The sequence below is a fragment of the Acinetobacter ursingii DSM 16037 = CIP 107286 genome, from assembly GCF_000368825.1.
In the GTDB taxonomy this organism is placed as follows: Bacteria; Pseudomonadota; Gammaproteobacteria; order Pseudomonadales; family Moraxellaceae; genus Acinetobacter; species Acinetobacter ursingii.
This window is the reverse complement of record NZ_KB849716.1, coordinates 81,936-139,606: the sequence shown is the minus strand read 5'-3', so window position 1 is coordinate 139,606 and position 57,671 is coordinate 81,936. Positions and strand designations below refer to the sequence as shown.

56 protein-coding genes and 2 pseudogenes (1 of these 58 only partly in view) are annotated in these 57,671 nt (G+C 37.8%); 33 read left to right on the top strand and 25 right to left on the bottom strand.

The features are described 5' to 3' along the window. From mobA to F944_RS05335, 8 genes are all read left to right on the top strand, one after another. Positions 1-311, top strand: partial view of a molybdenum cofactor guanylyltransferase gene (gene mobA / locus F944_RS05370; protein ID WP_004987850.1) — the 3' portion only. 298 nt of this gene lie to the left of the window's left edge; only the last 311 of its 609 coding nucleotides appear in the window; its start codon lies beyond the left edge, outside the window; the stop codon is at positions 309-311. A gap of 113 nt (positions 312-424) precedes the next feature. After that, complete coding sequence (moaA, locus tag F944_RS05365) at positions 425-1,465, top strand: GTP 3',8-cyclase MoaA (RefSeq protein WP_004987848.1); 1,041 nt, start codon at positions 425-427, stop codon at positions 1,463-1,465. A gap of 2 nt (positions 1,466-1,467) precedes the next feature. Then, positions 1,468-1,719 carry a MoaD/ThiS family protein gene (locus tag F944_RS05360; protein WP_004987846.1) on the top strand — a complete coding sequence of 84 codons (252 nt, stop codon included), beginning with the start codon at positions 1,468-1,470 and terminating at the stop codon, positions 1,717-1,719. Between the two features lies 1 nt (position 1,720). After that, the gene (locus F944_RS05355; protein WP_004987843.1) at positions 1,721-2,218 is read left to right on the top strand and encodes a molybdenum cofactor biosynthesis protein MoaE; all 498 of its coding nucleotides are present in this window, start codon (positions 1,721-1,723) and stop codon (positions 2,216-2,218) included. A 35-nt stretch (positions 2,219-2,253) separates the two neighbouring features. Continuing rightward, positions 2,254-3,177 (top strand): bifunctional molybdenum cofactor biosynthesis protein MoaC/MoaB, encoded by a 924-nt coding sequence (gene moaCB / locus F944_RS05350; protein ID WP_004987841.1) that lies wholly within the window; start codon positions 2,254-2,256, stop codon positions 3,175-3,177. Continuing rightward, positions 3,177-4,400 carry a molybdopterin molybdotransferase MoeA gene (locus F944_RS05345; RefSeq protein WP_004987838.1) on the top strand — a complete coding sequence of 408 codons (1,224 nt, stop codon included), beginning with the start codon at positions 3,177-3,179 and terminating at the stop codon, positions 4,398-4,400. The genes moaCB and F944_RS05345 overlap by 1 nt, the downstream gene beginning before the upstream one ends. 15 nt (positions 4,401-4,415) lie before the next feature. Further along, positions 4,416-5,177 carry a molybdate ABC transporter substrate-binding protein gene (gene modA, locus F944_RS05340; protein ID WP_004987836.1) on the top strand — a complete coding sequence of 254 codons (762 nt, stop codon included), beginning with the start codon at positions 4,416-4,418 and terminating at the stop codon, positions 5,175-5,177. Between the two features lie 94 nt (positions 5,178-5,271). Continuing rightward, positions 5,272-5,757, top strand: coding sequence for a winged helix-turn-helix transcriptional regulator (locus F944_RS05335; RefSeq protein ID WP_004987835.1), 486 nt, complete (start codon positions 5,272-5,274; stop codon positions 5,755-5,757). Positions 5,758-5,768: 11 nt separating this feature from the next. Here the strand turns inward: F944_RS05335 and F944_RS05330 are convergent, their stop codons facing one another. Next, positions 5,769-7,148 carry an aminotransferase-like domain-containing protein gene (locus tag F944_RS05330; protein WP_004987833.1) on the bottom strand — a complete coding sequence of 460 codons (1,380 nt, stop codon included), beginning with the start codon at positions 7,146-7,148 and terminating at the stop codon, positions 5,769-5,771. 137 nt (positions 7,149-7,285) lie between these two features. Here F944_RS05330 and F944_RS05325 point away from each other — a divergent pair, with 137 nt between their 5' ends. Beyond that, a complete protein-coding gene (locus F944_RS05325; RefSeq protein ID WP_004987830.1) occupies positions 7,286-8,167 on the top strand; it encodes a DMT family transporter in 882 nt (293 codons plus the stop codon). 14 nt (positions 8,168-8,181) lie between these two features. Here the strand turns inward: F944_RS05325 and F944_RS05320 are convergent, their stop codons facing one another. The 4 genes from F944_RS05320 to tusD are packed head-to-tail and all read right to left on the bottom strand — an operon-like array spanning position 8,182 to position 9,575. Next, on the bottom strand, positions 8,182-8,493 hold the full coding sequence (locus F944_RS05320) for a TusE/DsrC/DsvC family sulfur relay protein (RefSeq protein WP_004987826.1): 312 nt from the start codon (positions 8,491-8,493) through the stop codon (positions 8,182-8,184). Positions 8,494-8,516: 23 nt separating this feature from the next. Beyond that, positions 8,517-8,798 carry a hypothetical protein gene (locus F944_RS05315; RefSeq protein ID WP_004987823.1) on the bottom strand — a complete coding sequence of 94 codons (282 nt, stop codon included), beginning with the start codon at positions 8,796-8,798 and terminating at the stop codon, positions 8,517-8,519. A gap of 12 nt (positions 8,799-8,810) precedes the next feature. Continuing rightward, on the bottom strand, positions 8,811-9,161 hold the full coding sequence (locus F944_RS05310; RefSeq protein ID WP_004987822.1) for a hypothetical protein: 351 nt from the start codon (positions 9,159-9,161) through the stop codon (positions 8,811-8,813). 45 nt (positions 9,162-9,206) lie between these two features. Next, positions 9,207-9,575: a sulfurtransferase complex subunit TusD gene (gene tusD / locus F944_RS05305; protein ID WP_004987820.1), complete on the bottom strand. Its 369-nt coding sequence runs from the start codon at positions 9,573-9,575 to the stop codon at positions 9,207-9,209. A gap of 73 nt (positions 9,576-9,648) precedes the next feature. Between tusD and galE the strand changes: the two genes are divergently transcribed. The 4 genes from galE (at position 9,649) to F944_RS05285 (ending at position 13,492) form a co-directional block, all read left to right on the top strand. Beyond that, positions 9,649-10,656 (top strand): UDP-glucose 4-epimerase GalE, encoded by a 1,008-nt coding sequence (gene galE, locus F944_RS05300; protein ID WP_004987818.1) that lies wholly within the window; start codon positions 9,649-9,651, stop codon positions 10,654-10,656. Positions 10,657-10,773: 117 nt separating this feature from the next. Next, on the top strand, positions 10,774-12,168 hold the full coding sequence (fumC, locus tag F944_RS05295; protein WP_004987817.1) for a class II fumarate hydratase: 1,395 nt from the start codon (positions 10,774-10,776) through the stop codon (positions 12,166-12,168). A gap of 88 nt (positions 12,169-12,256) precedes the next feature. After that, the gene (locus tag F944_RS05290) at positions 12,257-12,748 is read left to right on the top strand and encodes a hypothetical protein (protein WP_004987815.1); all 492 of its coding nucleotides are present in this window, start codon (positions 12,257-12,259) and stop codon (positions 12,746-12,748) included. Positions 12,749-12,889: 141 nt separating this feature from the next. After that, positions 12,890-13,492, top strand: coding sequence for a nitroreductase family protein (locus tag F944_RS05285; RefSeq protein ID WP_004987813.1), 603 nt, complete (start codon positions 12,890-12,892; stop codon positions 13,490-13,492). 55 nt (positions 13,493-13,547) lie between these two features. On the opposite strand, the gene F944_RS05280 is transcribed toward F944_RS05285, so the two are convergent. Continuing rightward, positions 13,548-15,212 carry a phosphoethanolamine transferase gene (locus tag F944_RS05280; RefSeq protein WP_004987811.1) on the bottom strand — a complete coding sequence of 555 codons (1,665 nt, stop codon included), beginning with the start codon at positions 15,210-15,212 and terminating at the stop codon, positions 13,548-13,550. 129 nt (positions 15,213-15,341) lie between these two features. Then, positions 15,342-16,271, bottom strand: a complete 930-nt coding sequence (locus F944_RS05275; protein WP_004987808.1) for a LysR family transcriptional regulator — start codon at positions 16,269-16,271, stop codon at positions 15,342-15,344. 92 nt (positions 16,272-16,363) lie between these two features. On the opposite strand from F944_RS05275, the gene F944_RS05270 reads away from it, so the two are divergent. Genes F944_RS05270 through F944_RS05255 form a run of 4 tightly spaced genes read left to right on the top strand, consistent with a single transcriptional unit; the run spans position 16,364 to position 20,206 of the window. Beyond that, positions 16,364-17,605 (top strand): acyl-CoA dehydrogenase family protein, encoded by a 1,242-nt coding sequence (locus tag F944_RS05270; RefSeq protein ID WP_004987797.1) that lies wholly within the window; start codon positions 16,364-16,366, stop codon positions 17,603-17,605. A 28-nt stretch (positions 17,606-17,633) separates the two neighbouring features. Continuing rightward, positions 17,634-18,755, top strand: coding sequence for a phosphotransferase family protein (locus F944_RS05265; RefSeq protein ID WP_004987796.1), 1,122 nt, complete (start codon positions 17,634-17,636; stop codon positions 18,753-18,755). Further along, a complete protein-coding gene (locus F944_RS05260) occupies positions 18,752-19,450 on the top strand; it encodes a histidine phosphatase family protein (protein WP_004987795.1) in 699 nt (232 codons plus the stop codon). Before F944_RS05265 ends, F944_RS05260 begins: the two co-directional genes overlap by 4 nt. Before the next feature lie 12 nt (positions 19,451-19,462). Then, a complete protein-coding gene (locus F944_RS05255; RefSeq protein ID WP_004987794.1) occupies positions 19,463-20,206 on the top strand; it encodes an SDR family oxidoreductase in 744 nt (247 codons plus the stop codon). Between the two features lie 51 nt (positions 20,207-20,257). Here the strand turns inward: F944_RS05255 and F944_RS05250 are convergent, their stop codons facing one another. After that, a complete protein-coding gene (locus F944_RS05250) occupies positions 20,258-20,701 on the bottom strand; it encodes a GNAT family N-acetyltransferase (protein ID WP_004987793.1) in 444 nt (147 codons plus the stop codon). A gap of 277 nt (positions 20,702-20,978) precedes the next feature. Here F944_RS05250 and F944_RS05245 point away from each other — a divergent pair, with 277 nt between their 5' ends. The 3 genes from F944_RS05245 (at position 20,979) to F944_RS05235 (ending at position 22,621) form a co-directional block, all read left to right on the top strand. After that, positions 20,979-21,182: a hypothetical protein gene (locus F944_RS05245; RefSeq protein WP_004987792.1), complete on the top strand. Its 204-nt coding sequence runs from the start codon at positions 20,979-20,981 to the stop codon at positions 21,180-21,182. A gap of 200 nt (positions 21,183-21,382) precedes the next feature. Further along, positions 21,383-21,979: a uracil-DNA glycosylase family protein gene (locus F944_RS05240; protein WP_004987791.1), complete on the top strand. Its 597-nt coding sequence runs from the start codon at positions 21,383-21,385 to the stop codon at positions 21,977-21,979. 21 nt (positions 21,980-22,000) lie between these two features. Continuing rightward, a complete protein-coding gene (locus F944_RS05235) occupies positions 22,001-22,621 on the top strand; it encodes a class I SAM-dependent methyltransferase (RefSeq protein ID WP_004987790.1) in 621 nt (206 codons plus the stop codon). Here the strand turns inward: F944_RS05235 and F944_RS05230 are convergent, their stop codons facing one another. After that, complete coding sequence (locus F944_RS05230) at positions 22,622-24,064, bottom strand: phospholipase D family protein (RefSeq protein WP_004987786.1); 1,443 nt, start codon at positions 24,062-24,064, stop codon at positions 22,622-22,624. Positions 24,065-24,356: 292 nt separating this feature from the next. On the opposite strand from F944_RS05230, the gene F944_RS05225 reads away from it, so the two are divergent. Beyond that, positions 24,357-24,632, top strand: a complete 276-nt coding sequence (locus tag F944_RS05225) for a metal/formaldehyde-sensitive transcriptional repressor (RefSeq protein WP_004987776.1) — start codon at positions 24,357-24,359, stop codon at positions 24,630-24,632. A gap of 19 nt (positions 24,633-24,651) precedes the next feature. After that, positions 24,652-25,761 carry an S-(hydroxymethyl)glutathione dehydrogenase/class III alcohol dehydrogenase gene (locus tag F944_RS05220; protein WP_004987774.1) on the top strand — a complete coding sequence of 370 codons (1,110 nt, stop codon included), beginning with the start codon at positions 24,652-24,654 and terminating at the stop codon, positions 25,759-25,761. 60 nt (positions 25,762-25,821) lie between these two features. Here the strand turns inward: F944_RS05220 and F944_RS05215 are convergent. After that, positions 25,822-27,423, bottom strand: a pseudogene (locus tag F944_RS05215) (ATP-binding cassette domain-containing protein). Positions 27,424-28,009: 586 nt separating this feature from the next. Between F944_RS05215 and F944_RS05210 the strand changes: the two are divergent. Then, positions 28,010-29,068, top strand: coding sequence for a 3-deoxy-7-phosphoheptulonate synthase (locus F944_RS05210; RefSeq protein ID WP_004987772.1), 1,059 nt, complete (start codon positions 28,010-28,012; stop codon positions 29,066-29,068). 48 nt (positions 29,069-29,116) lie between these two features. On the opposite strand, the gene gcvH is transcribed toward F944_RS05210, so the two are convergent. From gcvH to F944_RS05160, 10 genes are all read right to left on the bottom strand, one after another. After that, complete coding sequence (gcvH, locus tag F944_RS05205; protein WP_004987771.1) at positions 29,117-29,491, bottom strand: glycine cleavage system protein GcvH; 375 nt, start codon at positions 29,489-29,491, stop codon at positions 29,117-29,119. Between the two features lie 72 nt (positions 29,492-29,563). Beyond that, complete coding sequence (locus F944_RS05200) at positions 29,564-30,589, bottom strand: AraC family transcriptional regulator (RefSeq protein ID WP_004987769.1); 1,026 nt, start codon at positions 30,587-30,589, stop codon at positions 29,564-29,566. Positions 30,590-30,694: 105 nt separating this feature from the next. Beyond that, entirely contained in the window at positions 30,695-31,135 is a 441-nt protein-coding gene (locus F944_RS05195; protein ID WP_004987768.1) for a MaoC family dehydratase, read from the bottom strand. Beyond that, the gene (locus F944_RS05190; protein ID WP_026039872.1) at positions 31,135-32,982 is read right to left on the bottom strand and encodes an ABC transporter ATP-binding protein; all 1,848 of its coding nucleotides are present in this window, start codon (positions 32,980-32,982) and stop codon (positions 31,135-31,137) included. The genes F944_RS05195 and F944_RS05190 overlap by 1 nt, the downstream gene beginning before the upstream one ends. Before the next feature lie 12 nt (positions 32,983-32,994). Further along, complete coding sequence (locus tag F944_RS05185) at positions 32,995-34,260, bottom strand: mechanosensitive ion channel family protein (RefSeq protein WP_004987766.1); 1,266 nt, start codon at positions 34,258-34,260, stop codon at positions 32,995-32,997. Positions 34,261-34,399: 139 nt separating this feature from the next. Next, positions 34,400-34,936 (bottom strand): DUF2058 domain-containing protein, encoded by a 537-nt coding sequence (locus F944_RS05180; RefSeq protein ID WP_004987765.1) that lies wholly within the window; start codon positions 34,934-34,936, stop codon positions 34,400-34,402. A 14-nt stretch (positions 34,937-34,950) separates the two neighbouring features. Then, positions 34,951-35,625 carry a YoaK family protein gene (locus F944_RS05175; protein WP_004987763.1) on the bottom strand — a complete coding sequence of 225 codons (675 nt, stop codon included), beginning with the start codon at positions 35,623-35,625 and terminating at the stop codon, positions 34,951-34,953. Between the two features lie 22 nt (positions 35,626-35,647). Next, positions 35,648-36,844 carry a serine/threonine transporter SstT gene (sstT, locus tag F944_RS05170; RefSeq protein ID WP_004987761.1) on the bottom strand — a complete coding sequence of 399 codons (1,197 nt, stop codon included), beginning with the start codon at positions 36,842-36,844 and terminating at the stop codon, positions 35,648-35,650. 139 nt (positions 36,845-36,983) lie between these two features. After that, positions 36,984-37,298, bottom strand: coding sequence for an ArsR/SmtB family transcription factor (locus F944_RS05165; protein ID WP_004987759.1), 315 nt, complete (start codon positions 37,296-37,298; stop codon positions 36,984-36,986). A gap of 506 nt (positions 37,299-37,804) precedes the next feature. Further along, the gene (locus F944_RS05160) at positions 37,805-38,368 is read right to left on the bottom strand and encodes a TetR/AcrR family transcriptional regulator (RefSeq protein ID WP_004987758.1); all 564 of its coding nucleotides are present in this window, start codon (positions 38,366-38,368) and stop codon (positions 37,805-37,807) included. A gap of 314 nt (positions 38,369-38,682) precedes the next feature. Here F944_RS05160 and F944_RS05155 point away from each other — a divergent pair, with 314 nt between their 5' ends. After that, a complete protein-coding gene (locus F944_RS05155; RefSeq protein ID WP_004987756.1) occupies positions 38,683-39,540 on the top strand; it encodes a hypothetical protein in 858 nt (285 codons plus the stop codon). Positions 39,541-39,555: 15 nt separating this feature from the next. On the opposite strand, the gene F944_RS05150 is transcribed toward F944_RS05155, so the two are convergent. After that, entirely contained in the window at positions 39,556-40,251 is a 696-nt protein-coding gene (locus F944_RS05150; protein WP_004987751.1) for a YcbK family protein, read from the bottom strand. A gap of 130 nt (positions 40,252-40,381) precedes the next feature. Next, positions 40,382-41,380, bottom strand: a complete 999-nt coding sequence (locus F944_RS05145; RefSeq protein WP_004987745.1) for an NAD(P)H-quinone oxidoreductase — start codon at positions 41,378-41,380, stop codon at positions 40,382-40,384. Positions 41,381-41,708: 328 nt separating this feature from the next. Here F944_RS05145 and F944_RS05140 point away from each other — a divergent pair, with 328 nt between their 5' ends. From F944_RS05140 to F944_RS05110, 7 genes are all read left to right on the top strand, one after another. Further along, on the top strand, positions 41,709-42,908 hold the full coding sequence (locus F944_RS05140; protein WP_004987744.1) for an MFS transporter: 1,200 nt from the start codon (positions 41,709-41,711) through the stop codon (positions 42,906-42,908). A gap of 340 nt (positions 42,909-43,248) precedes the next feature. Next, positions 43,249-44,457, top strand: coding sequence for an efflux RND transporter periplasmic adaptor subunit (locus tag F944_RS05135; RefSeq protein WP_004987743.1), 1,209 nt, complete (start codon positions 43,249-43,251; stop codon positions 44,455-44,457). A 5-nt stretch (positions 44,458-44,462) separates the two neighbouring features. Then, positions 44,463-47,558, top strand: a complete 3,096-nt coding sequence (locus tag F944_RS05130) for a multidrug efflux RND transporter permease subunit (RefSeq protein ID WP_004987742.1) — start codon at positions 44,463-44,465, stop codon at positions 47,556-47,558. Next, the gene (locus tag F944_RS05125; protein ID WP_004987741.1) at positions 47,555-50,659 is read left to right on the top strand and encodes an efflux RND transporter permease subunit; all 3,105 of its coding nucleotides are present in this window, start codon (positions 47,555-47,557) and stop codon (positions 50,657-50,659) included. The genes F944_RS05130 and F944_RS05125 overlap by 4 nt, the downstream gene beginning before the upstream one ends. A gap of 22 nt (positions 50,660-50,681) precedes the next feature. Continuing rightward, the gene (locus tag F944_RS05120; RefSeq protein ID WP_004987740.1) at positions 50,682-52,088 is read left to right on the top strand and encodes an efflux transporter outer membrane subunit; all 1,407 of its coding nucleotides are present in this window, start codon (positions 50,682-50,684) and stop codon (positions 52,086-52,088) included. Positions 52,089-52,175: 87 nt separating this feature from the next. Further along, complete coding sequence (locus F944_RS05115; protein WP_004987739.1) at positions 52,176-52,691, top strand: RNA polymerase sigma factor; 516 nt, start codon at positions 52,176-52,178, stop codon at positions 52,689-52,691. 28 nt (positions 52,692-52,719) lie between these two features. Continuing rightward, entirely contained in the window at positions 52,720-53,538 is an 819-nt protein-coding gene (locus F944_RS05110) for a FecR family protein (RefSeq protein WP_004987737.1), read from the top strand. 56 nt (positions 53,539-53,594) lie between these two features. On the opposite strand, the gene F944_RS05105 is transcribed toward F944_RS05110, so the two are convergent. After that, positions 53,595-55,010, bottom strand: a complete 1,416-nt coding sequence (locus F944_RS05105) for an aspartate ammonia-lyase (protein WP_010588629.1) — start codon at positions 55,008-55,010, stop codon at positions 53,595-53,597. 134 nt (positions 55,011-55,144) lie between these two features. Between F944_RS05105 and F944_RS05100 the strand changes: the two genes are divergently transcribed. Both F944_RS05100 and F944_RS05095 read left to right on the top strand, forming a co-directional pair. Then, the gene (locus tag F944_RS05100) at positions 55,145-56,035 is read left to right on the top strand and encodes a LysR substrate-binding domain-containing protein (protein WP_004987732.1); all 891 of its coding nucleotides are present in this window, start codon (positions 55,145-55,147) and stop codon (positions 56,033-56,035) included. Positions 56,036-56,307: 272 nt separating this feature from the next. Further along, on the top strand, positions 56,308-56,769 hold the full coding sequence (locus F944_RS05095; protein WP_004987730.1) for a MarR family winged helix-turn-helix transcriptional regulator: 462 nt from the start codon (positions 56,308-56,310) through the stop codon (positions 56,767-56,769). Positions 56,770-56,866: 97 nt separating this feature from the next. Here the strand turns inward: F944_RS05095 and F944_RS05090 are convergent, their stop codons facing one another. Beyond that, positions 56,867-57,565, bottom strand: a complete 699-nt coding sequence (locus F944_RS05090; RefSeq protein ID WP_010588628.1) for a DUF1826 domain-containing protein — start codon at positions 57,563-57,565, stop codon at positions 56,867-56,869. Positions 57,566-57,594: 29 nt separating this feature from the next. Then, positions 57,595-57,671: pseudogene (locus F944_RS17490) on the bottom strand (IS1595 family transposase); the annotation flags it as partial.

Below are 57,671 nucleotides of genomic sequence, written 5' to 3'. Positions count from 1 at the left end.
TTCCTTGCGATGTAACTTATATTCCCACTAAAGTGCTGCAAACACTGCATGATACCTTACTTCAGGATCAACATGCTTTGATGTCTTATGTGAATATCAATGGAGATGCGCTTTATCCATTTTGTTTGATGAAACGAGAAAGTTGCACAGTTTTGCAACAGCATTTACTTGAAAATCAACTGAGTTTAAATAAATGTCGAAAAGATTTACATGCGCAGGTTGCATATTTCCGTAAACATCGATTATTTTTTCATAGTATTAATTCATTGGATGAATTACAGCAATATAAGCAATTGAATTATCTGGCATAACAATGGAATACTGTATTACTTATAGCGGTTTAAGTGACACAAAGTATAAACCTGATTTGTTAATCAATCATGAGATAATCAATGCGTTCACACGATGACAAGAGTATAAATACATGAATGGAATCGTTTCGTTAAACCCATCGATTTTTCAGGATCAATATGGGCGCAATAAACGGAAACTTCGAATTTCCGTTACGGATCGTTGCAATTTCAAATGTATGTATTGTATGCCTGAACATCCAGAGTGGATGAAAAAACAAGATTTACTGAGTTTCGAAGCACTCTATCAATTCTGTGATTTTATGGTGCAAAACGGAATCGAAAAAATCCGTATCACAGGGGGAGAACCCCTTATGCGTTTAGGAGTAGTTCACTTTATCCGTGATTTGCAAAAGCTCAGAGTCAAAGGTTTAAAAAGAATTTCAATCACGACCAATGCGCACTATCTGAAGAAATATGCACATGAGTTAAAGCTTGCAGGTCTGGATGATCTCAATATCAGTCTGGACAGTCTTGATTCTGAACAATTCTTATTTTTAACCAAGAAAAAATTAAAACCCGTGTTAGATGGAATTGCTGCGGTACAAGACGTGGGTTTACCATTTAAAATTAATACTGTGTTGATGAAAGGTAAAAATGATGACCAGATTTTACCGATGGTCAACTGGGCAAAGCAGCAAAATATTCCACTTCGATTTATTGAGTTTATGCCGTTAGATGGTGATCAACACTGGACACAAGCCGATGTGGTTACTGAACAGGATATTCTTAATACCTTATCTAGTCAGTTTCAAATTCAAGAATTAAAACAAGAACATGAGCCCGCCCGATTATATCGCCTAAATGATGAATATGATGTCGGAATTATTTCCACCATTAGCCATTCTTTTTGTGGTGAATGTGATCGTATCCGTCTAACAGCTCAAGGGGAGCTTTATAACTGCTTATTTGCAAGGCAGGGTCTTATGCTTAAACCCTTACTGGATCAATTGGTCACTGAAAAGGATGAAGTGATCCGACAGATGGCTAGTCAAGCATTGTATCAGAAAACTTCAACTTATATCTGGCATAAAGCCAAAGGTTTTCATAGCCTCAACCAGCAAACACAGAATCAACAACCCCGCAAAATTAGTATGCACATGTTAGGAGGATAACCATGTCGGGTATTCAGGTCACAATTGACGCTTATGGTGCGATTGAGCGCCAACTTCCTCCGCAATTAGTATTGGATTATCCAACTGAAATTTTGGTCGGTGATGTGCTAGATCAAATCAGCCAGCAATATCCACAAGCAGAAAAGGCTTTGGAACGATGTGCCTGTGCAATTGGTGAGGATATTATTCCGCGTCAAACCACGTTAAAACATGATTGTACGTTAGTGCTTTTATCACCTGTGGCTGGAGGTTGAGATGAAAGAGTTTCAGCGGGTACAGTCACAAGATTTAAGTTTAGACAATTTTGATTTGATTAGCGAGTTTCCTGAATGTGGCGGAATTGGGATTTTTCAGGGAACTGTGCGTAATCATCATGAAGGGCGAGCAGTAACTGCCTTAAAATACACATCTTATACACCAGTTGCGGAAAAGATGATTCGTCAGATTGAGCAGGATATTATCCAAAAATACGGGGTGCCTTATGTGAGAGTCATTCACCGAATTGGTGCTTTGGATATTGGAGGAACAGCCATTATCGCAGTGGCCTATGCAGCACATCGCCGTGAAGCCTTTCAAGCCTGTGAAGAAGCCGTAGAGCGAGTCAAACATGAAGTCCCTATCTGGAAGGAAGAGTTTTATACAGATGGGAGTAGTCAATTTGTAGAAGGGTGTTGTATCCGTAAAGATCATGACTCAATCGAGCATAATCATACCCATTCTGCGCATCATAAACATCATCAGCATTCACATTGACAACATTAGCATTAACGTTATTTACGGAAATTTAAATGAAAAACGTAGGCATGAAACCTGAAAGTTATCGAATTGCCGAAGCTCAAGCGATCCTATATGCGCCACCGCACTGTATTGAGTTATTACGTCAGGGAAATACTGAAAAGGGCGATGCACTGAAAACAGGACGTATCGCAGGGATTTTAGCAGCAAAACGTACCGATGAATTGATTCCGCTATGTCATCCGTTGCCCATTTATCGTGCCGAAGTTGAATATGAGTTACATGAAAACTTTGTAGAAATTTTAACAACGGTTGAAACCATTGGACCCACTGGGGTCGAAATGGAAGCATTAACTGCTGCTAGTATTGCGGGTTTAACGCTATACGACATGCTCAAACCACATTGTGAACCCGAAGATCTGGTGCTAGATCAATGTAAGTTACTGAAGAAAAAAGGCGGAAAATCACATTTCAAACGGACATTACGTCAGCCTGTTTCTGCTGCTGTGATTGTATTGTCTGATACCGTAGCGGCGGGTAAAAAACCTGATACCGCTGGCAAATCTGTTTTTGATACATTGACAGAGGCAGGTTTTACCCCAGTTCATTACCAAATTTTGCCCGATGAGTCTGATCAGCTCAAAGATTTGGTTTTAGAATTAAGCAAATCCTATGCGTGTATTATTACAGTGGGGGGTACAGGCATTGGAAAACGAGATATTACCGTAGATACCTTAGAACCTCTGCTCGAACGTAAACTTGATGGTCTAATGGAAGCAGCCCGTGCCTTTGGTCAGCGCCGTACTCCTTATGCTGCAATGTCTCGTGGCGTTGCAGGATTTATAGATCGTTCTTTGGTCATGACTTTACCGGGAAGTCGTGGTGGTGCTTCAGAATCTATGGCAGCACTTTTACCCGCAATTGTGCATATTTTTGATGTTTGCCGTGATTTATCACATCCTGGAGGTTATGAGTAATGTCGGCATGTGGCTATGAACAAGGTTTGATCACGATAGATGAGGCAATTCAATATATTTTGCATACGCCCAAAACTTTGCCTAATGAATCTATTGCGCTAAAAAATAGCCTAAGCAGATATTTGGCTGAAGCCGTTTATTCTCCTGTGAATTTGCCCAGTTTTGATCAAAGCGCCGTCGATGGTTATGCTTTATGTTCAAATCAAACCGATGCAAAAGATCAGAGTTTTAAACTGATTGGTGAAGTTCGGGCAGGTGAGGAAAGCAGCTTAGCTTTGTCTGAGGGACAGGCATCTCGTATATTTACGGGTGGAAAAATTCCTGAAGGCACAACGACTATTGCTCGACAGGAAATTGTAAAAAAGATTGATGATCAAAATATCCAGATTGTAGAAAGTCTGCAAGCAGGAGTTGATATTCGCCGTAAAGGGGAAGAGGTTAAGCAAGGGCAATGTTTGGCGGATACTGGGCAGTATATGAATATCGGGAGTCTTGCAGCGCTCAGTATGGCGGGTGTTCAGAGTGTAACAGTATTTCAGCAACCAAAAGTTGCAGTGGTGGTTACAGGGGATGAGATTGCTCAATCACCAAATAGCCTAAGTAATGCTCAAGTCTTTGATGCCAATGGACCTTTATTGGAAAATTGGCTTAAACAATATGGAATAGATGCACATGTGATTCATGTTGAAGATCAAGCAAGCTCTGTGACAGCGCTGTTTGAACGTTTGAAGTCTGAATATGATGTGATCATTACTACAGGTGGTGTCTCAGTCGGGGATTATGACTTTGTACGTCCATGTTCAATGGATGTCGGCTTTGAGCAAATTTTTTGGAAAGTCAAACAGAAACCAGGTAAACCCCTTTTTTTTGCTAAATATGAACATCAGCAAAACAACTGCTACTTACTGGGCTTGCCGGGAAATCCTGCTGCGGTCTATGTGTGCATGCAGATCTATGGAAAACTATTGTTGGATGCCTTACAAAATAAACGTGAATCACCATCAGGATTTACAGCGCGGATTACACATGACCTAAAAGCAGATCACCGTGAGCGTTTTTTACGCATGCTTGCAACTTTTAATCAAAGCACACTTGAAGTCAGTGCTTTAAGCAAGCAACAATCACACATGTTAAGCAATCTTATGCAAACCAACTGCTTAGTGCGTATTCCAGCAGCGAAACAGATACAAGCAGGTGAGTTGGTAGATGGTCTATTTATTTAAAAATAAAGGTTAATCATGTTAAAACAATTGGGTCTATTTTGCTGCTTATGCACCACGGCCTCTTTCACTTTGGCAGGTGAAGTAAACGTGTACGCAGCGCCAAGTTTAGCAAATGCACTTACTGATATTATAAAACTATATCAACAGCAATATCCTGACAGTAAAGTGACTCCCGTATTTGCAGATCCATTGACAATGGCAAAACAAATGCAACAAGCAAGTCGTGCTGATCTTTATATATCGACAGATAAAAATAGCGTGCAGGCTTTAAATCAAAACAAGCTGGTGACTAAAAAGCGTGCCAAATACTTGATGAGTGATCAATTAGTTGCGATCACTTCTGTCAATATGGATATCCCATTTGGTCAGTCTAAACAGTTTAATTTTGCTCAAGTATTCAAAGGAAATTTGTGTACGGCTCAACTAGATACGAGTGCTTTGGGACTTTATACCAGACAAAGTTTGACTTATTTAGGTTGGTTTTCAAATTTACAGCAACGGATTAGTCAGAATACGAACAATACAAGCCTTTTAAATGCCGTTCAAAATGGAAAATGCGAGGTTGGCATTACTTTTCAGACAGATGCTCTAACCAGCAAAAAAGTAAAAATGATAGGGATTTTCCCTGCAAAATCACATGATCCCATTGATTACTATATAACTTTGACGACGCAGGGTGAAAAAAATAAAACCGCAACACAGTTTGAGCGCTTTATTTTTACCAGTCCCAAAGTAAGAGCATTATTGCTCAACTACGGTTTTAGCAACAAAAAATAGTCTGGTGAATTGATCGAACATATGATCATGACTAGCTATTTTTATGTAATGAGTCGTATGATTAAGGACAAGCTAAATATATTGGGGAGCAGTAATGAAATGGGATGATATTGGTGAACAGCCATGTTCAATCGCTCGAACATTATCCATTATGGGTGATCGTTGGACGATGCTTATTTTGCGTAACTGCTTTTTAGGGACTCGCCGTTTTGATGATTTTCAGTCACATTTAGGGGTGACTCGACATGTATTATCAGAACGCTTAAAGCGTTTAGTTGAACACGATATATTAGTTAAAACTCCTTATGTTGATCGTCAGGAACGTTTTGAATATCGGTTGACTGAAAAAGGAATGGAGCTTTATCCTGTTCTTTTGTCTATGGCAAATTGGGCCGATAAATGGATGGATGATGGAGCAGGCGCGCCGATGTTATATCATCATAAAAATTGCGGGAAAATCTTTAAACCTATTTTGACATGTTCAGAATGTGGCGAAGAAATTCAAGCTAAACAAGTTTTGGCTAAACCAAGTCCATTATATGTTGATTACCTACGACAAGCCCAAAAGAAGAAGGCTTAACATCAGACTGGTTAAGAGCGGGCATTGTTCATCGCTTTTTCTAAAATAGCAAATATATCTGGGTGCATGCACTGTGCAACATTAAATCTTAAAAATTGCTGGAATCGATCTGATTGACTAAATGAATTTCCTAAAGCCAGTATCACACCATTTTCATTGCAATCATCAGCCATTTTTTTTATATCAACATCAGCAGGTAATTCACACCAGAGAAAAATACCTGCTTTAGGTATGACCCATGGCTTTATTTCTAGTTTCTCAAGCATTTCGATGGTGATTCGCATGGATTCTGATAACTTAATTTTAAGTTGTTCCATATGCTTACGATAACCACCATCTGTTAACGCTTTATATAAAATTTGTGCTGAGAAATGACTATGACTGAAACTGGTCGCAACTTTTAAATCAACTAAATGATCAATCCATTCCGCTTTTGCCACTATATAGCCACAACGTACTGAAGCTGATAACGTTTTAGAAAAACTGCCAATATAGATACTGTGTTTAAGACCATCTAAAGCACTAAACCGTGGAGAATGCGCTGTTTCAAAATCCGAAAATATATCATCTTCAATCACAATCATATTGGCTTGTTCAATTAAAGAAACCAGTTGATGTGCTGTCGGTTGAGATAGGGTGGCGCCAGTTGGGTTGTGAATACCCGAGTTAGTGATATAAAGGCGCGGATGATGTTGCTCAATCGCCTGCTTAAAGGCTTCTATATCAGGGCCTTGAGGTGTATAGGGAATACCAATAATTTTAACCTGATGGACTTTGAGTAAAGCCCGAAAATTAAAATAACATGGGTCATCAACCAATACCACATCATCTGGCTTTAATAAAAATCGACAAATCAAATCGATCGAATATGAACCAGAGTCGGTTAATAAAACTTGATCAGGTGTAACTTCAATACCTTTGCTATATAAGCGCCTTGCCAATAATTCACGTAATCCTAATAGACCTAAAGGTGAGGAATAATTTACAAGCTCATAGATTGGGCTTTTAGATGCATCCCGAATGGCTTTGCGTAAACTTTCATGGGGCATCCAGTCGTCAGGTAACCAACCACATCCCAATTTTATCAAGTTAGGTGGAGCTTCCAGTAGCCTACGCGAGATCCATATCGGATCCAGATTTTTTTCTCGAACAGGTTCAATATTTGAAAGAATAAGCGGTTCAAGTGGCGCAGAGACATAAAAACCAGCACCCGCCCGAGATTCAATAATGCCCATGGATGCCATACGTTCATAAGCTGCAACAATTGTTGATACTGAATAATGAAGCTGTTTGGCTAAAGCTCTGACTGATGGTAAACGCATACCGGGTGTCAAGCGCCGACTTTTTAATTGCGTATCAATGTAATCAATTACCTGTTCAATTTTGGTCATGGCTTATCACACGTTCACATTTGGGCTGTACTGGAATTTTATCCAATACAGTTACTTAAAATTGTATTGTATTGTCTCTATGCAAAAACATAACACAGAATTATAAATACAGTCATGAAAATAAGAGTAATTGGGATATGAATCCGCAAGTTTTGGCTTGGTGCAGTGGTTTAATTGGCGTTATTATTTTTTCTGGCTCATTGCCTGCGACCCGTATTGCTGTTATGGATATGAATCCGTGGTTCTTAACAGGCAGTCGCGCTGTAATTGCGGGTGTGATTGCTGTCATTTTATTAAAATATCTCAAGGTCAACCGACCCGATCGACAGGATCGTATCGGACTCGTCTATGTGGCTTTAGGTGTGGTGATTGGTTTTCCATTGTTCACTGCACTGGCCTTACAATATATCAATGCATCTTACTCAATCGTTTTTGTGGGATTATTGCCTTTAAGTACCGCAATTTTTGCTGTGATTCGCGGTGGTGAAAAACCTAAAGCTATTTTTTGGGTTTTTTCATTATTGGGAAGTACATTGGTACTCCTTTATATCTTTTTGCAAGCTACGCCAAACTCTGAACATCACTCTAACCAGTTGCTTGGTATTTTATTTATGTTTGTAGCAATTATTCTCTGTGGATTAGGGTATGCAGAGGGAGCAAAATTATCTCGAAAAATAGGCGGTTGGCAGGTGATCTGTTGGGCTTTGGCGATTGCTTTACCCATTATGCTCATCATTATGATTTTGAGTTATTCAACCGAAACCCTTAATCATCTTTCTTTTTCAGCACTGTTTGCATTACTTTATGTATCTCTATTTAGTATGCTCATTGGATTTTTCTTTTGGTATTATGGTTTGGCTCATGGTGGCATTGCAACCGTGGGTCAATTACAACTGTTACAACCTTTATTTGGGCTAGGTTTGGCGGCATTGTTATTACATGAATCTGTCAGTTGGATCATGCTTATCATTACGCTTGGCATCATTGTTTGTGTGGCATTTGCCAAAAAGTTTGCCTGAACGGAGCTAGCAAGTTATAAACAATTTGCAGGTTTAGGTATGCCAGCCAAGCGACTTAGATGGCGGGCAACCAAACCTGTATGAAATCGTTGTTGCAGCATGGCATTATCAATTTCAGGGCCAACCGTTTTCATTAAGTATTTAATCAAAGGACGAGTGGCAGGGGAATGCCCAAACTGTTGATAAAACTGGCGTACAGCGTGTAAAACCTGAAAATGCCAATCTGTTAATTCTAAATCCAAAGAGCTCGCGAGTTGTTGGGCAACTTGATTATTCCAAATGGTATAATCGAGCAGATGTCCATCTTGATCAAGTTCTAACTGCATAAAATAGCCTAAGCAAAAATCAATTATTTAAGAGAAATACAACGTTGAAACTGTAAAACTAAATCCGCAAATTGCGCATAGTCTAATACAGTCAAATTGGAAACTAAATCAGGATTTAACAATACTTGTTCAGTCTCTAGGCAATAACATGAAGAAAAATGTTCTATATCTGTTTGATTTAAAATGGCAACAGATTCACCTAAAAAAACAACATGGTCATGTGGACTGTATATCTGCTTAAGTTTGGCTAAAATACTGTGTGTTGCAGTGGCAGAAGATTGAATTAAATAAAGTGTATGATCCATGACAGCATTTCCTTACCAATACAAAACATAGTTAAAAGATTGAATAAACTCTGCATTAAATTCAATAAATTCAATGTCCTGTTGGCTTTGCCTAACAAAGGGATGATTCTGCAATCTGGACTCAATCAAAATGGGGCTTAGATCATAAAATTCAAAACTTTCAACTATATTGGAAGCGGGTTTAAAAACATGTTTGAGTTGATCAAATACGACATTTGAATTTAACAGACTTAAAGCAGCATCTTGTAAAAGTACTTTTACTGGGCTGCCAAATGTCGCTAAAACCATCGTCGCCGATAGGCTTTCATTAATCTGTAAAGCACCTAAGTTTGCCTGTGTTAAAATCACGAGTACAGTTTTCACACAATATACCTTTTAAAAGCAACACTCTAACAATACAAAACGTGTTTAAAATTGAACAATACGTGCAGATGATTGTAAGGCATCAGCAAGTTCACCAAGTCCAACCAATTCAAAACCCTGTGCGAGGTTGGAGTTTGATAATTGATGCCGTTTCGCATTTTCTTGATCTGTAATCCCGCGGTTCAGTGCGGCGCTTACACAAACGGGCAAACGAATCGATAGTTTTTGCCATTCATGGGTTAAATGGCGTTGATCATCGGGAAACCATTGCAAACTGTTTGCAACTTGCACAGCATCTTGATAAAAGAAAACATGAAGTGTTTCACCTTTTGTGTGGAGTGCTTGAGCTAATTCAAAAGCATGCCATGCATGAATAGATGTAGGAGCAGAAGTAATTAACAGTAATGTACTCATTGAAATTTCACTTTGGTCATGAGTCTGGTCAGGAATTGAGTCATACACATCGTAATAAGTAGGTAAGTATACAATGATTTTGGTGACAGGTGGTTTAGGCTTTCTCGGTTCACATATTGCTTTGAGTCTGATGGCACAAGGTCAAGAGGTTATTTTAGTCGATAATCTGGCCAATGCATCCTTACAAACATTAGAACGGCTGGAATATATTTCAGGAATGTATGTTCCCTTTGTAAAAGTGGATGTACGAAATACACCTGCACTAAATAAAGTATTTGAGCAATATTCGATAGATGCTGTGATTCATACTGCGGGTTTTAAATCTTTGGAAGAGTCCAGATTGAAACCGCTTGAATATTATAATGATAATGTTAGTTGTATTATGAGTTTGCTGCGTTCGATGCAACGTACAGGTGTACGTAGATTTGTTCATCTTTCAAGTGCCGCAGTCTACGGCAAAAGTGGAACAGCATTAACTGAAGATGAATTCTTTAATTTCAGTTACGATAATCCTTATATCAAGTCGCAGCAAATGATTGAGGAAATCATTCGGGACACCATCAAGACGGATAATGAATGGAAAGTTGCCATACTCCGTCTAAGCAATGTGGTTGGTGCATTTGAACATGGGGTTCTGGGTGAAAATGTAGCACCATTACCGAAGAATATTGTGCCTTTGGCATTGCAAGTGGCTGCCATGCAGCGAGATTCTTTGGAACTATATAAAAATGTCGAGACACAGGACAAAACGGTAGAGCGAAGTTTTATTCATGTACTGGATGTTTGTGAAGCAGTATTTGCAAGTTTATATTGGTTAAATCATCAGGATCATTGTTGTGAAAGTTTCAATATTGGTCATAAACATCTGACTTCAATTGAAGCTTTAATTAAGGTGATCAGTGAAGTCACCCATGCTCCGATCGAAACGCATGACGCTTCATATACTTATGATGAACTTGCACAGTTAGGTGTTGATATTTCAAAAGCAGAAAAAACACTCAACTGGAAACCAAAACGCAATTTAGAAAAGATGATCGAAGATGAATGGCGGTTTTATCAAAATACATTAAAAGGTCAATAAGAAAATGATTCTTATTTACAAAAATGCGAAGGTTGATTAGTATCTTGCCACTAGCCAAGCAATGTAAACGTAATTGCTCCAGCCCGTATTGTCTTAAACAACATGAAAGAGGTTTTTATGCAAACTCGAATTGAACATGACACCATGGGTGACGTTGAAGTCCCAAATGATGCACTTTGGGGTGCCCAGACGCAACGTAGTTTGCAAAACTTTAAAATTGGTCAGGAACGATTACCACGCGCGATGATTCGTGCAATGGGCTTAGTCAAAAAAGCAGCTGCGATTACCAATGCAGAATTAGGACAACTTCCTCAAGATTTGAGTCAATATATTGTGGGCGCTGCTGAAGAGGTGATTGCAGGGCAGTGGGATTCTCAATTTCCCTTAGTGGTTTGGCAGACAGGTTCTGGTACGCAAAGTAATATGAACTGTAATGAAGTGATCGCCAATATTGCCAATCAAAAATTGGGAAATGCACTGGGTTCTCAGTCACCTGTCCATCCGAATGATCATGTCAATCGTGCGCAATCGACCAATGATTCATTTCCAACAGCAATTCATGTGGCAGCTTCTCTGCAAATCAATGAACTATTGATTCCAGCAGTAAAAAGTTTAAGAGAGACACTCCAAAAGAAATCAGATGAATTTGCTGATATCGTAAAAATTGGTCGTACTCACTTACAGGATGCGACGCCTCTGACTTTGGGGCAGGAATTTAGTGGTTATGTTTCTCAGTTGGATCATGGCTTAAAACGACTACAGCAGGCGCTTGAAGGTTTATATGAATTACCACTCGGTGGTACAGCTGTAGGTACAGGCTTAAATGCGCATCCTGATTATGCGGTTAAAGCTGCTGCGCAATTAGCGAATTTGACTGGTCTCCCGTTTGTGACTGCTCCGAATAAGTTTGAAGCTCTGGCGGGTCGTGATGCTGCTGTATTTGCATCGGGTGCATTAAAAACTCTGGCTGCAAGCTTAAATAAAATTGCTAACGATATTCGCTGGTTAGCCAGTGGCCCGCGTTGTGGTTTTGGTGAAATTCGCATTCCTGAAAATGAGCCTGGTTCAAGTATCATGCCGGGTAAGGTCAATCCTACTCAAAGTGAAGCCATGACCATGGTGGTGGCGCAAGTATTAGGTAACGATACCACCATCAATGTCGCAGGTGCATCAGGTAACTTTGAACTGAATGTGTTTATGCCTGTGATTGCATTTAACTTATTACAGTCGATTCAGCTATTGGGCGATGCATGTAATAGTTTCAATGAGCATTGCGCAGTTGGCATTGAGCCAAATAAAGAAAAAATTGATTATTTCTTACACAACTCTTTGATGCTCGTGACCGCTTTAAACCCTGTCATTGGTTATGAAAATTCTGCAAAAGTGGCTAAAACTGCTTATAAGGAAAATAAAACTCTGAAACAGGTTGCTGTAGAGCTAGGCTTAGTGACTGCGGAGCAGTTTGACGATGTCGTGAAACCTGAACAAATGGTATTTCCTAACGCGAAATAAGTTGAAATAAACACATCAGCAGTTTGTATCTGATCTCGATGTGCGTACAATATATGCCTCTTGATATTAACTGCTGATGAAATTTACTATGATCGATGTCTATTTAACAGATGTTCAAAAACATATTCAATTTAATGACTATCCAAGTGAACAACCTGTTAAATTCCTCATTAATCTCAAAAAAATCTTTCCAAGTACCGCAGAGTTATTGTTACCTGTTTTACCTGAAGATAATAATCTGGAAGATGTCACATGGGAATCGACTTCGACAGACTTCGAAACTTTTAAAAAGTTGTTGGAAGCTTGGGGTATTATCGAGCTACGTTTAAATGCTATTACTGCATTTAAAGATAAAGAATTTGCCAATCAACTGGTTAAAAAAGCACAGATTAGACGTAAACAAGTCTCTATAAAACAAGCCCAGCTTTCACTGGTTGATCTTGATTACATTTTTATTCATGAGGTACATAGTTTGCTGGATGCAGAACTGATTGAAATCGGTGAAAGCTTTTATTTACCTACATTGCGCCAACTTTGGAAAAATGAAGTTTCTGAACAGGTTTTATTTAGTAAATTTTAATTATTATTAATAAATCAAAGCATTATTGAATTTTTTCTAATGAAATAATACGACGAAATGGTACAAAAAGTGCTATAAAGAAAGTGAAACACGGTTTTCACTTTCTTAAAATTTTGTTGTATCTCATCAGGAAAATATACAATGTCAAATACTTTTCTTCCTTTATTGCAAAATCGTCGTACGATTTACGCGATTGGTAAAAATCTCTCTCAAACACCAGAACAACTGACTGATTTAATTCAGGAAGCAATTCGTCAAAGCCCATCATCTTTTAATTCCCAATCATCGCGTGCCGTTATTTTGTTGAATGATGAACATGAAAAATTTTGGAATTTTGTCAAAGAAAAATTACGTGAATATGCAACTGATGATGCAGCCGCAGCTAAAACTGATGCAAAAATGGATAGCTTTGCTGCGGGCGTTGGCACAGTTTTATTTTTTGAGGATCAAGACGTAATCAAAGGCTTACAAGAGCAGTTTGCATTGTATGCAGATAATTTTCCAGTTTGGTCTGAACATTCAACGGCAATGGCACAACTCGCAGTGTGGACTGCTTTGGCTGCTGAGAATGTTGGGGCTTCTTTGCAGCACTACAATCCGATAGTAGATGATAAAGTACATGCGGAATGGGAAGTTCCAAGCAGTTGGAAACTTCGCGCTCAATTGGTATTTGGTTCGATCGAAGCGCCAGCAGGTGAAAAATCATATATTGATGATGCAGCACGTTTCAAAGTATTTAAATAAAAACTTTTAGTGAACCGAATTTAGAATTATCTAAATTCGGTTCATAATTTATAAGTTAGTCCTGAAAGACCTGACACTGATCCAGCATATTAAATTTAAAATCCATTACACTGGTTTTGATATCCAGTAATGACAGAAGGGTTGGGAACAAATTATCCTGACTTAAGTTATGATTTTTCTGAGACTTTAGGCATTCAACCTGATTATTTTGTGTAGATTTCCAATCATTTGAAAACCACATCAACATTGGAATATGTGTTTGCTGTGATGGCGCAAGCGCGTAAACCGTACCATGCAGATAAATCCCATTTTCACCAGTCGATTCCCCATGATCGGATAAATACCAGAGCGCTGTCTGATAATGTTTGTTTTTATCAAGACTTTGAATCATTTTACTTAAAATATGGTCAGTATAAACGATGGTATTATCGTAACTATTGATGAGCATCTGGCGATCACAAGTTTGAATGGCACTGGTTTTACAAGTCGGCTGAAATGGAGAAAACTCAGGCGTGGTACGGTTATAATAAGCAGGGCCATGACTACCACGCTGATGCAACACGATCAACTGTGGGGTTCTATCCTGATGTGGGATGGATGCCAAGTAGCGTTGTAAGCTTATGAGTAAGACATCATCCAGACAAAAACCATCACCGCGACAATATTGCTTCTTGAGTTTTTTACTAATTTTAATGTTATTAACTCGATCACAAGCACCTTTACAACCAGAATCATTATCAATCCAAGTGACTTTATAGCCTGCACGTTGCGCGATATCGAGTAAACCTTCACGATGAACCGCTAGATTTGCATCATATTGTTCTTTAGTCATGCCTGAAAACATGCAGGGGACGGACACTGCTGTAGCTGTACCACAGGAAGTTACCTGACTAAAATTAAGTAGATTTTCTATTTGTGCTAATTGGGGAGTGGTATTACGCGTATAACCATTGAGTGAAAAACTTTCTGCACGTGCGGCTTCACCGACCACTAAAACCATTAATTTGGGTTTTAACGTTTCAGTTTGCGATACAATGATTTTTGCATCTTCACCAAATCTAACCAAAGGTAAGTTTTTTTTATGTAAATGATGAAAATATTTATAACTTGAAGTCAAAATATTATCAGGGGAAATTAACTGGCGAATATCTTTATGTTGCCGAAAAATATTAGTAAAATTTAAATAGTTACTTAATACTAAAACCAATAATATGATAAAAGAAACAATAACATAAGATGATTTTTGAATTAGATTCTTTTTTAAAGAAGGGTATTCAATAGGTATCAAACAAACGACTAAAATCGGTAAAATAACCATTCCTATACTCCAGAGCGAGAAAGGAAGGGTCATCAGTTGTTTGGTTTCAGCCAAATCTGTCTGCATGACATTTTGAATTTGTTCAGGAGAGATATAAGCTCCTAATTCATTACTAAAATAAGCACTGAGTCCACCTAATAAAATCAACACAATAGCAATGGGTTTTGCTGTCCATTTCCAGCCAAAAAACTGAAGATAAAGGTTGTAATAAGCGCTCAAACAGACGGCTACGATGCCTAGCCACACAAAAGCAAACCAGCTAGTAAAGCCTGAGAAAGAATGAACCTGTTGGTAAAAACGAAAATTTAAAGCGAGTGCCAACCATAAGGCTATGATTAAATTAAAGCAGGCAAGTGAGATTTTGGGGAGAGACGCTTTAATTCGGTGAGGAAAATGCAACATAAATCAGCACCAAATGTGAATCATGCAATTTAGGAAATACATCTTAAAATTAACTTAAATTAACTCGATCAAAATGGATATAGCACCATAAATAGCGTTCAAATTAAAACGAGATAACATTAAAATAGCCTAAGCAAATAAATTGCTAATTTCTTGTTTTAAAAACTGATATCTTAAATTTTCCTCCAAATCATAATTAAAAAACATTCCAATATTTATCAGTGGAAAATGAAAAGGCAATCCATGAATATTCAAATTTTTTGCATAAAACAAATGCTCCAAAAGCGTCTTAGGCAAGGTCAACATAGCCAATGGATTTTGCTCAAGAATTTGTAAAGCCGTGGAATAATGCTGGCAACGTAAAAAGATGTGTCTCGAAATATTATTTTGGCTCAAATAGACATCTTCAAGTAATACACCCGTACGTCTCGACGAAACCCCGATATGCAGCGCAGACTGATACGATTGTTTAGTCACTTCAAGTTGTTGGGTACAAATCACATAACGGTCTGTGACTAAGCGCTGAAACCCAATGTGTTGCGCAAGATTATTTTCAAGGTCAATTACAAAATCTAGTTGTTGGGTCGAAAGATCATTTTGTATGGTTTTTCGATTCAGTTTAATACTACTGAACTGGATGTCTGGAGCAATACGCTGAAAATGATCAATTAATTTGGGAAAAATTAAGGGTTCAATTTCGTCATGAATTGCTATTTTAAGAGTCTTGATGAGACTTGGGTCAAAATTTTGTTTTTGTTGACTAATACTTTGAATTGAAAGTAACGCAGCCTTAATAACAGGGTAAACCCGCTCAGCAAAAGGTGTCGGTAGCATTTTATTGCCATGACGCACAAAAATTTCATCGTTTAATTGTAATCTCAAACGTTGTAATGCATGGCTTGCCGCTGATTGGCTAACAGATAGACTCGATGCCGCATGAGAAATACTTTTTTGTTCAAAAATTGCAACAAACAGTGGATATAAATTGATATCAATGCGATGAAATAACCCAAGATCTAAAAAAGAATTGCGAGGATTAGAGTTATGAATGGGATTCATAGTTTGATATTCAATAAAATCATTTCATGCATAATAAATTTGAGCGTATGTTCAAGTAAAGCGAAATAACACACTCATTTTAAGGAATCATCATGTTTGAGCTATCCGAACGTGCACAGGATTTTATTTCAAAAACAAAAAACTTTATTGAAAATGAAATTGAGCCCATTGAGGCTGATTTTTGGCATGAAGTGCATACTCTTAATCCAGACGGGAACTGGAAAAATTGGACGTGGCCTGCACAGCTTGAAACATTAAAAGATAAAGCCAAGCAAGCAGGTTTATGGAATATGTTTCTACCTGACCCTGAACTTGGTGCAGGTTTATCTGTACAGGAGTATGCCCATATTGCAGAGCTTTCAGGACGTAGTTTGCTTGCACCTACGGTATTCAACTGCAATGCGCCAGATAGTGGCAATATGGAAGTTTTATGGCGTTACGGTTCTGAGCAACAAAAACAGCAATGGTTAATGCCTTTACTCGCAGGAAAAATTCGTTCAGTCTTTTGTATGACTGAGCCAGCGGTTGCTTCTAGTGATGCGACCAATATGCAAGCGACTGCGGTGGTTGATGGCGATGAAATTGTTTTAAATGGTCGTAAATGGTGGTCATCAGGTTTAGGTGATCCAAATGCCAAAATCATTATTTTTATGGCGCATACGCCTGATGAAAATAAAGATCGCCATCATCAGCATTCTATGGTATTGGTTCCAGTCGATACCAAAGGCGTTACAATCGAGCGGATGCTACCTGTATTTGGTGATTACGACGCACCACATGGCCACGGTGAAATTAGTTTTGATAATGTACGTGTGCCTGTTGAAAATTTTATTGGTGGGGCTGGTCAGGGTTTTGAAATTGCGCAAGGTCGTTTAGGGCCAGGACGTATCCACCATTGTATGCGTTGTATTGGCGCAGCGGAAAAATCACTGGAATTGATGATCGACCGCGGTATGTCGCGTAAAGCTTTTGGCAAAGAATTATTAAAACTGGGTGGTAATCTAGAGCGGGTCGCAGAAGCTCGTGTTGCAATTGATCAAGCACGACTATTAACTTTATATGCTGCCTATAAAATGGATACATTGGGAAATATGGCGGCATTGACTGAAATTTCAGCGATTAAAGTGGTTGCACCAAGTGTGCTTGAAAAAGTCGTCGATATGGCAATGCAACTGCATGGCGGTGCAGGAGTTTCGAAAGATACACCTTTGACTGGATTCTTTGCTCAGGCACGTAGCTTGCGTTTAGCAGATGGCCCTGATGAAGTGCATAAGGGCATGATTGCTAAACTTGAACTGGCAAAACGTGGTTATAGCACGAGAAAAAAAGCATAAAGTTAGATTTAATATTAAAGGAAGATATATGTCGATCATTGATATTGGCGGTCAGGTTCGAGAGGGTGAGGAGCTGAATGTTTTGGCCGTTGAAAACTGGCTTAAACAACAAGGCATTGTATTGGCTGGCGAAGCTAAAGTTACTCAATATACCGGAGGCGCTTCGAATTGGACCTATCGTTTGCAATATGACAATCTAGATCTAATTTTACGCCGACCGCCTGTAGGAACTAAAGCCAAGTCAGCCCATGATATGGCGCGTGAATATTTAGTACAAAAAAACTTAGCGCAGTCTTATCCCGTTGTCCCTGAAATGATTGCTCTTTGTCAGGACGAGTCTGTCATTGGCTGTGATTTCTATGTGATGAAACGTATCGAAGGGATTATTCCCCGTGCGAAACTGCCACCTGAGTTAAACTTTTCTGAGCAGGATGTTCATGCGTTATGTATTAACGTATTGGATAAATTAATTGAATTACATCAAGTGCCTTATCAAAACACACCACTTGCTGAAATTGGTAAAGGTGAAGGATATTGTCGTAGACAAGTTGAAGGCTGGGATAAACGCTATGAAAAAGCAAAAACAATCAATGTGCCTTCTTTTCATTATGTAAGAAAGTGGTTGTTTGATCACATTCCTCAAGATTCAACCACTTGTATTATTCATAATGACTGGCGCTTTGATAATGTGATTCTTAATCCTGAACAGCCGACTCAGGTGATTGGGGTACTCGATTGGGAAATGGCAACACTCGGTGATCCGCTGATGGATTTGGGCAGTGCTTTGGCGTATTGGGTCGAAGATAGCGATAATATGATTTTTAAATCGACTCGCCGACAACCGACCAATCTAAAAGGCATGTTCACGCGAAAACAAGTGGTCGACTATTATCTACAAAAAACAGGTTTAACTACTGAAAACTGGACCTTTTATGAAGTATTTGGTGTATTTCGATTAGCCGTGATTGCACAACAAATTTATTATCGTTACTTCCATAAGCAAACCCGAAATCCTGCATTTAAAGATTTTTGGATCGTGATTCATGCTTTGCATATTCGTGCCTTAAAGTTGATTGCACAGCAAAAAATACAAGATTCAGAAATTGCCCAGAAATATTTAGATAAAGTGCAAAGGGTGTTAAAAAAATGACCACCATCTATTTAGTACGTCATGGTCAGGCTTCTTTTGGCAAAAGCAATTATGATGAACTATCTCAAAACGGCGAAGCTCAAGCCACCTTACTAGGTCGTTATTTTAAAGATATTTTAAAAGAGCAGCCATACGTTGTTGCGGGTACGATGCAACGTCATTTGCAAACGGCACAAGGCGCACTCAAAGAAAGTTTTCCAGAAACAACCATCCATACCGATGCGGGTTGGAATGAATTTAATCATCAACAAGTGTTTGCGCAGTATGAACCGCGTTTTAAGCAACCCGAATTACTCAAGGCTGATGTAGCCAAAGAAGCTAACCCACGTGCGTATTTAGCTAAAATCTTTGAAGGCGCAATTACTCGTTGGACAGACGGTGAATTTCATCATGAATATGATGAGTCTTGGCCGGATTTTAAGCAGCGTGTAGAAACAGCATTGCAAAAATTATGTGATGAGCTTGCGCAAACGAAACCCAGATACGCTGTCGTTTTTACTTCAGGCGGAGTTATTTCTGTCGCTGTTGGAAAAATCATGGAGTTGAGCATCAATCATACTTTTGCATTGAATTGGGCGATTGCCAATACCAGTTTAACGACCTTGAGATTGGTTGGAAATGAACCGCAACTTCTAAGTTTAAACGAACATCATTTTATTAAAGTAGTTAACCCAGATCTGCTGACATGGATATAAAAGGATTTTATCATGGCAAAAACGATTTTAATCACGGGAGCAAGCTCTGGACTTGGAGCAGGCATGGCAAGAGAATTTGCAAAGAAAGGCTATAATCTTGCGATCTGTGCCCGGCGTTTAGAGCGCTTACAGGAACTTCAAACGGAACTGCAAAGCGAATATGGCATCAAAGTGATTGCAAAAATTTTAGATGTCACAGATTACGATCAGGTATTTGAAGTTTTTAAAGCGTTTAAACAAGAATTTGGTCAATTAGATCGAATTATTGTCAATGCAGGTGTGGGCAATGGACGGCGTATTGGTAAAGGCAACTTTGAAATTAATCGAGCCACTGCTGAAACCAATTTTATTTCTGCACTTGCGCAGTGTGAAGCTGCTGTTGAAATTTTCCGTCAACAAAAATCAGGGCATTTGGTGGTGATTTCATCCATGAGCGCGATGCGGGGGTTACCAAAACACCTTTCAACTTATGCAGCCAGTAAGGCAGCAGTGGCTCACTTGGCTGAAGGCATCCGTGCTGAATTGATTGATACGCCCATTAAAGTTTCTACCATTTTCCCCGGATATATTCGTACCGAGTTAAATGAAGGCGCTAAACATTTGCCATTTGAAGTCGATGAAAAAACGGGATCACGTCTTTTGGTTAAAGCTATTGAAAAAGAACCTGTGAAAGCTTATGTCCCACAATGGCCGTGGTTGCCAATGGGGATTGCCATGAAAGTATTGCCATTAAGACTGGTCAATAAATTAGGCTAGAAATCTCTAGGAGATAGCATTAAATTTTATGCTATCTCCTGTTTTTTTAGATTATTTGAATAATTTTCGATATTGAATAAAACCAGTTTGATCTGCAATACGATCATATAACATCCGCGCCTGTTCGTTATTTTCCTGTGTCAACCAATAAACACGCGAACAATGATTTTTTTCGGCCTCTGCATAAACGGCTTCAATCAGCTTGCGCCCTAAGCCAGACGCTCGATGTTTGGGATCAACAAACAAGTCCTGTAAATAACAATAATTTTCAATCGTCCATGTGCTACGATGAAAAATATAATGTACCAATCCAATCAATTGTTTTTCTTCATTTTCTATAACTAAACAATATACAGGTTCTTGCGCATCCTGAAATCTGTCAAACGTGGTTTTGGTTATCTCATCACTGATCGCCGCCTTGTAAAATACCTGATAACCTTTCCACAGCTGAAGCCATTCATTGAAATCATTTTTTGTTACTGGACGTATGTTCATTATCTTCTCTCAATAAGTATCTTTTGTTGTGATTTAAGTTTTGGATTTCACTTAAAATAATCATCCTTGTATCAAAGCAAGCATTTCAACAATATTCAAATTTTTCTTAACGCATTCATTGCACAAATTTTAAATTGCCAATTTTTTATTTTTAAGATGTTTTGAAAATAAACTTTATATTTTGTAAATTTATTGATTGTATTTCTTGAACAAATAGGATTTTCCACAAATAAAGCCTATAATTTAAACATAATTTTAACCACAAGAGATTTAAAACATGCTTTTAAAATTTGCGACGCGTTTCATGGGGATTTTGGTGGCAGTACTTATCGTATTTGCTCTAGGGATTCACTTTTTATTTCCTGCAAAGCTCAGTATTGATTTGTGGATCATTGTTGTTCCTCTAATTTTGGGTGTGCCAATTGTCTTCTCGGTTTTACTTGCTAAAGATGATGAATTAAACCCTGAATTAGTTAACTAATTCTTTATTTACTCAAATTATTTTCAAGAGCCCATTTTACAATGGGCTTTTTATATTGTTGTATATTTTCAATTAGAGTTAGTTTATGTAAATCATATAATTATGCAAAATAATAAAATTCAAGTCTTTAAAAATTTACTTTGATGATCATTACAAGGCAAAATATCTAAAAATTTATTTAAGCGCCCTAAAAAGATAGTATGAATAACTTTGAGTTCGAAATAGAGTCACATCCACTTCAACCATTTTTACCAAGCAATGCAAAACTACTGATGTTAGGTAGCTTTCCACCACCCAAAGAACGCTGGAAAATGAATTTTTATTACCCAAATTATCAAAATGACATGTGGCGGATCTTTGGTTATTTGTTCTTTGATGATAAAAATTATTTTTTAGATCTCAAAAATAAAAATTTTAAGCAGCAGCAAATCCATGATTTTTTAATTGAAAAGGGGATTGCCATTTTTGATACTGCTGTTCAAGTTCAACGCTTAAAAGGTAATGCTTCTGATAAGTTTTTACAGATTGTGACACCGACCAATTTACAGGATTTACTTGAGCAAATTCCTTTGTGCAATACGCTGATGACAACGGGTGATAAAGCCACGGATACATTGATGCTGTCTTTACCTAAAAATACCGAAAAGCCACAGATAGGGCAATCTACTCAAACTTATTTTGTAGGTCGGTGGCTTGATTTGTATCGTATGCCGTCATCGTCCAGAGCTTATCCTTTAGCGCTCGAAAAAAAAGCAGAAGCTTATCGTGTACTCTTTGAAAATATTGGTTTAATTTAAAGAAAAATCAAAGAGAAAAAAATGAATATCGATGTTCCAAGTCCAATAGATTTAAAAAAATATCAGGACGCAAAACAGTGGGAGTTAACGGCAAATCTTAAGCGACCGTGGCGTTATGATTTTTTTGATTATTATGCACAAAAAATTGCGCAAGGTACTGATGCTCAGTTAAAAGTTTTAGAGCTAGGATCAGGGCCAGGATTTTTAGGTAAGTATTTATTAGAACGTTTACCTAATATTCAATATACAGCCTTTGATTTTTCAGAAGTCATGCATACGCTAGCTTTGCAAAAGCTTAGCCCAAATGAATCTCAACGAGCGACTTACTTGTTGGGTGATTTCAAGCAAGCAAACTGGCAAAAGAGCCTAGACCAATTTGACTATATTATTATTCATCAGGCTTTACATGAATTAAGACATAAAAGCCATGCATTAGACTTCCATAAGGCAGTAATCAGTTTACTCAAACCGAAAGCAACTTATTTTATGTGTGATCATCTTTTTGCTGAAGACGCGATGCAAAATAATGAGCTGTATATGTCTAAAACTGAACATTTATCAGTCTTAAAACAGGCAGGCTTTATTTCCATTGATATTCAATTAGAAATACAGGGCTTATGCGTATTTGAATGTAAAGTCTAATCACATCATCCATTCAATAGGTAAGCAAGCCATAAATTTCATTACAAGACGTTGAAATTTTGTGGTTTTAGGGTCATGAGCGTATTTTATGGTTTCACCATTCTCAAGATATTCTGTCCAGATCACATTGCCTTGTTCATCCAGACTCAACTCATAGCATGTTAATGGTAAAAATTTGTCAAGATCATCAGTAATATTTTGTTGAAGTTCTTCAGATTCAACAACCAATCCAACTTCAGTATTAATATGCGCAGAACGTGGATCAAAGTTGAATGAACCGATAAACACTTTGCCTTCGATATCAAAAAATTTTGCGTGTAAGCTTGAATTACTTTTTCCTTTAGCAGGTATCACTCGACCAGTTAGTTTTTCATACCATGTTGGTTTTTTTCTCGGAATAATGGATTTTAACTCGTAAAGTTTGACGCCACTTTCCAGTAAAGCTTGACGATATTTACTATAGAAAGCATGGACAATGGCAACATCATTTGCAATGAATGAATTGGTTAAAATGCGTATTTTTATGCCTTGTCGACTTTGCTTACTTAAAAAAGCTGTACCTGAGCGAGTGGGTACAAAATAAGCAGAAACCAATTCTAGATGATTTGAAGGGTAGCCCATAAGCTGAGCAATTTGATGATAAATTAATTCATCCTGTCTCGATTCACCTAAAATTTTCTGTGGAACATCTGCAACGAAATAAGCTTTCTTCCATCGTAATGAATAATTTTTTAATATATTATCTAATTCACTTTGAGCTTCATAAATTTTCTTTTCAACTGGCGTATCAATTTCATTGAATTGCTTAAAAAGCTGTTTTAGTTTTGATTCATCATTCGATTTTGTAGCCCCGACAAAATGTCGAATAGGTAGACTTAACGAGAAATTCCAGAAGTTTTGAAATACATCGACCGCATGAGTGACAGCAGTTCCATAAAAAAGAATATCCAGATCAAAAAATTGAAATTCGTTACCAGCTTCAAAATATTCGCCACTAATATTACGCCCGCCTGTGACAGCAATACAATCATCAGCAATGATCAGTTTATTGTGCATTCGATGATTAATTGCTTTTGCTCTAAATAAGTAATCTAGTACACGTAACTTTCTGAATTTGTAAGGATTAAATAGGCGAATTTCAAAAGCTGGGTTGTCTGAAAGTGCCCGTAAAATAGGATCGAGTCCATTTCCGTTTTGATCATCGATCAGTAACCGAATCTTAATCCCTCGGTTTGCTGCCTTGTATAACTCATTCAACATGAGCTGACCAATAAAATCGTTATTCCATATATAATATTGTAAATCGAGAGTTCGCTTGGCGTTCCGAATCAAAAAAATTCGTGATGCAATACTAACAAAAGCATCATCTAAAGCGACATAAGCGGTTAAACCTTGTTCTATTTTTTTTACCGCATCTTGATCATTTAACCAGTCAAAGTTCATAAGTCTGTATCTCTCAAAATATTTCTTATCATATTCAATCCGTCATAAATTTTTATTACAAACATTTGTCTCCTGTTATTTGGTTTTCTATTTTAGAAAAACGCTATTTTCAGATGGTGAGGATATATCTATATGATATTGATATTTCACATGTAAGATCAGATATTTAGTTGTTTTTTTGTAGTCATTTAATAGTTATATCTAAAATTTTATTGTCCATTTGCTTTATTGTTTGAATTAATAGATATACTATACTGGGGTATAGTATAAAAAGATGCAAAAGAGAGGGCTTATGCCTAAGCAAATTGAAGACAAAAAGAAAATTATACTTCGCCTTCGCAAAATTCAGGGTCAAGTTCAGGCCATTGAACGTGCACTCGAAAATGACACTTCATGTAACGCAATTCTTCAACAAATTTGTGCAACACGTGGTGCGATGAATGGTCTAATGAATGAAGTGCTGGAAATCCATTTCAAAGACACTCTAGTTGAGGGAGAGACGACAGAACAACAGCGTTATGAAGAATTAGCTGAGATTACCAAAATTCTGAAATCTTATTTAAAGTAAATACAAAAGGAGAGAAAGCATGAAATCACGTGCTGCTGTTGCATTTGGTCCAGGTCAACCCTTACAGATTGTAGAAGTGGATGTCGCTCCACCCAAGGCAGGTGAAGTCCTGATCAAAATCAGTCATACAGGAGTTTGTCATACCGATGCATTTACTTTATCGGGTGATGATCCTGAAGGTGTATTTCCTGCCATATTAGGGCATGAAGGTGCTGGTGTTGTGGTTGAAGTCGGTGAGGGCGTTACCAGTGTCAAACCCGGCGATCATGTGATTCCACTTTATACAGCTGAATGCGGCGAGTGTTTATTTTGTAAGTCAGGCAAAACGAACCTATGTGTTGCTGTTCGTGCTACACAAGGTAAAGGTGTTATGCCAGATGGTACGACACGTTTTTCTTATAATGGCGAGCCCATTTATCACTATATGGGATGTTCAACCTTCAGTGAATATACAGTGGTTGCCGAAGTTTCTTTGGCAAAAATTAATCCTGAAGCGAATCATGAACAAGTTTGCTTACTTGGATGTGGTGTCACCACAGGAATTGGTGCAGTGCACAATACTGCTAAAGTGCAGGAAGGTGACAGCGTTGCAGTATTTGGTCTAGGGGGGATTGGACTGGCGGTGGTACAAGGTGCACGTCAGGCAAAAGCAGGTCGCATCATCGTAATCGATATGAATCCAGACAAGTTTGAACTGGCGAAACAATTTGGTGCAACAGATTTTCTTAATCCGAAAGATTATGACAAACCTATTCAGCAAGTGATTGTAGAAATGACAGGTTGGGGAGTCGATCACTCCTTTGAATGTATTGGCAATGTCAATGTGATGCGTTCAGCACTTGAATGTGCGCATCGTGGTTGGGGTCAATCTGTGATTATTGGTGTCGCGGGCGCAGGTCAAGAAATCTCAACACGTCCATTTCAGTTGGTCACAGGTCGTAAGTGGATGGGAACAGCTTTTGGTGGTGTAAAAGGACGTAGCCAGCTTCCAAAAATGGTCGAAGATGCGATGAAAGGTGAAATTCAACTTGAACCATTTGTGACCCATACCATGCCACTTGATGAAATCAACCTTGCTTTTGATTTGATGCATGAAGGTAAGTCAATCCGTAGTGTGATTCATTATTAACCAAGCTTGTGTATTTCTAATCTGAACCAAAATAACAAATGCAAATAAACAAGAGCGTCGTCACGACGCTCTTCGTTCATTTAAAAGAGCTGCAATCTTGACCTCATGGATGATTCCACATTGTTTTACAAAATAATCATCATGAGATACTAATATAATTGCGCCATTAAAACTTTGAATTGATTTTGCCAGCAGTTCTCAGGACTCTATATCAAGATGGTTTTCTGGTTCATCCAATAGTAAAAGATCAATTGAATTTAATGGATGAGCCATGGCAATTAAAGCGACTTTTAATTGTTCACCACCACTCAATTCGGATAATGGCTGTAATACTTTATCTCCACGCAATCGTAATTGCCCCAGCAAATTTCTCCAAAACTCTGCTGTTTGATCTGGGTTTAAATCCATTAAATTCTCAAGTGCTGACAGCCGTTGATCTAAAAAGCTAAAGTTTTGATCTAGATACAAGCTACGACTTAAACTTAAAGAATCATGATTTTCATTTGAAGAATCTCTAGATAAAATTCTAAGCAAAGTAGATTTTCCACTTCCATTTTCACCTACCAAATGAATTTTTTCTTTGGACTGTAAAGAAAAATTGAAGTGAGCATTTTGTAAATAGGGATGAGGCGTGTTTGCTAATCTCAAAATTTCACCTGATTTTTGAACAGCAGATGAAAATTCAAATTGCTGCGATTTAACTGTTTCTAGTCGCTGTTTTTTATTGCAAAGCGATAACTGTTCCTGATGTAACTGACGCTGTTGTTGTCGAATAAGTTGACCTGATTGTTGAGTTGCCTGCTCTCGTTTAAAATCCAAAATGACTTTCGCTTGTGATCCTGTTTTGCGCTTTTTGTTTGCGCTAGCCTGTCTTTTTTGATTCTTCATCAATATTTGATGTTGTTGTACAACCTGTTGCTTGAGTTGACGTTTTTCTTGCTCAATATCCTGTTCAAGAGCGTGACGTTGTAAAGCTGATTGTTTCGCATAATGGGTGTAGTTTCCAGAGAAATGGGAAATACCAAACTCATTAAATTCCAAGATATGCTGCATTTCATCTAATAACAAACGATCATGACTAATAATTAAAGATCCCATGGTATGCGCTTTTAAACATGAAATTAACCATTTTCTACTGACACAATCCAGATGATTGCTGGGCTCATCCAATAAAAGATAATGATCCTTTAAGGCAAATAAGCGACATAGAGCCAGTTTGGTTTTCTGTCCTTCACTCAATAAATGTACAGAAAAGTTAAGATCAAGGGGTAATCCTGCCTGTTCTAATTGCTGTTGCCATTCGTAAGGTAAGTGCCATTTATCTTCGACCAGATCGTAATCCTGAAATGAAGCTGAACTATTTTCGATCCGTTTAAAAGCATCAACTAAATTTTGAATATCCAATACTTGAGCAATGGTATTACCCCTTAGTCGGTTGAATTGAGATAGATATGCGACAGGACATTGCCAATGAATCTGTCCAATAAAGCTGAATTTAGAAACTTGCGCCAAACACTGCATTAAGAGTGATTTACCTTGACCATTACGACCAATGAGACCGGTGCATTGCTGTATGGGAAGATTAAAGTGAAGTTGATCAAAAATATTTTTGGAATGAATGTCTAAGCTAAGCTGCTGAATAATACACGCCTGTTGGGTCATAAGACCTCCTCATACAACAGGATGTACAAAATAGAAAGTAAATAAAAATAGGTAAAACAACAAAGTAGAAGTCTATTTTGTACATCAATTACAAGAAAGTGAAATTGATAAAAATAGGACTTACTTCATTGGCAGAAACTCAATTGAGCAAAAGGGGAATGCTCATCTTAATGCTTTGTATATTTATTCGTCAATAAATAAATTATGAAAAACACTTGTCAATTTCCCAAACACAGAGTATGTTTGGCATCAAGATATGTTTTATTTAACTGAAATAGCAATGTTAAAACAACCTATGATCAACAACGCTTATTATTACTTTTGGCAATTTAAATAGTTGCCTGAACGCATTCGGGCAGCAAAATAGTTGCCCTTCAAGTTAATACCTGATCGGCAACCCCGATCAGGTTTTTTTATATCTATTTCATACCTTTATTTTGGAGATGTGCCGTGTATAACTTGATGACTTCATATTTTAGCAATGTTTATTGGTTTTACTTTAGTCAAAACCTACAACTGAATAGACCCACATCGCTCAAATAAATGATCGGACTGAAAATAGAGTCAGTCCAAAGGAAATAGTCAAATGAATGCGCTCAATAAAACTTTAATTGCACAAAATACTTCAAAAGAAATCTCGCTTAGCTTGCCATGTGAATTAAAAGCGGCATATCCGCTATCTTCTACTTTTGCCAAACAAATTGCTGAACATCGTCAAACCATTCAAAATATACTTTCAGGTAAAGATTCACGTTTATTGGTGGTTACTGGTCCATGTTCAATTCATGACCCTGTATCTGCATTAGAATACGCAGCAAAATTGATCAAATTACAAGAACAGGTTAAAGATCAAATTTTTCTGGTCATGCGCGCTTATATTGAAAAACCACGCACAACAGTCGGTTGGAAAGGCTTTTTGTATGATCCAAATCTTGATGGATCATCTGATTTGCAATTGGGTTTGGAAAAATCACGCGCTTTATATTTACAGATCATTGAAATGGGTTTACCGATTGCCAGTGAAATTCTAAGCCCTATGGCAACAGCTTATTTTGATGATCTTTTGGCTTGGGGAGCAATTGGAGCACGTACTAGTGAATCACAGATTCATCGTGAAATTTCCAGTCATATGCCGTACGCAATTGGTTTTAAAAATGGTACCGATGGTTCAATCCAGATTGCACTAGATGCGATTCAATCGGCGGAAAATGAACATCAATTTTTGGGAATGAATCAGCAGGGATTACCTGCAATATTACAAAGCAAAGGTAATCCATTGGCGCATTTGATTTTACGTGGTGCCAATCATGGCCCGAATTATGATCTCACTTCGATCGAGAAAATTAAAGCGAAACATCAAACTGATTTGCCTCCATTGGTGATTGATTGTAGCCATGGCAACAGTTCAAAAGATCCGATGAAACAACCTGAAGTATTAAAGCAAATCATTGCAGAGCGAACTGTCAGCAACGTTCGTGGTGTTATGTTAGAAAGTCATTTAGTCGACGGTCAACAAAAAATTTCATGCAATATGACCTATGGCCAGTCAGTCACAGATGGTTGCTTGGGTTGGGATAAAACTGAAGCTTTATTGTTAGAGATGGCTGATCAACTGAGTCAAAGCACATTACGTCAATCGGCTTAAATACTAAGAACCATCTCCCTTATAATTGTGGGAGATGGGTGATTTTACTTATAACCCAGCTTCGTATTCAGTATTGGAGAGAAGTTGCTCTACATCTGCGATATTGTCTGGTTTAATTTTATAAATCCAGCCTTTACCATAAGGATCATCGTTAATAAAATCAGGATCATCTTCAAGCGATGTATTGACTTCAATCACAGTACCAGAGACAGGTGCATGAATATCTGATGCGGTTTTGACCGATTCTACCACGCCCGCTTGAGCACCCGCAGTGAGATGACTTCCAACTTCAGGAACTTCAACATAGACAAGATCACCAAGTGCATCCTGAGCATGATCACTAATCCCAGTGACTACAAGATCACCCTCAATTTTTGCCCATTCATGCGTACTCGCATATTTCAATTCAGAAGGATGATTCATTGCAGCTCCTTAACATCCAAAGTTTGCTTATTTTGAAAGTGGTTATACAGGTTTTTAAATAAAAATAAAAGCTTATAAATACGGGTCTTTGCGCCAGTTACTTGGGCTACGTCCACTCCAGCGTTTAAACGCTCGGCTAAAATTGGCAACATCGGAGTAACCCAGTTCATCAGCAATTTGCTCAAGACTATAATCTGTTCTTGAAAGTAGGGAGGTTGCATGGCGATAACGAACTTCATCGACCAAAGTTGAGAAAGAAGTTCCTTCGGCTGCAAGCTGACGTTTCAAAGTCCGATCGGACATATGTAAACGTTCAGCAACGCTTTCAATGCTTAGATAATGTTGCTCTGAATGAGTCAAAATATCACGGACGCGCATAGCCAAACGACGGCGTTCACCTAAGGCAGATAGTTCAGATTCACATTGATTAATCGCAATCTGACTCGCAATCGGGTCGGCATTCACCATTTTTAATCCCAAATATTGCTTATCAAAACTAGATATGAGATGCGGTTGTTCAAAACGCATATCAATATTCATTTTATTTAAATATTTATCGAAACCTTCAGGTTTTTGAAAATCCAGATCTACTTCACCTGTTAATTCTTCATTACCCGTCAACCCTTTAGCCATGCTCATGATGCCAATGGTTAATGCCAGAATAATTTCAGTTCGCAAGGGTTCAAGATCAAAATCACACTGTAATTGTAATGTTGCTTTCGGCCCAAAAGTCGAGAAGTAAAGCTGTAAAAATGGCATGCGTAATTGAATAAAACGCGTTGCTAAAGCCAAAGCATCGGTAATATCATGCGCAGTCATAATGGCATAACCAATAAATCCATGAATGGAAATACGCATCTGATTGCCAAGATGATAACCCAACGTCGTTTCACCTGTTAAACGCAAAGCATGTTTAACCAATTCATTGGCAACATGAATAGGAATCCGATATTCGGGATCGGCCAATTGTTCGCTGGTTAAATGAAATGGAGCAAATAGGGTTTGATCGTTATATCCCCAACGCGACACGACGTCTAATAGCAATAAGCCATAAACGCCTGGTATTCCTTGTTCTTGACGAGCTGAATTAATTTTCATTCGCTATCCGTGGCTTTACATGTGCTTCGTTTAAACTGTTACATCTTGGCATGAAATTTAAAATAAAAATACTGAAATTGTTGGACAAAATTTCATGCCTATCATTTATACATTTTTCCTAAAAACGACAATTTTGGTAGTCGATATTAGTAATACATCACCGTTTTGATTCAATGCTTGTGTGATATAGCTCACAATACCACGATCATTTTTAGTTTTTGAAGGTACAATTGCAGTAATCTCAACTTCAACATGGATTTTATCGCCAGGGCGAGTAGGACGGGGCCAACGCAAACTTGATTCTGAGCCAATTAAGCCTCCTTGAATAGGAAAGCATTCTGTCCATAGGCGCATGGTGACAGCCGCAGTATGCCAGCCACTCGCGGCTAATCCCTGAAATATCGGACTTTTTTCTGCTTCTGCTTCATTTAGATGAAAAGGTTGGGGATCATATTGACCTGCAAACTGTTTAATTTCTTCAAGCGTCATTTCATATTCACGGCTAATGAAACGATCCCCAACGTTTAAATCTTCCAGATACAGCATTATTGTTTGTCCTCAACTTCATGTTGTTCAACTAAAAAACCGCCCGTTTGACGTTTCCATAACTGGGCGTATAAACCATCTTGTTCAATCAATTGTTCATGCGTACCTTGTTCCACAATTCGACCTTCATCCAAAACAATTAAGCGATCCATTTGCGCAATGGTGGATAGTCGATGTGCAATCGCAATCACAGTTTTATCTTGCATCAGTGCATCAAGGCTAGACTGAATCGCGGCTTCGACTTCTGAATCCAGTGCACTGGTGGCTTCATCCAAGATTAAAATAGGAGCATCTTTTAAAAATACTCGTGCAATCGCAATACGTTGGCGCTGACCACCTGAAAGCTTGACACCACGTTCGCCTACATAAGCGTCGTAACCTTTACGACCACGCATATCGGTTAATTGTGGGATAAAATCCTCAGCTTGTGCTTTTTTCACAGCTTCATAGATTTCTTCCCATGTCGCATCAGGTTTGCCATATTTAATATTTTCAGCCACGGTACGATGCAAAAGTGAAGTATCTTGAGTGACCAACGCGATATTGGCTCTTAAGCTATCTTGGGTTACATCTTCAATGTTTTGTCCATCAATCAAAATACGACCTTGGTTGAGGGTATAAAAATGTAAAAGCAATTGAATGAGTGTTGATTTTCCTGCACCTGAACGACCGACGACACCAATTTTTTCACCTGGGCGGATATTAAGATTAAAATGATCGATGACGTTCTTTTTATTGTAGGCAAAACAGACATCCTCAAATTTAATATTGCCTTGGCTCACGATTAAAGATTTGGCATTTGGTTTATCTTGAATATTCACTGGCTTGCCAAGCGTTTGCATCCCGTCTTGGATGGTACCGACATTTTCAAATAGCATGGATGTTTGCCACATCATAAATTCTGACATGCTATTGAGCTTTAAAATCATGGCAGTGGTAGCGGCAATAACCCCCAAACCCGCCTGACCATTCAGCCATAACCATACAGCAGTTCCAATCACGCCAATAAATAATACTGTGCTTAATAGGGTGGTAATGACTTCAAATAAAGTACCTAAACGCATTTGGCGAAATACAGTTTCCATGAATTCAATCATGGATTCTTTGGCATATTGACTTTCACGACCTGCATGTGCAAAGAGTTTTACGGTTTGAATATTGGTATAAGCATCGGTGACTCGTCCTGTCATTACCGCACGTGCGTCGGCTTGTTCTTCTGAAACCTTGCTAAGACGAGGAACAAAAAGGCATGTACTTAAAATAAATAAGCCGAGCCATATCGCCAATGGAATCAGTAAAATCGGCGAAACTGCACCCAGTACTGCACTTATGGTGATAAAATAGACAATGACATAAACCAATATATCGCCTAAAATCATCCAGAACTCACGTACAGCCAGAGCAGTTTGCATGACTTTGGAAGATAAACGTCCTGCAAAGTCGTTATGAAAAAAATCAAGCCCTTGTTGTAATAACAAGTTATGAAAACGCCAGCGTAATCGCATTGGAAAACTGCTAAATAAAATTTGATGTTTTACGATGGACTGCAAACAAACAAATAAAATATTGGCAAAAAGAATAAGCGTTAAAATAATCAGATGTTGCGTATGATTTTCCAGAAAATTACTGGGTTGACTTTGACTAAGCCAATCGACCAAATGACCAATTTGTGAAAACAGTAAAGCTTCAAAACTGGCTGCGCCTGCTGCACACAAAATCAACAAAAGCAAAAAAGGACGAACACCTTTGGTCGACTGCCATACAAATGCAAAAAAGGAAGTAGGCAATGGCTCGTTTAAATTTGTTTCAGGATAGGGGTTAACCAGTTTTTCGAACCATTGCAGCAGCATAATAGTCTCTTAATTTTTTTGCGTAAAATTCTCAACGATTATACCCGATGATAAAGATTTCACATCAGCACCTGATGGTGCTTGATAAATTCTTAATCCAAATTCTGGAATAATTGCGAGTAAATGATCAAAGATATCTGATTGTATCGCTTCATAGGCAGTCCATACAGTGGTATTTGTGAATGCATAGATTTCAAGTGGCAAACCATCACTGGTCGGCTGTAATTGACGTACTATCAAGGACTGATTTTGCGCAATTCCAGAATGTTGTTTTAAATAAAACTCAATATAGGCGCGAAATGTACCAAGATTGGTCAAACGACGCTGGTTATATACGGTCTGATTGCTCAGCTGATGATTAAAATTTTCCAGTTCAGATTGCTTGGTATCTAAGTATTGATCTAGCAATAAAAAATTCTTTAATTTCTCTTGTTCATGTTCAGTCATAAAATGAACACTGCTTTGGTCAATAAATAATGCTCGCTTAATGCGTCGAGCACCAGCTTCACTCATACCACGCCAGTTTATAAAAGTATCAGTAACTAGCTTATTGGTTGGAATGGTGGTGTATGTTTTGTCAAAATTCTGTACGGTCACCGTATGTAATGACATATCAATGACATCGCCATCCGCATTGAGTGATGGCATTGAAATCCAGTCTCCAATACGTACCATATCGTAGGATGAAATCTGAACACTGGCGACCAATGAAAGAATGGTATTTTGAAAGACCAACATCAAGATGGTTGCCATTGCACCAAAACCCGCGAGCAAGGTAAATACATCTTTTTTGAGGAATGTACCTAAAACCATCAAAGCGCAGACGATGAAAATCATCAACTTAACCAGCTGTAAATAACCTTTAATGGGTTTATTTTTAGCGTTGGGGTTGCGTTGATAAACCAGATTAAAGATGTTCAGCATTTCGCTGATCGCAAGGGCAATGGTTAAAAAGATAAAGGCTTGCGATGCCATCTGTACAAAAATAATTATTTTTTCAGATAGATGGGGAACAGTGGTAATGCCATTCATAATGACAATCGCAGGAACAATATTGGCAATACGACGAATCACACTATGCTGTGCAAAAATGGACTGGTTTGCGGATTTAATTTTGCTGATGAGTTTGCGAATACCACGAACAACCACTTGTTTCGCAACAAAATTGGCAATTACCGCTAAAAAAATAAGGATACCGAGTGACGTCAACATCTCAAGCCATGGATATTGATCAATCCAGTTTTCGACATCACGGAAAAGCTTTAAGAAATCCAAACCTTTACACCTTTGTACAAATGAATAATTGTGTAGAGTGTAAAGGCTTGGCTTTGTAACATTGTATAAAGATACTTTTTTTATACGATTTAAATCAGACTTTTTACAATAATAAAATCAAATATTTAACTCAGTAGAGTTACCACATTAAATCGTCTGGAATAACATAAGCCGCGTATGGATCTTCCTCATCGGTGGTTTGCTCATTGCTTTGAGCATGATTGACCAGAATAAATCCTTCCATCTTCTGGTTAATTTTATCAGCCAGTGCTTTAGGCAAATAGGCGTAGCTTTCCTGATCCTTTGCAATCACTAAACTACCAGACACTAAGGCATTATAAATAGTCTGAGAGATATAGACCTTTTTGACTTTGTTGTCGTCAATAAACTGGTAGGCGATATCACCTTCAAATTCTTTGATTTTATGTTGAGAAATCATCTGAATAATAGCTGCTTTTAATGCTTTTTCTTCTAACAGACGCTGTTTTTCCTGATTGAGTGCTTGATCCTTTTCAAGCTTGTCAAGCTTATTCTTTTCAATATTCGCTTTTAACTCGGCTTCATTACTTTGACCCGTGCGGTGTTCGTGTTGAGTTTGTTTATTCAACTTTTTTGCTTTTTTATTATCGACTAAACCTGCTTTAAGCAGTTGTGCCTGTAGTGCATTTTTAACCATAACTATTTCCAAAACTATTGATGCAAAGAAGAATGACGAAGATAAATGAACCAGTAAGCGATACTGAGAATCAAACTTAAAGTTGCAGGAACTAAAAAGGCCTGAATAGAGAGTAGCGGATGGATCAGCGCGGCAGCGACTCCACCCAAAAAGAATCCGATTAAAATCAGCAAATGCAAAGTAATACGGCGTTTGTCTAGCGGTAAACCTCGTGCTTTATAACCAAGAGCCAAACCAATATCGGTGAGAACTCCCGATAAATGTGTGGTACGAATAATTGTACCTTTATAGTGACTCACCATCGCATTTTGTATTCCCATGGCTGCACATGCCCAAAGTAGCCCATAACGAGGGAAATATGGAAGTAGCAACCACGAAATAAAAATAAATAAAGCCACCAGACTTAGTGGAATACCATAGCGACGACCTAACTGGAACTGACTATTTCCAAGTATAAAGCCACTATAAAATGAACCAAGTACGAAGCAAACAATAACAAAAACCAGATAAATAATATTATGGACTTTCCAGTCTACCAAATCCATTGCCAACATACTGACATTGCCTGTCATATGAGAAATGGATTGATGCAACACTGTAATCAATGACAATACGTTAATCATTCCAGCATTCATCGCGAGTAAAAAAGCTGCAAATTGCACCCAATTTGGTAAACTTTGAAAAGGCATAAGACCTCAACCTGAGCGATAGTTATTTTTTTGATGCAATATCAACCGCTGCTGTAAATATCACATCTGTTGATGAATTCAGTGCAGTTTCGCTTGAATCCTGTAATACACTAATCACCATGCCAATCGCAACGACTTGCATAGCGACATCAGAAGGAATACCGAATAAACCACAGGCTACTGGAATTAATAATAATGAACCGCCAGCAACACCTGAAGCACCGCATGCTGATACTGTAGCAACAATAGATAGAATAATCATAGTAAGAATATCAACATGAATACCTAAAGTATGCACGGCTGCCAGCGTTAATACCGTAATTGTCACTGCCGCTCCGGCCATATTAATCGTGGCACCAAGCGGGATAGCAACGCTAGCGGTTGCCTCATTTACCCCTAAACGTTTGGCCAAATCTAGATTGACTGGAATATTGGCTGCTGAGCTTCGAGTGAAAAATGCAGTGATGCCACTTTCTCTTAAACATTTCAGCACGAGAGGGTATGGATTTGAACGAATCACGATTGCCACTAAAATTGGGTTGATGACCAAAGCGACAAAAACCATAGTGCCTAATAAAACCGCAATTAACTGAGCATAATTTTTTAAAGTTGCCAAACCTGCATCGGCAAATGTCACTGCAACAAGACCAAAAATACCCAACGGTGCAAAACTAATCACCACTTGAATAATTTGATTCACCGCTAGCGATATATCTGTCAAAACTTGTTTAGTTGTATCTGAACTATGTCGTAAAGCAATACCCAAGCCAACAGCCCAACCCAAGATGCCAATAAAGTTTGCTTCAGCAATCGCTTGCACGGGATTTGCTACAAAACTCAGCAGTAGATTTTTTAAAATCTCACTCAGGCTACTTGCAGGCTGTAGCTCGGTTTGAGCATCAGCATTGAGATACAAAAAACTTGGGAAAAAATGGCTGGCCACAATCGCACATAAGGCAGCTAAAATCATGCCAACAGCGTACAAAATTAGTATAGGTCTTAGATTGGCATTATGACCCACTTTAAAATTGGCAATAGAGCTCATCACCAACACAAAAACTAAAATGGGAGCAACCGACTTTAATGCTTTAATAAATAACTCGCCAAGTAAACTTAAATAAGGCGTAAAACTTGGGAAAAATACAGCTACAAAAAAACCTAAAATAATGGCAATCAATATCTTGGTAACAAGACTCAGACGAGAAAAAATCGATAACATAAACAAGCCTTAGCGACATACAGCTAAATCAGCAAAAAAGTATTTTATACAGAATGACCTTGAAGCTTAAGTTTTTTTTAAAAGAGTTCAAAAAAATACTGAATTTAAAACAGTAAGGTAATGATATCCAATAAAAAATCTAAATCATAATGGGACAATAAAGACGATAAAGTGTGCCTAAAACTTCAACCATTTTTTGGTCTTTGATTGAGTAAAAAATCTGCTTACCTGCACGACGGGTATCGACCACTTCACTTTTACGTAACATCATTAACTGTTGCGAAAGTGTGGGCTGTGTAATATGTGTTCGTTCTTCAATCTGAGATACGTTGAGTTCTTCTTGTGCAAGATGGCACAAAATAAGTAAGCGATCTGTATTCGCCAGAGACTTTAAAATAGTCACAACCTTATCGGCTGAATTTCTCATCTGCTCGATTTGGAACTCTTTTTGCATCTTTTTACCCTCAATTTTACCGCGGGCATTAGTATAGAACGAATGCATCCAAATGACGTGAAATAAAATCTTAACAGGATTAATTTTACAGGAATTTTATAAAAATAATAACGCTACAAAAGCATAATTAGAACAAATCATGAGTGAATGCGGAAAATCTAAAAAGATGTCATTTGAAAAAAAAGTTGTGCTTTTCTAGAACTTATTTATAATAAGAAGCATTCATACAGACCTGTATGTATAACTTTATAATAATTTTAGATTGTTAAGTTTGATAAAACAAAGAGAGGGTACAAGCATGAAAATCAACATCATTATGTTTTCTAAGATTAGTACATAAATCTCCACGTATATGTACTAATAAATAAGAAGGCATAATTTAATTATGCACATTCAACTTTTTAAATAAATTTATTTTATTGATAAAGTTGCTTAGGTTTCAGACGCAAGCGTGAAATAAAACAATGATAAAAATAAAATAAGAATATCACTCACGCTTTATTTCTTTACATTTGTCTTTCAAATTCAATCAAACGTTCAACGCGGGCCCAATATTCATCAATATCAACTGAATCTTTATCAATTTGTGCTTGCATGGTCATCCCATCCAAAATACTCACCAGTAAATTGGCAAGAGAGGCAGTTTTTTTTATTTGAAGATGCTGCAATAAGTCAAGAATTGTACTAGTCAACCATTCTTTATATTCAAGTGCTGGACGAATGGTGGAAGGATAGATTTTAAAGACCTCTTCGACTGCTTTTTGAAACATACAGCCATTAAAATCATCAGTATGAAACCATGCCGAATACCAAAAATAAATCGCTTTAATTCGACCTAGAAAGTCATTTTCATTGCATGCGTCTAATGACGCAGTTAGAGATTCTTGTAAATTCATATTACGTTGATCTAAACATTCTTCGATCAGTCTGGCTTTTGAAGGAAAGTATTTATAAAAAGTCATTTTAGCAACACCTGACTCTTGAATAATACGATCTACACCAACTGAGTTATAGCTATTGGCGTTAAAAAGACGTAAGGCGGTATGAATAATGTCATCTTTTTTCGACATATTTTTGGATTCCTGCTAAATACATCATCATTTGGCGTACAGCGGCGATAATTAGATAATTTAGTAAATAATTTCTACAGTATAACATTTAAGTTAAAGCTTAAATGAAAATGTGATAAAAATTTAACCACTTAGCGTGGTTTTGTTACATTTATAAGATAATACGAACGATCAGCTCAAATAGCCGATTTTATTGCGTCTGATTTGCCATAACTTATTTATTTTTAAAATTTTTTATCGTTCATCGAGTTTGACTATAGATCAGTTATTTGTTTTTTTATATACTGAATACTCTGTATATGAAGTATAAATCCATGATTCAGAATCTTTCATTTACGCAATCTGAACACTCACGTACTGAAGCAATTGCTTTTATTCAAAATGCGATACCAGTTGATATATGGACATCCAATACAGAGTTAGTGAAACAGTTCAGAGTAGAGATTGATCAGCATGCTTTATTTGAGCACAATATTTTAAAAAATCTGAAAGCGCAACAGTTAGATCTACAACAGTTAAAAATAATACATATCAATTATTTAAATTGTATCGTAAAAATTTTTACCGATGCCTTGAGTATGCTGATTTTTCAAGCACAACAGTTGGAAAATAATTCAAATATTTATACTCAAAATCGAATTTTATCCAAAATTTATGCACGTTATTTGCTTTCTCTTAATTTACTGGATGAATTAGGATTTGATACTGCGCAACTTGAGCAGAGTTCTGCTGCGAAGTCTCATCTTGCTTATTATTTAAAAATTTTGGAAACCTTTGGTGCAGATCCTCTTTCTCAAAACAATATTGAATCTGAAGCTTTAGAGGTTCAAAGTTTTATTCGTGAACACTATGACAATTATTTAGCATTATTAGTTATTTTATCTATTACTGAAAAACAGGTCATTATTTTTAGTGAAGCCTTACATATTAATCTGAAAAAATTTGGTGAAATGTTTGATCAGGGCTATTACGCATGTCACGGTTTTGCCAATGATCAGGACAATCTAGCCAATGATGATAACCATGCGAATGATCTTTGGTCACTTTTCATTCAGGCGATTCACCCAGAAAATGAATCAGAACTACGTGACATTGCCCAGTGTTATTTAACACTTTGGCAAGCTTTCTGGACAAAAATGTACCAAATCACTCTAACTCCAGTAAAGATATAATGGCACATCTTTTTCTTAAGGGATGATCTCTGCGCAGATTGAACTGTGCCAGCTTAAATCAGGTCCCCAAGTCCGAAAGCCTTTGGTATCGATATGAATTTGACCTGTACTGTAGACGCCTAAACCCATATTATATTTTTGTCCTTCAGTTTGCCAAAATTTGCACAGTTTTAGCTTACTATTTGCGATGGCGATGCGATCATTTGCATTGGGAAATTCTGGACCTATGCGAAAGTCAACTGCTGCGTTTTGCATATGACTCGATGACTTCGCTCCATTTACACAGCTATTTAGGGTAGGGGAACGATAGCCAGAAGTCAGTTCGAAATCATCCAATATGCCATTTTTGACTAAATGCGATAACAAATTTAGAGTTGGAACAATATTCGGCCATACATTCGGTTCTGGCACATCGTATTCATCATAATGGCATTCTTGCCAACCCCGCGCTGAACGGAAAAATTCAAAATCTGGAGCAACGAGTTGCACACCTTGTTGCTGTAAATAGTATTTATAACTTTTCACTCGATCGGCATTACGCGGATGTGCAATCCAGACAAAATAAGAAACAGGCGTATGTTTATGTAATTTTTTAATTTCCGGAGTTTTAGCAATATTTTCAGGAAATGAGGTTCTTTGCGGGGATTGGCTACATGCGGTTAATCCTAAGATAAAAAGACTTGTACTCAATAAATATTTGACAGAAATCATGCAGGCATCTTAAATCTTGAATATTGTTATAATATAATACTTATTCATTTGTAGAGAAAATTTTCCTTTGCACTCGGTTCAGAATTTTATTTGAATAAAAGGGAGGTTGTGTTCCTCCCAAAATTATAAACTAGTTTAGTTCCAAGACAATTTTACCAATATGCTCACTTTGCTCCATTGTTGTATGTGCTTTCGCCACATCTTCAAATGCAAAGGTTTTATAAATAATAGGAAGGCTTTTACCTTGTTCTAATAATGGCCAAACCGTTTGCTTTAATGATTGAGTAATTTCAGCTTTTTCCTGATCAGTACGTGCGCGCATGGTTGAACCTGTGACTTTTGCTCGCTTTAAAATGAGTTGTTGTAAGTCAAACTCTTTTGCGATACGTCCACCCATAAAACCAAGAATAACCAAACGTCCATCTCGTTTAAGCAGATTCATATTTTGGGTAAAATATTTCGCACCCACAATATCCAAAATAACATCAACGCCTTTTTGCTCTGTTTTTTCTAAGACAACTTTTTCAAAATCATCTTTTTTATAGTTGATTGCTGTACTTATCTCGCTAAGTTCATCAACTTTCGCATCAGTTCCTACTGTACAAAAAGTCTGAATACCCAACGCATGGCAAATGGAGAGAGCGGTTGTTCCGATCCCGCTTGCACCCCCGTGAATCAAGGCAGTTTCTCCAACTTTGAGTTGACCAATATCAAACAGATTTGCCCACACTGTGTAATAGGTCTCAGGAATTGCTGCTGCTTGAACAAAATTTAAATTTTCTGGAATAATTAGCGTTTGAGTTGCAGGTACGATGCAATATTCTGCATAACCACCACCATTAGTGAGTGCACAAACTCGATCACCAATTTTAAAATCTCGAACATTCTCACCAATCGCAGCCACAATCCCTGCAACTTCAAGTCCAGGAATCGGGGTAACTCCTTTAGGCATAGGATAGAGTCCTTTACGCTGCAATACATCAGGACGATTGATTCCAGCAGCTTTGACCTGAATCAAAATTTCATTGGATTTCGGTTGAGGAGTCTCAGCTTCAACAATTTTTAAAACTTCAGGTTCACCCGGTTGTGAGATTTCGATATGTCGCATAGTGTTTGGCAGGGTGGTCATGGATAACTCCTTTATAATCTGAAAACTTATTAAATTTATGTTAAATTTATGAAGTTTATAAGCTATTGATTAAATATGAAATTTAACGTTTAAGGATTAGTTTACATCGTATATTACAATTAGTCAGGAAGATATATTGAGATTTTCATACGAATTACAATAGATGATTTTGTTATGAAATTTGCTGTTGGGTGCATTTTGAGTCCTTTTATTTGCGATAACGACCACCCGAAGACGATAAATCACTTTTAAATGATAATAGTTATCATTATAATTAAGGTTGAAATAATTTAAAATCATGCGAAATTAAAGATAGGTCAGCTAAAAAATGAATAATATTAAGGCGTTGTTTTTAAGTTATATGCTACTACAAATGGCTTTTATGATGATTTTACCAGCCATTGGACCAGTGATTAGGACACAAGGTCTCCAAGAATGGCATGCAGGTTTGATTGTCAGTCTTTCAGGTTTATTTTGGATGCTCAGTGCAAAATTCTGGGGACAGCGTAGTGATGAGTTGGGACGTAAAAAAGTATTATTACCGCTCACATTGGGTTTCTTTATCTTTTATTTGATATGGGCTGTTTTTATTGGTTACACACTGCAACACCCCTTAAGCATTTTAATCATGTTATCGGTGATGCTGATTTTGCGCTGTATTATTGCTGCTTTTTTCTCTGGGATCAATCCAGTCATGGTGGGTTATATTGCAGATCATTATGAACCTGAAGAACGTGCGTCAAAGATTGCCATGCTAGGTGCAGCGGCGGGTATTGCGGTTTTTTTAGGGCCTTTTATCGGAGGTTTGTTAGCGGGTTTAGATCTAAGTTTTGCTTTTTACTGTGCAGCAATTTTACCTTTATTTGCCTTGATGTTGACTTATTTTAAAGTACAGGAAAGTGACAGACTGGTTTTAGAGCTTTCTGAGAAAACACATCTAAAAATGACAGATTCACGCATCTGGTTTGAAGTATTGGTGATGTTCCTCACCATGAATTGCATTTTTACTTTTAATATGTGTATCGGTTTTTTTAGCAAAGACCATTTAAATTTAGCGACACAGCAACAAAGTGCGACTGTTGGCGGAATGACACTCAGTGCTGTCGGTTTGACTTTAATTATCGTACAAGTTTTGATCTCCAAGTTAAAACCTAAACGTCATCTATTCCTACTTGGCATAGGAATTTTATGCATGGCGCTTGGAACGATTTTATTTACACTTACTCAGGGTTTATTTTTCTTTATCTTCAGTGCTGTGATTATGGGTATTGGGGGCGGTTTAATTCTGCCGATGATCAATACCATGACTTCACTTGCTGTTGATGCTCATGAACAAGGGGCTGCATCAGGACTCATTTCTGCGGCACAGGGCCTGTCGATGCTGGTTTCACCATTGATTGCAACGCTGCTTTACCACTATAAAAACGAATTGCCTTACTGGATTGCTGGGATTCTATTACTGTGTTCTCTTATTTTTATTCCAAAACGTGTCAATGTTCAGAATAAATGGCTGATATCGGATCAATAGAGCTCATTGATCATTAGACTTCTTTCATAGTTATTTAAAAACCCCTTTATTTTCTTGCCATCGCTAGAGATAAGAGGGGCTTATGAAAAAAATTTATAGTCAATAAAAACTAAAAATAAAATTTAATTGGATTTTTTTGAAAAATTTAAGCTATTTTTAATAATAATGAGAATCGTTTATAAAAATAATATACAATTCCTTACACGAAGATTGAACCTTTTTCGCTGCTTCAAACGTCTTAGTTAATACAAATGCAATTTTCATCCCATTAAACATGCTTTAAAGGGGAAGCGGGATGAAGGTTATTTGATCAATATTGATATCGATTTAAGTGAATGTAATGATAGAACAACCGTTGAATGTTGAAAAAAAATCTCAAACTCTCCCAAAAAATACAAAATGGTTAGTGCTATTCGTAATTGTCATCTTGGCAATTGCCATAGCAATCTATTGGTGGAAATCGAATCAAGTTCCAATACAGGAATACAGCCAGTGGAGTAAACCTGTACCTGTACGTGTAATCCCTGTACAACGAAATGATATGCAATTTGAAATTAAAGCAATTGGGACAGTTATTCCAGCTCATTTGGTCAAAGTACAAAGTCAGGTATCGGGTGTTTTACAAAAAATTTATTTTAAAGACGGGCAATACGTCAGCAAAGGTCAACTTTTAGCCCAGATTGATTCAGCACCCTTTAATGTTGCTTTAGCTCAGGCACAGGGAACCCAACAGCAAAATCTGGCTCAACTGCGTAATGCTGAAAGTGAATTAAACAGATATCAATTACTTTTTAAACAAGATTCGATCGCCAGACAACAAGTTGAACAGCAACAAGCGTTAGTGAATCAGTTAAAAGGACAAATTCAGGCGAATCAGGCACAGGTCGATGCAGCAAAGTTACAACTTTCCTATACCCGAATTTATGCGCCCATTGAAGGTCGTGTCGGCTTTAAACAAAAAGATGCAGGAAATTTAATACAAGCCAATGAAGAAGCGGGGTTGGTCAGTATTACACAGGTACATCCAATTTATGTACAGTTTGTGGTGGCAGAAAATTATCTGGACATGTTGCGAGCTTCTGTGCAAAAGGGTCAGAAAGTTCAAGTTACTGCGTGGGATCGCTCAGAAAAAAAACAGCTTGCGACAGGATATGTGGAAGCACTTGATAATCAGATTGATACCCATACAGGGACTTTAAAACTCAAAGCTATTTTTGAAAATCTCGATGATGCGTTATTTCCAAATCAATTTGTCAATGTCCGTTTAAATGCTCAAACCATTCAAAATGCAATCAATATTCCCACAGATGCAATTCAAAACGGTGCTAAAGGGGCTTATGTTTATATCATTAATAAAGACAATAAAGCTGAAATTCGCATGCTTAAACTGGGGATGAGTTCGAATGGACAAACAGAGATTTTAGAAGGATTACAAGGCAATGAGCGAGTCGTTTTAGAAGGAATAGACCGTCTTTCTGAAGGTAAAGAAGCTCAAGTTGTTCAAGATGAAAAAGCGCCATCTGCAACAACAAAAACAGCACGTGGTTAAGTGCAATGAATATTTCCCGTTTCTTTATTCTACGGCCCGTTGCCACCACTTTGTTAATGCTGGCACTGCTATTTAGTGGCTTGTTGATTTGGCGGTTTTTACCTGTTTCGGCATTACCGCAAGTGGATTATCCCATTATTCAGGTCTATACCTTTCAACCAGGTGCTAATCCGGATACGGTTCAAAGAACCATTACAGCACCACTCGAACGTGAAATGGGCAAAATTGCTGGACTCAAGCAGATGTCCTCAAACAGTTCCATTGGTGCATCTGTCATTACTTTACAATTTGAACTGAGTGCTAAGTTAGGGGTGGTTGAACAAGAAGTTCAGTCGGCATTGAGTACAGCAAGTAGTAAATTGCCCAATGATCTACCGACGCCACCTATTTACCGAAAAGTAAATCCTGCCGATGTGCCGGTGATTACTTTGGCGGTCAGTTCAGATACTTTGCCGCTCACCACTGTTTATGACATGGTGGATACTCGCATCGCACAAAAATTATCACAATTATCTGGTGTGGGAATGGTCAGTTTGGCGGGTGGGCAACGTCCCGCTATACGTGTTCAAATGAATCCAACAGCACTGGCAGCTTATAAAATGAGTGCTGAAGATGTTCGTTCAGCCATTAATTCCGCCAATGCCAATCAGCCTAAAGGCAGTTTTGATGGGCCATATCGAACCACGATGCTAGATGCCAATGATCAGATTCGTTCTATTGCAGATTATGAGAATTTGATTTTGCGCTGGAACAATGGTGCACCTATTCGTTTGAAAGATGTTGCACAGATTCAGGAAGGAAGTGAAGACCGCTATATGGCAGCTTGGGCAGATCAGCAGTCTGCAATCTTAGTCAATGTACAACGTCAGCCCAATGCCAATGTGATTCAGGTCGCAGACCAGATCAAAAATATTTTACCTGAATTGCAAAAAAATCTACCTGAAAGTGTAAAAATTCGAGTCTTGACGGATCGTACTGAAAGCATTCGGAGTTCGATCCGTGATGTACAAAAAGAACTGGTTTTTGCAGTGTGTCTGGTGGTGATGGTCACTTTCCTTTTCTTAAGACATTTGTCCGCGACCATAATTCCCAGTATTGCCGTGCCATTGTCGATTATTGGCACTTTTGTATTGATGTATTTTCTCGGGTTCTCGGTAAATAACCTGACGCTCATGGCACTGACCATCGCCACGGGTTTTGTGGTTGATGATGCGATTGTCATGCTGGAAAATATTACGCGGCATCGTGAAGCAGGAGAAAATTTATTACAGGCTGCACTCAAAGGTTCTAAGGAAATTGGATTTACCCTGATTTCACTGACTATTTCATTAATTGCCGTTTTGATTCCATTGCTGTTTATGGGCGATGTCGTCGGACGCTTATTTCATGAATTCGCGGTGACTTTAGCAGCAGCGATTGCACTTTCTTTAGTAGTGTCTTTAACACTGACGCCGATGATGTGTGCTTACTTACTTAAAGAAAATAAACATCATCAAAAAAATAGCCGATGGAGTCTGGATCAAGTCATTGACCGCTATGCAAAAGCATTACAGTGGGTATTTAAACATCAGCCACTCATGCTCGGTATTATGTTGAGTACCGTGATTTTAGCAGGTGTTTTGTATTGGATGATTCCGAAAGGATTTTTTCCTGTGCAGGATAGTGGTGTCATCCAAGTGGTGACTGAAGCACCAGATGATATTTCTTTTCAGGCGATGAGTGAACGTCAGCAAAACTTGGCCGCACAGATTTTAAAAGATCCCGCTGTTGCGAGTTTGTCCTCATTTATTGGCATTGATGCCAATAATCCAAAACTCAGTAATGGTCGTATTTTAATTAATTTAAAACCACATGCAGAGCGAAGTTCTGCGGAGCAGGTAATTGATCGATTACGAGATCAACTTGCTGATGTACAAGGGATTCATGCTTGGATGCAGCCCGTTCAGGAACTAAGTATTGAAGACAAAATTAGTCGTACCCAATATCAACTCAGTCTCAGCTCAGCAAAAACTCAGGATTTACAACAATGGACACCTGTTTTAGTTGATGCATTAAAGCAACAGCCTGAATTTTCAGATGTCACCAGTGAAAATGGTGGACAAGCATTGCAGGCATATATCGATGTCAATCGAGATGCCGCAGCGCGTTTAGGGCTTTCCATTGAAGATATCAGTCTGGCATTGCAAAATTTATTTGCACAACGCCAGATTGCGACGTTGTACACACAGTCCAATCAATATCGGATTGTATTGGAACTTGATCCTGCATTGACCCAAGGGCTTGATGCTTTAAACCAGACCTATATTCATAATGCATATGGTGAAGCAATCCAACTGAGTGCTGTTGCAAGTATTGAGCAAAAAAGAGTAGCGAGTGTTTTGCAACAACAAGCCCAATTTCCAGCCAATACCATTTCATTTAATCTGGCGCAAGGTGTATCACTTGGCGAAGCAATTCAAGCGATCAAGCGAGTAGAACAGGAACTAAAACCTCCTGCTGAAATCAATCTGAGTTTACAAGGCGCGGCAGCCGCTTTTGAAAATTCGCGACAACATACTTTCTGGTTAGTCATGGCTGCAATTGTCACGATGTACATTGTATTGGGTATTTTGTACGAAAGTTTTATTCATCCCATTACCATTCTTTCTACGCTACCGTCCGCAGCCATTGGTGCATTATTGGCATTATTTATGGTCAATCAGCCACTCGATATGATCGCGCTGATCGGAATTATTTTACTCATTGGACTCGTGAAAAAAAACGGCATCATGATGGTCGATTTTGCACTGGCAGCCCAACGCAATGAAGGTTTATCTCCTGAACAAGCGATTTATCAGGCTGCCTTAATGCGTTTTAGACCAATTTTAATGACGACATTAGCCGCACTTGTCGGCGCAATTCCTCTCATGCTAGCGTCTGGTTCTGGCGCTGAATTACGTCAGCCATTAGGTATTGTAATGGTTGGTGGTCTTATCCTAAGCCAAATTCTCACTTTATTTACCACGCCTGTGGTTTATCTGTTTTTCGATCGTTTACAACCAGTCAAGCATCAGGAGAACAAGATAAACCCATCTGTTGATGAATCAGGAGCAATCACTTGAATATCTTTGCTCTGTTTGTTCATCGACCTGTTGCTAGCGTTTTATTGGGCATTGCCATGATTTTGCTTGGTATATTGGCATATTTTCGGTTACCCGTCGCGGCTTTGCCTCAGGCAGATATTCCTACCATTGTAGTACGTGCAAATTTACCAGGTGCAAGTCCTGAAAGCATGTCGGCTACAGTGGCAACGCCACTGGAGCGCGCCATGATGGGGGTGTCTGGCGTCAAAGCGATTAATTCATCTAGTAGCCAAAACTCGACCCAAGTCACGTTGCATTTTGATCTAGATACAGATATCAATGAAGCAGCGCGTGAAGTACAGGCTGCTATCAATGCCGCAATATCTCAATTGCCTTCTGGTATGCCTAGCCCTCCCGAATATTTTAAGGTCAACCCCAGTCAAAGCCCAATTTTTTATCTTGCGCTGAGTTCCAAATATTTATCTGCAGGTCAATTATATGAGTTGGCAACCAATCAGTTACAACCCAATCTTGCCCAAATCAGTGGTGTTGGTGAAGTTGAAATTGATGGTGCGTCAATGCCTGCAGTGCGTATTGTGTTAAATCCAAATGCTCTGATTTCACAAGGAGTTTCTTTGGAGCAAGTTCGACAGGCAGTTGAAAAAAGTAATGTAGTACAGTCATTAGGTGTCATTGAAAATCAGCAACATCGTTGGCAAGTTGCACTTTCAACCGATCTGAAAGCTGCGGCAGATTTTGACAATTTAATTATCCATCAAACACCGCAGGGTATTGTCAGACTAAAAGATATTGCAAAAGTAGAAGATTCGGTTGAGAACCATTATGTCAGTGGTTTCCATAATGGTGAACCTGCGGTCATTATTAAAATCAGCAGACAACCCAATGCCAATACCATCGCATCGATTGAAAAAATCAAGGCAAAACTCCCTGAATTAAATTCTCTGATTCCTGCCGATGCACAGTTGACAACAGTCATGGATGGTTCTGAAATTATTCATGCAGGTTTAAAAGAAGCGCGTGATACCTTGCTTTTTTCTATGCTATTGGTTGTGATTGTGGTTGCGCTGATGTTAGGAAGACTACAAAGTGCAATTGTGCCGACCATCGCCATGTTGGTTACTTTGATTGGCGCGACAAGTCTGGTTTATTTGGCAGGTTTTTCGCTGAACAATTTATCTATTATGGCAGTCATTGTTGCGATTGGATTAGTTGTAGATGATGCTATTGTCGTCCTTGAAAATATTGAACGTCACATTGAACAGGGGGAAACACCATTTAATGCAGCTATTCAAGGCGTTCGGGAGGTTGGATTTACGCTGATTGCCATGAATCTGGCACTGATTGTGATTTTTATCTCCGTATTATTTATGGGTGGGGTCATTGAGCGGCTATTTAGGGAGTTTTCGCTTACACTGGTTTTCATTGTTATTCTCTCAGTTTTTGTTTCTTTAATTTTAACTCCAAGTCTATCGGCCCGTTGTTTAAAGCCTTTAAATTCGCAGAATCATCAAGTTTTATATACATATAGCCAACGCATGATGCAGTACTTAACACAGCATTATTTGCATTCATTAAAGTGGATCATGCGTCATGCTTATCTCGCGATACTACTTTGGTTAGGTGCAATTGCGGGTTCAATCTATTTATATCAAAGTTTGCCTAAAAAGATTTTACCTGAGCAGGATACAGGCCGAATCGAAACATTCATTCGAGGGGATGATGGTTTTTCTTTTCAGATTATGCAGCCTAAAATTTTGACATTTAGCCAAAGTTTGCTCAAAGATCCTGCCATCAAAGATGTGATTGGAACTTCTGGCGGCGCTGGTGGAACCACCAATTCCTTTTTTATGGTTAGTTTAAAACCTAAAGCTGAACGCGATGGTCAGACAACGCATGAAATTGCTGAAAGAATTCGTCTAAATGCTCCGTGGTTAGCAGGGGCAATATTTTCGGCAAGAGTTCAACAGGATCTTGATCTGGAAGATCTTTTTGCTGCAAGTGGAGGGCAGGACTATTTGCTGTTATTGCAATCGGATGATGTTGCCTTACTTAGAAAATGGGCGCCGAAAGTTGCAGAGGCCATGCAAAAATTACCTGAGCTTGAAGAGGTGGAAACTTTAGGCGATGAAGGCGCGCAACATGTCACGCTCGATATTCATCGAGAAGCCGCACGGCGCTTGGGCGTTGATATTGAAAGTATTTCCAGTGTACTGAACAACTCATTTTCACAACGACAAATTTCGACCATTTATGATCAAACCAATCAATTTCATGTGGTGATGGAAATTGATAAGCGTTTTACTGAAAATCCAGAATCATTGGCAAATATCAAAGTTCCGAATCAAAACGGTGAATATGTACCACTGACTAACTTTGCAACATGGTCATATGGAATTACAAATGATCGCGTACATCGACGCAACCAATATGCCGCAATGGGTATTGGCTATGTACTTAAACAAGGTTACACCGCTGAACAAGCCGAGACCGCGATTCGTGGTGTATTGCCACAGGTCATGCTGCCTAATCAGATTTTTGTTGCAACAGATAAAGATGTAGAAGCCGAAAGTTTACAAGCAGGCTTAAGCACACCGATGTTACTTTTAGCAGTGATTGTGCTGATTTATATCGTGTTAGGCGTAACTTATGAAAGTATGCTCCATCCATTGACGATACTGTCAACGGTTCCTGCTGTGGCTTTGGGCGGTTTACTCACACTTTGGCTATTTAATTTTGAATTTAGCCTGATTGCCTTACTGGGCATGTTTTTATTAATTGGAATTGTTGTAAAAAATGCAATTTTACTGATTGATTTCACCTTACAGCAACGTCGGCTGGGCAAGACAGCATTTGAATCGATTCTATCTGCGGCAGCATTGCGATTTCGTCCCATTTTAATGACCAATACCGCAGCTTTATTAGGTGCTATTCCATTGGCATTCAGTACAACTGAAGGTTCTGAACTACGACAACCTTTGGGCATTGTGATCGTGGGTGGTTTGGCATTGGGTCAATTATTAACCCTTTATACCACACCTGTAATGTATCTCTTGTTAGAGAAACTGGCTCAAATGTGTAAACAATTCAATATTACCAATGCCTTTGGCTATAGAAGATAGAAATAGATAGGAAAATAGAAAAGTGATCAGTTCGATTTTATCTAAACATCTACCTAGTTTTAGCTGTGTCTTACTACTTGTAGGGTGTAGTTCAAATATAGTGACGCATCCACCTGCTTATCAACAACCTGTTATTCAGGCAGATATGCAGTATAAATATGCTTCATTAAATTGGGTACAAACTCAAACTTTGACGCCACAGACATCTCAGTGGTGGCAACTTTATCAAGATGCAAAGCTCAATACTTTGATTCAACAACTTAATACAGAAAATTTAACTTTAAAACAGGCCGAAGCGCGATATCGCAATGCGATCGCTTTACTTGATGAACAACGTTCCGCACGTTTACCCAGCTTAGGCGTCGAAGGCTCGGCAAATCGGAATGGCAGTAAAAATAATAAGGCGACTAGCCAATTTAGTGCAGGAATACAAGCCAGTTGGGTGCCTGACTTATGGGGCAGAGTGGCCAAAGCTGTAGAGGGACAGCAAGCCAATCTGGAGGCTTCACAGGCAGACTTAGCCGCGGTCAAGCTTAATCAGCAACTTTTAGCAGCGCAAAGCTACTGGAATATTCGATTATTAGATTTACAGCTTGATGTACTTAGACAAACTCGGCAAAGTTATGCACGTTCGGTGCAAATTTTAAAAAATCAATATCAGGCGGGTATGATCGCTCGTGCAGATGTTATTCAGGCAGAAACACAGCTCAAACAAGTCGAAATTCAACAAATTGAACGACAACGTGAAAGAAATTTACAAGAAAATATCCTCGCTGTATTACTCGGTCAAACGGTTGTTCAGTTTCATCTTGGCAAACAAACAGCTCAGTTTAATGTCCCTACAATTCCTGTCCAGATTCCAAGTCATTTATTAATTCAGCGACCAGATGTAATTCGCACTGAACGAGAACTGGCTGCAACGCATGCACAACTTGGTTTAGCGCAAACCGCATGGCTTCCAGACCTAAGTATTGGTTTAAATGGAAGCTTAAATAACAATATATTTTCACAACTTTTTCAATCGCCAAACTATCTCTGGTCAATCGGTTTAAATACCGCAGCGACAGTATTTGATGGCGGAAAACGCAAAGCGGGGATCGATCAAGCACAAGCCAATTATGATGAAAAACTGGCTGCATATAAGCAAACAGTGTTGACGGGTTGGAAAGAAGTGGAAGATGGATTAATGCAATCAGCAAGTCTAAAACAACAAGTTTCTGAGCAAGCTCAATTGTTAAATCTAGCCCATGAAAATGAACGTGTTGTCACTCAGCGTTATAATTCTGGACTGGTCAGTTATTTAGAAGTAGTTACAGCACAAAACTTACGTTTGCAAGCAGAACAAGATCGACTGGAATTACAACAACGTCAGATGATCAATTCAATGCAACTGATTGCAGCATTAGGCACAGGATGGGGCAGAGACTAATGTTGTAAAATTAATTTTAAATAAAATTGATAGTAATTCTCATTACTGATACATTAGCCACATTTCTGACGGTGTGACGTTACTATCATGACGGCAAATCAACAAATCATCACGCATTACATAGCAGAGCTATATAAAGTTCACTATAGCTGGTTATATGGTTGGTTGTATAAAAAATTAGGCTCGGCTGAAAATGCCGAAGATGTTTTACAAGATACATTTACCAAATTGATTCGTAGTCAGGGATTGCTCGACATTCAACAGCCCAAAGCTTATTTAACCACGACGGCGAAACGGATTTTAATTGATCGGGCAAGACATCAAAAAATAGAGCAAGCTTATCTTGAATATTTGACTCAGCAAAACCTCAGTTATGATATTAGTCCAGAACAAACTGTACTTGCGATAGATATACTCAATCAACTTGCGAAGGTTTTGGATGGTTTACCTGAACGGCAGCAACTTGCATTTCTGATGCATTACATTGATGATTTGAGTCTGGTCGAGATTGCCAAACAATTAAACGTGACCAGTAAAACCATTCATCATGATTTGGTTAAAACCTTAAGTCATTGTTATGCTGTGTTAAAATCAGATTTATAAATATATTCTTATAATAAGACGAATGTTCATGTCAAAACCTGACCAACAAATTGTAAACGAAGCAGCAGAATGGTTAATTACATTAAGTTCTGGTGACTATTCTCAGGATGATTTGAGTCAACTTGAACATTGGAAACAGCAAAGTCCTGAGCATTTAAAAACTTTTGAAGAATTACAACAATTTTTAAATCAAGTAGATGTACTTAAAGCTCAAAATCTACGATCACAACATCCAGTGGTACAGAATAATATTTTAAGAAAAACGTCGACCAAGAAAAAAACAGCACCTCTATTATGGGGCGGCAGTTTAATCATTGCGGTGATTACGGCTTGGATTGTTTCACAATTACCTTATCAACGTTGGAACGCAGATCATTCAACGGAAGCGCAACAATGGCAACAGAATATTTTATCTGATCAAAGCTCCATTCAGATGGCGGGTCAAACAGCGTACAATCTACAATACAATTTGGATCAGAGAAAAATACATCTATTTAAAGGAAATATATTGGTTCATGTCGCCAAAGATCGTAGTAGACCTTTTGTGGTTGATTTAGGAGATATCCAAGTACAGGCATTAGGGACTCAATTTATTGTCAACTACGATCATGATCAGGTTCGTGTCAGTATGATTGAATCGAAAACTAAAATTTATTCTGTGCATCATCGTTTTGAACCCATTGTGCTTGAAACAGGTCAAAGCTTTAATTTCAATGGAAAACGGGTACAGATTGAAAGCGTTAATCCAGATCTATTACAAAAATCATGGCAAAGTAAAAAACTGGTTGTCAACTCTGGTGCAGGAGAACCAATTACGTTTGTTTTAAGTGCAAAAGTAGATTGGTAAATCATATTTATATTCAAAAATAAAGGCGCTTTAAAGCGCCTTTATTGATTAAATGCTTAAGCTGCGTCTTTAGGTTTGACCATATTATCAATCGCTAAAATCTCAGCAATCACTTCATCCGATAAAAGCTGTTCTTCACGAATTAAACTAAGAACGCTTAAACCTGATTCATTTGCAGTTTTGGCAATACGAGTCGTTGTTTCATAACCTAAATATGGATTGAGTGCAGTCACGATTCCAATCGAATTTTCTACTTGAGCTTTACAATGCTCGGCATTGGCAGTCACGGTATCAATACATTTGGTTCTAAACATTACCAAAGCACGAGATAACAACTCAATGGATTCAAATAATTTAAATGCAATCAATGGTTCCATTGCGTTCAATTGAAGCTGACCTGCTTCGGCTGCCAAAGTAACCGCTAGATCATTTGCAATAATCTGGAAACAAACCAGATTTAATGCTTCAGGAATAACAGGATTGACTTTGCCTGGCATAATTGAACTACCTGGCTGACGCGCTTCAAGATTAATTTCATTAATTCCTGTACGCGGACCGCTGGACAATAAGCGCAGATCATTGGCAATTTTTGAAAGTTTCGTTGCTGTACGTTTTAGCAAACCCGATAAAAGGACAAAATCGCCCATATCTGAAGTGGCTTCAATCAAATCTGGTGCAGACTGAATATTTTTTTGGCTAATTTCAGACAAAGCCTGAATCGCAAGTTGCGTATAACGATACTCAGTATTAATCCCTGTACCAATTGCTGTGCCACCCAAATTCATATAATTCAACGTGTTTGGTGCAATGCTATTGATTTGGGCTAAATCTTTTTCAAGTGTCGCAGCAAAAGCATGAAATTCCTGACCGAGTGTCATCGGTACCGCATCTTGAAGTTGGGTACGTCCCATTTTCAAAATATGAGAAAACTCCTGACCTTTGGCGCGCAAACTTGCAATGATGTCTTCAAATGGTTTATTTAGATCATCTAAACTAAATAACAAGCCTAAGCGAATTGCAGTAGGGTATACATCATTAGTGGATTGTGACATATTCACATCATTATTTGGATGTAAATATTGATATTCGCCTTTTTTATGATTTAAATATTCAAGTCCAATATTGGCAATCACCTCATTTGCATTCATATTGGTTGAAGTTCCAGCCCCTCCCTGAATCATATCAATTGGGAATTGTTCATGGAATGATCCATTTACAAGTTTTTCACAAGCATATTTAATGGCTTCAAGTTTTGTATTATCTAATTTATCAAGTTGATTATTTGCTTGAGCACAAGCCAATTTAACCATTGCCAAAGACTTAATTATATTTGGAAATTGTTCTATTTTATTTGAACTTAAGTTAAAGTTTTCTATCGCTCTTAAAGTTTGAATTCCAAAATAACATTGATTGGGTACTTCACGAAAACCTAAAAGATCTTTCTCTGTACGTGTTAAAATTTCGGCGTTCATTTTTTTGTCTATCTGAAGAAGATAATTCATCATAAAATTGGTAAGAAATAATTTCTAATGCATAGATTAAATTTGCTATGCAAAATTTGCATACTGTGATTATAATTTGATGATCTTACGCTTAGACCATACACATGAGCCTTGAAATTCGCTGGATTGAAGATCTTTTAACCCTTGAACAAGAACGATCAATTTCTAAAGCCGCAGAACGAAGATTTGTTAGCCAATCTGCATTTACCAGACGAATTCAACAGCTTGAGCAAGCATTAGGCTTTCCAATTTTAGATAGAGACAGTCGGCATCTTGAGTTTACCGATGCAGGACAGATTTTACTTGCGACCGCTAAAAGTATAGAAAATCAATTACAGGCAACGTTGGCTTTATTAAATAATTTAAATAGATCAAAAGAAATTACGGTTCGTTTTGCTGTCGTTCATTCACTAAGTTCAACGTTTTTTTCAAAGTTTATTCAGCTATTTCCAGAGCATTTACAAGAGTTTAAAATTGAGTTAATTGCTGCGAATGTGGGAGAGGGTTTTAAGCTTTTAAAAGAAGGAGCGTGTGATTTTTTTATTGGTTACATTGATCATAATAAAATCAATCAAATAAATACTGATATTATTGATTATTTAAAATTAGGGCAAACTGAAATTATTCCAGTTTGTATTACTCATAATAATGGCGAAGCTAAGTTTGATATTAATAAACATTTTCCATTACTTTCATATAGTAAAAATGCATACTTAAGAAATCTAGTGGATCAAGTCATATTAAACCAATTAAATTATCGGATTTTATATGAAACAGATCATGCAAATAATTTAAAAGATTTTGTAATGCAAGGAGCAGGCGTAGCGTGGTTACCTAGAATTACGATTGAAGATGAACTGGCAACGAATAAAGTCAAAATTTTAGCCGATACAAAATTTAGCATTCAGCAAGAAATTTTTATTTTAAGGAATAAGTTAAACAAAGATTCCTCTCTACAGCAGATCTGGAGTTTTTTAAAAAAAGTTCAGGTTTGAATTAGATATGGACTTTGCTGCTTGAATAAACTGCTAAATTTCATAATTTTTTAAATGGACAACTTATGAAAACTATGTATATAAGATCATAGACTTAGTTTTAATGAATGGTTAATTTTATAAAATTATGCCAAAAAACATAGTAATTATGATGAAAATTATTACACTAGTATATTGATTTTAAAAAAATAAATACTCTAAAATGGTCATAGTTTTTAGCTGTTGTCTGAATTTTTCTTTTATCCCATAGTTTATGGATGAATCATTTTTTTATGTCAAATAAGTATTCCAAATTTTTTCCAAATCATGACGAATTTAATCTAGATAATTTTCCTTACTACTGGATTACACAAGTCTATGGTTTGTATGTTGCCAAAATGGACAACTCTTTAAAAAAATACGGTTTAGATAATTCTAGACGTCGTATTTTATTGGCGGCTTATCTTTATCCAGATGCAAGCGTTTCTGATTTATCGGAAATGACGTTAATAAAAATATCAACGACTACCAAAATTTTAATTCGTTTGCGTGAAGAGAATTTGATTGAAACCATGTTGTGTCCCGATGACAACCGAGTGACTCGAGTTAAATTGACACAACAAGGTGAAGAGATGGTCAAAAAGATTAATGAAATGACGGTTGTGTTGTTTGAAGATAGTTTTAAAGGACTAAAGCCTTCTGATATTGACCGTTTAAATGATTCATTGAAGATCATTAAACAAAATTTGGAATAGTAGCGCTTCTAAACTTACACCTTCGATCGACTCATGGCTTCTAGAGAGTCCTATAGAATGCCATTGAGTTATATTGAATTGAAATGACAAATTTGTTTTAGCAAATCAACAACAATCTATACTCATTTTTTCTTTCAGTGGGCGCACGATGAACACAAGGTAAAACTTGCTGTTTGGGATGATCTACTGCCAATCGCCAAAGATGTCCTGAGCCTAAGTTCAAAGGGTTTGCATCAGGTTTAGGCTGATAATGTAGATCGAAAAAATGGTCTTCTAGGAACATGTCGAATTCATCTTCTGGGCCATGATACAGCTCTTTAAGTTTTTCTCTAATTGCTGGAATCTTAATTTTTTGCTCAACTTGATCGTTGGGTAAAATGTCACTGGCTGGACCAAAATAAGTACATAAAAATGTATCAGTCTCGATCGGTGAACGATCGATATGATATGAATAAACATCTGTGGAAATAAAATCGAGATCTTCATCTCTTTGATAATTTTTAAGCAAATTCAGTACAGGTGATGCACCAAAATCAGTTAATAATTGCATATCTTTTAAAATAATGTCTCTTGCTAAATGTCCATTTTCCGAGAGTTTCAGCTCTAGAAGGTCTTCTATCGAGATTTCTGTAATATTCTCTTTTAACTCAAGTTTATCAACAATCTCTTTGAAATCACCAATTAGATTTCGATGCCAGCAAATCGCATTCATGTTTTTTTGAAAATTTGAGTGTATCAATTCAGAAAAAGTTGAAACTACGCTAATTTGACGACTATCGGAAAATGTACTGGCCATATAAGAATAAGGGGCTGTAGTAGATAAGCTTAAATATCTGTCCAAATGAGTAGAGTTTTTAGCTGCTCTTTTGGACTGCCATAGTTGAATCGAAATCTTGCGAAGC

What these genes read in the sequence shown, in the direction of transcription:
- moaA (WP_004987848.1), top strand. Translation starts at nt 425, where the DNA reads ATGAATGGAATCGTTTCGTTAAACCCATCGATTTTTCAGGATCAATAT.
- F944_RS05360 (WP_004987846.1), top strand. Translation starts at nt 1,468, where the DNA reads ATGTCGGGTATTCAGGTCACAATTGACGCTTATGGTGCGATTGAGCGC.
- F944_RS05355 (WP_004987843.1), top strand. Translation starts at nt 1,721, where the DNA reads ATGAAAGAGTTTCAGCGGGTACAGTCACAAGATTTAAGTTTAGACAAT.
- moaCB (WP_004987841.1), top strand. Translation starts at nt 2,254, where the DNA reads ATGAAAAACGTAGGCATGAAACCTGAAAGTTATCGAATTGCCGAAGCT.
- F944_RS05345 (WP_004987838.1), top strand. Translation starts at nt 3,177, where the DNA reads ATGTCGGCATGTGGCTATGAACAAGGTTTGATCACGATAGATGAGGCA.
- modA (WP_004987836.1), top strand. Translation starts at nt 4,416, where the DNA reads ATGTTAAAACAATTGGGTCTATTTTGCTGCTTATGCACCACGGCCTCT.
- F944_RS05335 (WP_004987835.1), top strand. Translation starts at nt 5,272, where the DNA reads ATGAAATGGGATGATATTGGTGAACAGCCATGTTCAATCGCTCGAACA.
- F944_RS05330 (WP_004987833.1), bottom strand. Translation starts at nt 7,148, where the DNA reads ATGACCAAAATTGAACAGGTAATTGATTACATTGATACGCAATTAAAA.
- F944_RS05325 (WP_004987830.1), top strand. Translation starts at nt 7,286, where the DNA reads ATGAATCCGCAAGTTTTGGCTTGGTGCAGTGGTTTAATTGGCGTTATT.
- F944_RS05320 (WP_004987826.1), bottom strand. Translation starts at nt 8,493, where the DNA reads ATGCAGTTAGAACTTGATCAAGATGGACATCTGCTCGATTATACCATT.
- F944_RS05315 (WP_004987823.1), bottom strand. Translation starts at nt 8,798, where the DNA reads ATGGATCATACACTTTATTTAATTCAATCTTCTGCCACTGCAACACAC.
- tusD (WP_004987820.1), bottom strand. Translation starts at nt 9,575, where the DNA reads ATGAGTACATTACTGTTAATTACTTCTGCTCCTACATCTATTCATGCA.
- galE (WP_004987818.1), top strand. Translation starts at nt 9,649, where the DNA reads ATGATTTTGGTGACAGGTGGTTTAGGCTTTCTCGGTTCACATATTGCT.
- fumC (WP_004987817.1), top strand. Translation starts at nt 10,774, where the DNA reads ATGCAAACTCGAATTGAACATGACACCATGGGTGACGTTGAAGTCCCA.
- F944_RS05290 (WP_004987815.1), top strand. Translation starts at nt 12,257, where the DNA reads ATGATCGATGTCTATTTAACAGATGTTCAAAAACATATTCAATTTAAT.
- F944_RS05285 (WP_004987813.1), top strand. Translation starts at nt 12,890, where the DNA reads ATGTCAAATACTTTTCTTCCTTTATTGCAAAATCGTCGTACGATTTAC.
- F944_RS05280 (WP_004987811.1), bottom strand. Translation starts at nt 15,212, where the DNA reads ATGTTGCATTTTCCTCACCGAATTAAAGCGTCTCTCCCCAAAATCTCA.
- F944_RS05275 (WP_004987808.1), bottom strand. Translation starts at nt 16,271, where the DNA reads ATGAATCCCATTCATAACTCTAATCCTCGCAATTCTTTTTTAGATCTT.
- F944_RS05270 (WP_004987797.1), top strand. Translation starts at nt 16,364, where the DNA reads ATGTTTGAGCTATCCGAACGTGCACAGGATTTTATTTCAAAAACAAAA.
- F944_RS05265 (WP_004987796.1), top strand. Translation starts at nt 17,634, where the DNA reads ATGTCGATCATTGATATTGGCGGTCAGGTTCGAGAGGGTGAGGAGCTG.
- F944_RS05260 (WP_004987795.1), top strand. Translation starts at nt 18,752, where the DNA reads ATGACCACCATCTATTTAGTACGTCATGGTCAGGCTTCTTTTGGCAAA.
- F944_RS05255 (WP_004987794.1), top strand. Translation starts at nt 19,463, where the DNA reads ATGGCAAAAACGATTTTAATCACGGGAGCAAGCTCTGGACTTGGAGCA.
- F944_RS05250 (WP_004987793.1), bottom strand. Translation starts at nt 20,701, where the DNA reads ATGAACATACGTCCAGTAACAAAAAATGATTTCAATGAATGGCTTCAG.
- F944_RS05245 (WP_004987792.1), top strand. Translation starts at nt 20,979, where the DNA reads ATGCTTTTAAAATTTGCGACGCGTTTCATGGGGATTTTGGTGGCAGTA.
- F944_RS05240 (WP_004987791.1), top strand. Translation starts at nt 21,383, where the DNA reads ATGAATAACTTTGAGTTCGAAATAGAGTCACATCCACTTCAACCATTT.
- F944_RS05235 (WP_004987790.1), top strand. Translation starts at nt 22,001, where the DNA reads ATGAATATCGATGTTCCAAGTCCAATAGATTTAAAAAAATATCAGGAC.
- F944_RS05230 (WP_004987786.1), bottom strand. Translation starts at nt 24,064, where the DNA reads ATGAACTTTGACTGGTTAAATGATCAAGATGCGGTAAAAAAAATAGAA.
- F944_RS05225 (WP_004987776.1), top strand. Translation starts at nt 24,357, where the DNA reads ATGCCTAAGCAAATTGAAGACAAAAAGAAAATTATACTTCGCCTTCGC.
- F944_RS05220 (WP_004987774.1), top strand. Translation starts at nt 24,652, where the DNA reads ATGAAATCACGTGCTGCTGTTGCATTTGGTCCAGGTCAACCCTTACAG.
- F944_RS05210 (WP_004987772.1), top strand. Translation starts at nt 28,010, where the DNA reads ATGAATGCGCTCAATAAAACTTTAATTGCACAAAATACTTCAAAAGAA.
- gcvH (WP_004987771.1), bottom strand. Translation starts at nt 29,491, where the DNA reads ATGAATCATCCTTCTGAATTGAAATATGCGAGTACGCATGAATGGGCA.
- F944_RS05200 (WP_004987769.1), bottom strand. Translation starts at nt 30,589, where the DNA reads ATGAAAATTAATTCAGCTCGTCAAGAACAAGGAATACCAGGCGTTTAT.
- F944_RS05195 (WP_004987768.1), bottom strand. Translation starts at nt 31,135, where the DNA reads ATGCTGTATCTGGAAGATTTAAACGTTGGGGATCGTTTCATTAGCCGT.
- F944_RS05180 (WP_004987765.1), bottom strand. Translation starts at nt 34,936, where the DNA reads ATGGTTAAAAATGCACTACAGGCACAACTGCTTAAAGCAGGTTTAGTC.
- F944_RS05175 (WP_004987763.1), bottom strand. Translation starts at nt 35,625, where the DNA reads ATGCCTTTTCAAAGTTTACCAAATTGGGTGCAATTTGCAGCTTTTTTA.
- sstT (WP_004987761.1), bottom strand. Translation starts at nt 36,844, where the DNA reads ATGTTATCGATTTTTTCTCGTCTGAGTCTTGTTACCAAGATATTGATT.
- F944_RS05165 (WP_004987759.1), bottom strand. Translation starts at nt 37,298, where the DNA reads ATGCAAAAAGAGTTCCAAATCGAGCAGATGAGAAATTCAGCCGATAAG.
- F944_RS05160 (WP_004987758.1), bottom strand. Translation starts at nt 38,368, where the DNA reads ATGTCGAAAAAAGATGACATTATTCATACCGCCTTACGTCTTTTTAAC.
- F944_RS05155 (WP_004987756.1), top strand. Translation starts at nt 38,683, where the DNA reads ATGATTCAGAATCTTTCATTTACGCAATCTGAACACTCACGTACTGAA.
- F944_RS05150 (WP_004987751.1), bottom strand. Translation starts at nt 40,251, where the DNA reads ATGATTTCTGTCAAATATTTATTGAGTACAAGTCTTTTTATCTTAGGA.
- F944_RS05145 (WP_004987745.1), bottom strand. Translation starts at nt 41,380, where the DNA reads ATGACCACCCTGCCAAACACTATGCGACATATCGAAATCTCACAACCG.
- F944_RS05140 (WP_004987744.1), top strand. Translation starts at nt 41,709, where the DNA reads ATGAATAATATTAAGGCGTTGTTTTTAAGTTATATGCTACTACAAATG.
- F944_RS05135 (WP_004987743.1), top strand. Translation starts at nt 43,249, where the DNA reads ATGATAGAACAACCGTTGAATGTTGAAAAAAAATCTCAAACTCTCCCA.
- F944_RS05130 (WP_004987742.1), top strand. Translation starts at nt 44,463, where the DNA reads ATGAATATTTCCCGTTTCTTTATTCTACGGCCCGTTGCCACCACTTTG.
- F944_RS05115 (WP_004987739.1), top strand. Translation starts at nt 52,176, where the DNA reads ATGACGGCAAATCAACAAATCATCACGCATTACATAGCAGAGCTATAT.
- F944_RS05110 (WP_004987737.1), top strand. Translation starts at nt 52,720, where the DNA reads ATGTCAAAACCTGACCAACAAATTGTAAACGAAGCAGCAGAATGGTTA.
- F944_RS05105 (WP_010588629.1), bottom strand. Translation starts at nt 55,010, where the DNA reads ATGAACGCCGAAATTTTAACACGTACAGAGAAAGATCTTTTAGGTTTT.
- F944_RS05100 (WP_004987732.1), top strand. Translation starts at nt 55,145, where the DNA reads ATGAGCCTTGAAATTCGCTGGATTGAAGATCTTTTAACCCTTGAACAA.
- F944_RS05095 (WP_004987730.1), top strand. Translation starts at nt 56,308, where the DNA reads ATGTCAAATAAGTATTCCAAATTTTTTCCAAATCATGACGAATTTAAT.
- F944_RS05090 (WP_010588628.1), bottom strand. Translation starts at nt 57,565, where the DNA reads ATGGCCAGTACATTTTCCGATAGTCGTCAAATTAGCGTAGTTTCAACT.